Source organism: Aliivibrio finisterrensis, assembly GCF_008933155.1.
Taxonomy (GTDB): domain Bacteria; phylum Pseudomonadota; class Gammaproteobacteria; order Enterobacterales; family Vibrionaceae; genus Aliivibrio; species Aliivibrio finisterrensis.
Genome location: NZ_WBVP01000015.1, coordinates 1 through 57,472, shown reverse-complemented (window position 1 = coordinate 57,472; position 57,472 = coordinate 1). Strand labels below are relative to the sequence as shown.

The 57,472-nt window shown below is 39.3% G+C and carries 55 protein-coding genes, 2 pseudogenes and 1 riboswitch (1 of these 58 cut by a window edge); of the genes and pseudogenes, 40 read left to right on the top strand and 17 right to left on the bottom strand.

From position 1 onward, the window contains the following. The 4 genes from lysA to xerC all read left to right on the top strand — a co-directional run. Positions 1–268: the final stretch of a diaminopimelate decarboxylase gene (gene lysA / locus F8B77_RS13125; RefSeq protein WP_130087943.1), read on the top strand. The gene continues 986 nt to the left of window position 1, outside the view; the window shows 268 of its 1,254 coding nt (coding positions 987–1,254); its start codon lies beyond the left edge, outside the window; its stop codon occupies positions 266–268. 80 nt (positions 269–348) lie between these two features. Then, positions 349–1,179, top strand: a complete 831-nt coding sequence (dapF, locus tag F8B77_RS13120) for a diaminopimelate epimerase (RefSeq protein WP_151655686.1) — start codon at positions 349–351, stop codon at positions 1,177–1,179. Then, positions 1,176–1,877: a DUF484 family protein gene (locus tag F8B77_RS13115; protein ID WP_151655684.1), complete on the top strand. Its 702-nt coding sequence runs from the start codon at positions 1,176–1,178 to the stop codon at positions 1,875–1,877. The genes dapF and F8B77_RS13115 overlap by 4 nt, the downstream gene beginning before the upstream one ends. Beyond that, positions 1,870–2,781: a tyrosine recombinase XerC gene (gene xerC / locus F8B77_RS13110; RefSeq protein ID WP_151655681.1), complete on the top strand. Its 912-nt coding sequence runs from the start codon at positions 1,870–1,872 to the stop codon at positions 2,779–2,781. Before F8B77_RS13115 ends, xerC begins: the two co-directional genes overlap by 8 nt. Before the next feature lie 112 nt (positions 2,782–2,893). On the opposite strand, the gene F8B77_RS13105 is transcribed toward xerC, so the two are convergent. After that, positions 2,894–3,691 (bottom strand): Cof-type HAD-IIB family hydrolase, encoded by a 798-nt coding sequence (locus F8B77_RS13105; RefSeq protein ID WP_151655679.1) that lies wholly within the window; start codon positions 3,689–3,691, stop codon positions 2,894–2,896. Positions 3,692–3,813: 122 nt separating this feature from the next. Continuing rightward, entirely contained in the window at positions 3,814–4,791 is a 978-nt protein-coding gene (locus F8B77_RS13100) for an alpha/beta fold hydrolase (protein ID WP_151655743.1), read from the bottom strand. 430 nt (positions 4,792–5,221) lie between these two features. Here F8B77_RS13100 and F8B77_RS13095 point away from each other — a divergent pair, with 430 nt between their 5' ends. Continuing rightward, positions 5,222–6,451 carry an EAL and HDOD domain-containing protein gene (locus F8B77_RS13095; protein ID WP_151655677.1) on the top strand — a complete coding sequence of 410 codons (1,230 nt, stop codon included), beginning with the start codon at positions 5,222–5,224 and terminating at the stop codon, positions 6,449–6,451. A gap of 97 nt (positions 6,452–6,548) precedes the next feature. Here F8B77_RS13095 and F8B77_RS13090 read toward each other — a convergent pair whose 3' ends face one another. The 4 genes from F8B77_RS13090 to hslR all read right to left on the bottom strand — a co-directional run bounded on the left by F8B77_RS13090 (position 6,549) and on the right by hslR (position 11,998). Continuing rightward, positions 6,549–8,522, bottom strand: coding sequence for an AsmA family protein (locus tag F8B77_RS13090; RefSeq protein WP_151655675.1), 1,974 nt, complete (start codon positions 8,520–8,522; stop codon positions 6,549–6,551). A gap of 179 nt (positions 8,523–8,701) precedes the next feature. Then, positions 8,702–10,327, bottom strand: a complete 1,626-nt coding sequence (pckA, locus tag F8B77_RS13085) for a phosphoenolpyruvate carboxykinase (ATP) (protein WP_151655673.1) — start codon at positions 10,325–10,327, stop codon at positions 8,702–8,704. A 342-nt stretch (positions 10,328–10,669) separates the two neighbouring features. After that, on the bottom strand, positions 10,670–11,545 hold the full coding sequence (gene hslO / locus F8B77_RS13080) for an Hsp33 family molecular chaperone HslO (RefSeq protein ID WP_151655671.1): 876 nt from the start codon (positions 11,543–11,545) through the stop codon (positions 10,670–10,672). A gap of 51 nt (positions 11,546–11,596) precedes the next feature. Next, positions 11,597–11,998 (bottom strand): ribosome-associated heat shock protein Hsp15, encoded by a 402-nt coding sequence (gene hslR / locus F8B77_RS13075; protein ID WP_151655669.1) that lies wholly within the window; start codon positions 11,996–11,998, stop codon positions 11,597–11,599. Positions 11,999–12,277: 279 nt separating this feature from the next. Between hslR and gspC the strand changes: the two genes are divergently transcribed. From gspC to nfuA, 15 genes are all read left to right on the top strand, one after another. Continuing rightward, positions 12,278–13,186: a type II secretion system protein GspC gene (gene gspC / locus F8B77_RS13070; protein ID WP_151655667.1), complete on the top strand. Its 909-nt coding sequence runs from the start codon at positions 12,278–12,280 to the stop codon at positions 13,184–13,186. A gap of 76 nt (positions 13,187–13,262) precedes the next feature. Beyond that, complete coding sequence (gene gspD, locus F8B77_RS13065; RefSeq protein ID WP_167512822.1) at positions 13,263–15,251, top strand: type II secretion system secretin GspD; 1,989 nt, start codon at positions 13,263–13,265, stop codon at positions 15,249–15,251. Further along, positions 15,251–16,750: a type II secretion system ATPase GspE gene (gene gspE / locus F8B77_RS13060; RefSeq protein ID WP_151655665.1), complete on the top strand. Its 1,500-nt coding sequence runs from the start codon at positions 15,251–15,253 to the stop codon at positions 16,748–16,750. The genes gspD and gspE overlap by 1 nt, the downstream gene beginning before the upstream one ends. Next, complete coding sequence (gspF, locus tag F8B77_RS13055; protein ID WP_151655663.1) at positions 16,751–17,968, top strand: type II secretion system inner membrane protein GspF; 1,218 nt, start codon at positions 16,751–16,753, stop codon at positions 17,966–17,968. A gap of 64 nt (positions 17,969–18,032) precedes the next feature. Further along, positions 18,033–18,485, top strand: a complete 453-nt coding sequence (gene gspG, locus F8B77_RS13050) for a type II secretion system major pseudopilin GspG (RefSeq protein ID WP_151655661.1) — start codon at positions 18,033–18,035, stop codon at positions 18,483–18,485. Between the two features lie 26 nt (positions 18,486–18,511). Next, the gene (gspH, locus tag F8B77_RS13045) at positions 18,512–19,111 is read left to right on the top strand and encodes a type II secretion system minor pseudopilin GspH (RefSeq protein ID WP_151655739.1); all 600 of its coding nucleotides are present in this window, start codon (positions 18,512–18,514) and stop codon (positions 19,109–19,111) included. Then, the gene (gspI, locus tag F8B77_RS13040) at positions 19,101–19,478 is read left to right on the top strand and encodes a type II secretion system minor pseudopilin GspI (RefSeq protein WP_151655737.1); all 378 of its coding nucleotides are present in this window, start codon (positions 19,101–19,103) and stop codon (positions 19,476–19,478) included. The genes gspH and gspI overlap by 11 nt, the downstream gene beginning before the upstream one ends. Next, the gene (gspJ, locus tag F8B77_RS13035) at positions 19,465–20,139 is read left to right on the top strand and encodes a type II secretion system minor pseudopilin GspJ (protein ID WP_151655659.1); all 675 of its coding nucleotides are present in this window, start codon (positions 19,465–19,467) and stop codon (positions 20,137–20,139) included. Before gspI ends, gspJ begins: the two co-directional genes overlap by 14 nt. Beyond that, a complete protein-coding gene (gene gspK, locus F8B77_RS13030) occupies positions 20,139–21,179 on the top strand; it encodes a type II secretion system minor pseudopilin GspK (RefSeq protein ID WP_151655735.1) in 1,041 nt (346 codons plus the stop codon). The genes gspJ and gspK overlap by 1 nt, the downstream gene beginning before the upstream one ends. Then, positions 21,148–22,413: a type II secretion system protein GspL gene (gene gspL / locus F8B77_RS13025; protein WP_151655658.1), complete on the top strand. Its 1,266-nt coding sequence runs from the start codon at positions 21,148–21,150 to the stop codon at positions 22,411–22,413. Before gspK ends, gspL begins: the two co-directional genes overlap by 32 nt. Next, complete coding sequence (locus F8B77_RS13020; RefSeq protein ID WP_151655657.1) at positions 22,413–22,898, top strand: type II secretion system protein M; 486 nt, start codon at positions 22,413–22,415, stop codon at positions 22,896–22,898. Before gspL ends, F8B77_RS13020 begins: the two co-directional genes overlap by 1 nt. 2 nt (positions 22,899–22,900) lie before the next feature. After that, on the top strand, positions 22,901–23,662 hold the full coding sequence (locus tag F8B77_RS13015) for a type II secretion system protein N (protein WP_151655656.1): 762 nt from the start codon (positions 22,901–22,903) through the stop codon (positions 23,660–23,662). A gap of 9 nt (positions 23,663–23,671) precedes the next feature. Continuing rightward, positions 23,672–24,223: an ADP compounds hydrolase NudE gene (nudE, locus tag F8B77_RS13010; RefSeq protein WP_151655655.1), complete on the top strand. Its 552-nt coding sequence runs from the start codon at positions 23,672–23,674 to the stop codon at positions 24,221–24,223. 5 nt (positions 24,224–24,228) lie between these two features. Continuing rightward, positions 24,229–25,047 (top strand): 3'(2'),5'-bisphosphate nucleotidase CysQ, encoded by an 819-nt coding sequence (gene cysQ / locus F8B77_RS13005; protein WP_151655654.1) that lies wholly within the window; start codon positions 24,229–24,231, stop codon positions 25,045–25,047. A gap of 150 nt (positions 25,048–25,197) precedes the next feature. Next, the gene (gene nfuA, locus F8B77_RS13000; RefSeq protein ID WP_151655653.1) at positions 25,198–25,782 is read left to right on the top strand and encodes a Fe-S biogenesis protein NfuA; all 585 of its coding nucleotides are present in this window, start codon (positions 25,198–25,200) and stop codon (positions 25,780–25,782) included. Positions 25,783–25,863: 81 nt separating this feature from the next. Here the strand turns inward: nfuA and recG are convergent, their stop codons facing one another. Further along, positions 25,864–27,945, bottom strand: coding sequence for an ATP-dependent DNA helicase RecG (recG, locus tag F8B77_RS12995; protein WP_151655652.1), 2,082 nt, complete (start codon positions 27,943–27,945; stop codon positions 25,864–25,866). A gap of 15 nt (positions 27,946–27,960) precedes the next feature. Then, positions 27,961–28,293, bottom strand: coding sequence for a DUF2500 domain-containing protein (locus tag F8B77_RS12990; RefSeq protein WP_151655651.1), 333 nt, complete (start codon positions 28,291–28,293; stop codon positions 27,961–27,963). A gap of 322 nt (positions 28,294–28,615) precedes the next feature. Here F8B77_RS12990 and F8B77_RS12985 point away from each other — a divergent pair, with 322 nt between their 5' ends. Continuing rightward, positions 28,616–28,981 carry a DUF4145 domain-containing protein gene (locus F8B77_RS12985; protein WP_151655650.1) on the top strand — a complete coding sequence of 122 codons (366 nt, stop codon included), beginning with the start codon at positions 28,616–28,618 and terminating at the stop codon, positions 28,979–28,981. Positions 28,982–29,828: 847 nt separating this feature from the next. After that, positions 29,829–30,071, top strand: a complete 243-nt coding sequence (locus F8B77_RS12975) for a YecH family metal-binding protein (RefSeq protein WP_151655649.1) — start codon at positions 29,829–29,831, stop codon at positions 30,069–30,071. 75 nt (positions 30,072–30,146) lie between these two features. Here the strand turns inward: F8B77_RS12975 and F8B77_RS12970 are convergent, their stop codons facing one another. The 3 genes from F8B77_RS12970 to rsmD all read right to left on the bottom strand — a co-directional run bounded on the left by F8B77_RS12970 (position 30,147) and on the right by rsmD (position 31,748). After that, positions 30,147–30,740, bottom strand: coding sequence for a YhgN family NAAT transporter (locus tag F8B77_RS12970; protein ID WP_130045692.1), 594 nt, complete (start codon positions 30,738–30,740; stop codon positions 30,147–30,149). Positions 30,741–30,872: 132 nt separating this feature from the next. Continuing rightward, positions 30,873–31,145, bottom strand: coding sequence for a DUF1145 domain-containing protein (locus tag F8B77_RS12965; RefSeq protein ID WP_130045693.1), 273 nt, complete (start codon positions 31,143–31,145; stop codon positions 30,873–30,875). Then, the gene (gene rsmD, locus F8B77_RS12960; RefSeq protein ID WP_130045694.1) at positions 31,146–31,748 is read right to left on the bottom strand and encodes a 16S rRNA (guanine(966)-N(2))-methyltransferase RsmD; all 603 of its coding nucleotides are present in this window, start codon (positions 31,746–31,748) and stop codon (positions 31,146–31,148) included. A 70-nt stretch (positions 31,749–31,818) separates the two neighbouring features. Between rsmD and ftsY the strand changes: the two genes are divergently transcribed. From ftsY to glpG, 6 genes are all read left to right on the top strand, one after another. Then, complete coding sequence (gene ftsY, locus F8B77_RS12955; RefSeq protein ID WP_130045695.1) at positions 31,819–33,087, top strand: signal recognition particle-docking protein FtsY; 1,269 nt, start codon at positions 31,819–31,821, stop codon at positions 33,085–33,087. Positions 33,088–33,090: 3 nt separating this feature from the next. Beyond that, positions 33,091–33,759, top strand: coding sequence for a cell division ATP-binding protein FtsE (gene ftsE / locus F8B77_RS12950; RefSeq protein ID WP_151655648.1), 669 nt, complete (start codon positions 33,091–33,093; stop codon positions 33,757–33,759). Continuing rightward, positions 33,752–34,708 carry a permease-like cell division protein FtsX gene (ftsX, locus tag F8B77_RS12945; RefSeq protein ID WP_151655647.1) on the top strand — a complete coding sequence of 319 codons (957 nt, stop codon included), beginning with the start codon at positions 33,752–33,754 and terminating at the stop codon, positions 34,706–34,708. The genes ftsE and ftsX overlap by 8 nt, the downstream gene beginning before the upstream one ends. Before the next feature lie 227 nt (positions 34,709–34,935). Then, positions 34,936–35,796 carry an RNA polymerase sigma factor RpoH gene (rpoH, locus tag F8B77_RS12940; RefSeq protein WP_130049227.1) on the top strand — a complete coding sequence of 287 codons (861 nt, stop codon included), beginning with the start codon at positions 34,936–34,938 and terminating at the stop codon, positions 35,794–35,796. A gap of 442 nt (positions 35,797–36,238) precedes the next feature. Beyond that, positions 36,239–36,562 (top strand): thiosulfate sulfurtransferase GlpE, encoded by a 324-nt coding sequence (glpE, locus tag F8B77_RS12935; protein ID WP_130045699.1) that lies wholly within the window; start codon positions 36,239–36,241, stop codon positions 36,560–36,562. Between the two features lie 6 nt (positions 36,563–36,568). After that, the gene (gene glpG, locus F8B77_RS12930; RefSeq protein WP_151655646.1) at positions 36,569–37,402 is read left to right on the top strand and encodes a rhomboid family intramembrane serine protease GlpG; all 834 of its coding nucleotides are present in this window, start codon (positions 36,569–36,571) and stop codon (positions 37,400–37,402) included. An 88-nt stretch (positions 37,403–37,490) separates the two neighbouring features. Here the strand turns inward: glpG and F8B77_RS12925 are convergent, their stop codons facing one another. Next, positions 37,491–37,901 (bottom strand): flagellar basal body-associated protein FliL, encoded by a 411-nt coding sequence (locus F8B77_RS12925; RefSeq protein WP_151655645.1) that lies wholly within the window; start codon positions 37,899–37,901, stop codon positions 37,491–37,493. Between the two features lie 121 nt (positions 37,902–38,022). Here F8B77_RS12925 and F8B77_RS12920 point away from each other — a divergent pair, with 121 nt between their 5' ends. Together F8B77_RS12920 and ubiA are read left to right on the top strand one after the other, a co-directional pair. Beyond that, a complete protein-coding gene (locus F8B77_RS12920; protein ID WP_151655644.1) occupies positions 38,023–38,565 on the top strand; it encodes a chorismate lyase in 543 nt (180 codons plus the stop codon). Continuing rightward, complete coding sequence (ubiA, locus tag F8B77_RS12915; protein ID WP_151655643.1) at positions 38,562–39,419, top strand: 4-hydroxybenzoate octaprenyltransferase; 858 nt, start codon at positions 38,562–38,564, stop codon at positions 39,417–39,419. Before F8B77_RS12920 ends, ubiA begins: the two co-directional genes overlap by 4 nt. An 85-nt stretch (positions 39,420–39,504) precedes the next feature. Here the strand turns inward: ubiA and plsB are convergent, their stop codons facing one another. Then, positions 39,505–41,928 (bottom strand): glycerol-3-phosphate 1-O-acyltransferase PlsB, encoded by a 2,424-nt coding sequence (plsB, locus tag F8B77_RS12910; protein WP_151655642.1) that lies wholly within the window; start codon positions 41,926–41,928, stop codon positions 39,505–39,507. 240 nt (positions 41,929–42,168) lie between these two features. Between plsB and lexA the strand changes: the two genes are divergently transcribed. From lexA to dinF, 3 genes are all read left to right on the top strand, one after another. Next, positions 42,169–42,789 (top strand): transcriptional repressor LexA, encoded by a 621-nt coding sequence (lexA, locus tag F8B77_RS12905; RefSeq protein ID WP_130045705.1) that lies wholly within the window; start codon positions 42,169–42,171, stop codon positions 42,787–42,789. 143 nt (positions 42,790–42,932) lie between these two features. Beyond that, entirely contained in the window at positions 42,933–43,727 is a 795-nt protein-coding gene (locus F8B77_RS12900) for a class I SAM-dependent methyltransferase (protein WP_130049221.1), read from the top strand. An 87-nt stretch (positions 43,728–43,814) separates the two neighbouring features. Further along, positions 43,815–45,143, top strand: a complete 1,329-nt coding sequence (dinF, locus tag F8B77_RS12895) for an MATE family efflux transporter DinF (protein ID WP_130049220.1) — start codon at positions 43,815–43,817, stop codon at positions 45,141–45,143. A gap of 90 nt (positions 45,144–45,233) precedes the next feature. On the opposite strand, the gene sthA is transcribed toward dinF, so the two are convergent. Further along, entirely contained in the window at positions 45,234–46,649 is a 1,416-nt protein-coding gene (sthA, locus tag F8B77_RS12890; RefSeq protein WP_130049219.1) for a Si-specific NAD(P)(+) transhydrogenase, read from the bottom strand. 234 nt (positions 46,650–46,883) lie between these two features. Between sthA and fabR the strand changes: the two genes are divergently transcribed. From fabR to F8B77_RS17990, 3 genes and pseudogenes are all read left to right on the top strand, one after another. Then, positions 46,884–47,561, top strand: coding sequence for an HTH-type transcriptional repressor FabR (gene fabR / locus F8B77_RS12885; protein ID WP_130045708.1), 678 nt, complete (start codon positions 46,884–46,886; stop codon positions 47,559–47,561). Positions 47,562–47,613: 52 nt separating this feature from the next. Then, positions 47,614–47,988 carry a YijD family membrane protein gene (locus F8B77_RS12880; RefSeq protein WP_151655641.1) on the top strand — a complete coding sequence of 125 codons (375 nt, stop codon included), beginning with the start codon at positions 47,614–47,616 and terminating at the stop codon, positions 47,986–47,988. Positions 47,989–48,059: 71 nt separating this feature from the next. Next, a pseudogene (locus F8B77_RS17990) lies at positions 48,060–48,237 on the top strand (Arm DNA-binding domain-containing protein); the annotation flags it as partial. A gap of 259 nt (positions 48,238–48,496) precedes the next feature. Here the strand turns inward: F8B77_RS17990 and F8B77_RS12870 are convergent. Then, the gene (locus F8B77_RS12870) at positions 48,497–50,350 is read right to left on the bottom strand and encodes a methyl-accepting chemotaxis protein (protein WP_151655640.1); all 1,854 of its coding nucleotides are present in this window, start codon (positions 50,348–50,350) and stop codon (positions 48,497–48,499) included. A gap of 119 nt (positions 50,351–50,469) precedes the next feature. Between F8B77_RS12870 and F8B77_RS17985 the strand changes: the two are divergent. Continuing rightward, a pseudogene (locus F8B77_RS17985) lies at positions 50,470–51,264 on the top strand (Kiwa anti-phage protein KwaB-like domain-containing protein). A 439-nt stretch (positions 51,265–51,703) separates the two neighbouring features. Here F8B77_RS17985 and trmA read toward each other — a convergent pair. Next, positions 51,704–52,813, bottom strand: a complete 1,110-nt coding sequence (gene trmA, locus F8B77_RS12850) for a tRNA (uridine(54)-C5)-methyltransferase TrmA (RefSeq protein WP_151655637.1) — start codon at positions 52,811–52,813, stop codon at positions 51,704–51,706. A gap of 148 nt (positions 52,814–52,961) precedes the next feature. Then, positions 52,962–53,186, top strand: a riboswitch (cobalamin riboswitch). 45 nt (positions 53,187–53,231) lie between these two features. Here trmA and F8B77_RS12845 point away from each other — a divergent pair. The 3 genes from F8B77_RS12845 to murI are packed head-to-tail and all read left to right on the top strand — an operon-like array spanning position 53,232 to position 56,649. Beyond that, a complete protein-coding gene (locus tag F8B77_RS12845) occupies positions 53,232–55,079 on the top strand; it encodes a TonB-dependent receptor domain-containing protein (RefSeq protein WP_151655636.1) in 1,848 nt (615 codons plus the stop codon). 49 nt (positions 55,080–55,128) lie between these two features. Further along, positions 55,129–55,800: a Dph6-related ATP pyrophosphatase gene (locus F8B77_RS12840; RefSeq protein ID WP_151655635.1), complete on the top strand. Its 672-nt coding sequence runs from the start codon at positions 55,129–55,131 to the stop codon at positions 55,798–55,800. A 60-nt stretch (positions 55,801–55,860) separates the two neighbouring features. Next, the gene (gene murI / locus F8B77_RS12835; RefSeq protein WP_151655634.1) at positions 55,861–56,649 is read left to right on the top strand and encodes a glutamate racemase; all 789 of its coding nucleotides are present in this window, start codon (positions 55,861–55,863) and stop codon (positions 56,647–56,649) included. On the opposite strand, the gene F8B77_RS12830 is transcribed toward murI, so the two are convergent. Further along, positions 56,612–57,097, bottom strand: a complete 486-nt coding sequence (locus F8B77_RS12830) for an RNA recognition motif domain-containing protein (RefSeq protein WP_151655633.1) — start codon at positions 57,095–57,097, stop codon at positions 56,612–56,614. The two genes, murI and F8B77_RS12830, sit on opposite strands and share 38 nt — an antisense overlap. Positions 57,098–57,472: the final 375 nt, after the last annotated feature.

The window sequence follows — 57,472 nt, the reverse complement described above, 5'->3', positions numbered from 1 at the left end:
TCGTGAAGGTGAAGCGCAAAGCTATGATTTAGTTGGCCCTATTTGCGAAACCGGTGATTTCTTAGGTAAAGATCGTGACTTAGTTCTCGAAGCAGATGACTTACTTGCGGTTCGTTCGTCTGGAGCCTATGGTTTTGTGATGTCATCAAACTATAATACGCGTACGCGAGCAGCAGAAATTATGGTGGATGGCGAGCAAGTGCATCTTGTTCGTAAAAGAGAAGAGTTAAACTCACTCTGGGAGCTAGAATCCATCTTACCGAATTAACTTAGATTTAAAGAGCAGGGAACCTAAGGCGACTTGCTCTTTTGCTATTCAACCTAAAAGAAAAAATAAGAAGAACAACTATGCACTTTCATTTTTCTAAAATGCACGGGCTAGGCAATGACTTTATGGTTGTTGATTGCTTAACTCAAAATATTTTCTTTTCGCCAGATCTGATCCGTCGCTTAGCCGACCGTAACCGTGGTATCGGTTTTGACCAGCTCTTGGTGGTTGAAGCCCCTTATGATCCAGAAACTGATTTCCATTATCGAATTTTTAACGCGGATGGCACTGAAGTAGAACAGTGTGGCAATGGTGCGCGTTGTTTTGCTCGTTTTGTACGCATGAAAGGGTTAACCAATAAAATCAGTATTTCGGTCAGTACCAAAAAAGGCAAGATGACCTTAAAAGTGGAAGATGATGATCAAATAACGGTAAACATGGGTGAACCAGTATTTGAACCAAATAAAATTCCATTTAAAGCGACTCAAGCTGAGAAAACCTATTTATTACGAGCAGACGATAAAACACTTTTCTGTGGTGCAGTAAGCATGGGTAATCCACACTGTGTCACGGTCGTGGATGATGTTGATAATTATGACGTTGATAAATATGGACCATTAGTTGAAAGTCATGATCGCTTCCCTGAGCGTGTGAATGCTGGTTTTATGGAGATTGTCTCACCAAATGAGGTTAAGTTACGTGTTTATGAACGTGGTGCTGGCGAAACTCAAGCGTGTGGAAGTGGTGCGTGTGGCGCGGTTGCTATTGGTATCATGCAAGAATTATTAGCTGAAGAGGTTAACGTCTCTCTGCCCGGTGGTGATTTGCAGATCTCATGGAAAGGCCCAGGTTACCCATTGTTTATGACCGGCCCTGCAGCCCATGTTTATGATGGCCAATTATCAGTATGAATAACGTAACATCAATAGAGCCGCAACCAACACAAATAACGGAAGATGTTGTGGCTCAGTTTTTAATGGATCACCCTGATTTTTTTCAGCAGTATCCAGAGTTACTTGGACGAATTAAAGTCGATACGCCTGAGCGTGGTGTGGTGTCTTTAGTTGAAGTGCAAGTCAATAAATTGCGTGATCGCATTGGTGATTTAGAAGAAGAAATCACTCAACTGATGTCATTGGCCGCAAAAAACGATCGTCTATTTCATGATTTTGCGAATGTACAAAAACAATTACTGATGTGCGAAGATTTTTCTCAAGCAGCGAAAGTGATTGAGCAAAAGGCACTATCTCTTAATTTAACTGCGCACATAAAGATCATTGGTCATTCTCATCCTAAATACCATATCGAGAAAATGGCACTCGATAATTTCAGTAAAAAGTTTTTGAATGGGCACTCTGCTTACTTAGGGCGTTTACGCCAAGCGGAACGTGATAAGCTACTGGCTTATGGTGGGCTTAATCATTCAAGTACCGAACTTGGTTCATTTGCTGTTCTTCCATTAGGACAATCGACGCCAATAGGGATTATTGCGTTTGCTAGCCATGATGGCGGTCACTTTGAACCAAATATGGACACGTTGTTTTTAGAGCAGCTGGTTAGTGTGTTTCATTATTTATTAACGCAATGGTCGAAATCTTCTCATGAGTGATGTATTACCTGCTCAATACGCCAAACATCTTGATGCCTTCTATGAGTTCTTACGTAATGAAAAAGGCTTAAGTATTTATACCCAACGCAGTTATAAACGCCAACTCACCACGATTGCTGAGCAATTGATTGAGCTAGGCGTTGAATCTTGGCAAGAGGTTGATGCGGGGTGGGTGCGTCAAATTACCAGTAAAGGCATGCGTGAGGGGCTAAAAGCGAGTAGCTTATCAACGCGTTTATCTTCACTACGTAGTTTTTTTGATTTTTTGGTATTACGTAATGTATTAACCGCTAACCCTGCGAAAGGGGTGTCAGCACCTCGTAAGTCACGCCCATTACCAAAAAATATCGATGTTGATGAAATGGGGCAATTGCTTGAAGTAAAAGAAGATGATCCATTATCGATTCGTGATCGAGCCATGATGGAATTGATGTATGGCGCTGGTTTGCGTTTGGCTGAATTAGTAGGTATTGATGTTCGTGACATTCAATTACGCCAAGGTGAATTGCGAGTGATTGGTAAAGGGAATAAAGAACGTAAAGTTCCTTTTTCGGGTCAAGCGAAAGAGTGGTTAGGGCATTGGTTGCAAGTTCGAAATCAACTCGCTAAACCAGAAGAAACCGGATTATTTGTTTCTAAATTGGGTGTTCGTATTTCGCATCGAAATGTGCAAAAGCGAATGGCTGAGTGGGGAATGAAACAAGGGGTCAATAGCCATATTAGCCCGCATAAATTACGCCACTCATTTGCGACACACATGTTGGAATCGAGTGGGAATTTACGTGCCGTTCAAGAGTTACTTGGGCATGAAAATATTTCTACTACGCAAATTTATACCCATTTAGATTTTCAACATCTTGCTCAAGCGTATGACCAAGCGCATCCAAGAGCGAAGAAAAAATAATTTGTTCAACTGGCTTTTTTATACTAGATTTTTTACTTTAAACTTAGATAACCATTTGTTTTTAAATAATAGATAACTATTTGGCCTATGATAGGCCAAGTAGTATATGCGCTTATTTTAATAGTAGGTTTTCTAAGTAATGAGCAACGGCTTCGTCGGCAGATGAGCCGATAACTTCATTATTTGGTAGGGCTTTTTTTACTTTCTCATGCGATGTTCCCATCACAATCCCTTTACCTGCCATGCTTAACATTTCGTAATCGTTCATGCCATCACCAAAAGCGATGCAGTTCTCTAACGTTTTACCAAGTAACTTAGCAACCGCTTCTAATGCGGCACCTTTAGATACTTCAGCGGCCATTACTTCTAAACACCAAGGCGTAGAAAAAGCCACCATTAACTCATCACCAAATTGTGCTTTTAGCTTGGTCTCATATTCTACCAAGTAGTCATGCTCTGGCATGGTTACAAAGATTTTTGCGATATTCTCAACAGGGGGGTTATTTGCATCAAATAAGGTGTAAGTGAATCCATTATCATGAAAATCTTTTAGGCTTTCGTCTTCTTTATGCATAAACCATTTATCGTCTGAGTACATATGAATAGATAAAGAGTCATCATTTTTTAGTAGGTCTAATACTTGTGGAACTAAATGTTCAGGTAAGTTTTTACTGTAAATAAGATTGTCATCGGCATCATGAACACGAGCGCCGTTAGACGTGATCATGTAAGCCGGGATGCCGACATCTTTACGAATATTACCGACATCAATGTGATGACGGCCCGTTGCAAAAATAAAGGTCAGGTCTTGTTGGTGCAGTTTATTTAGTGTTTTTTTAGTGAAGTCTGCAATTTTGTGTTCAGGAGTCAGTAATGTGCCGTCAAGATCAGATGCAACGATAGTAATCATAGAGCCTCAGAAATAAAGAATAGATTCAAAAAATAACAGAGTGCAGTTTACGCCACTTTATAAATAAAAAAGAGGGTAAAGATAACAATATTGCTTTTCCTCTTTTTACTTTAGTTAAGGCCTCATATTTCAGATGATGAGCTATGTTGTTGGAAAAAATTAAGGATTTCAGAGAGCGCTTGATTGCGGCAACTATCGGATTCAAAAAGCAGTTCATGTTTTGCATTTTTAATGGTGATTAATTGGCAATCTGGGGCTTTTTTTTGAAAAGCGACATGAGCACTATTATCTACAATGCGATCGTTTTCTCCCTGAAGTAATAAAGTAGGCACCAAGCAAGATGCGGCTTGCTCGACACAAAGTTTTGACCCTTTTAAACTTTGATTTACCCAGTGATTACTTGGTCCACCGATCTGAAGCTCAGGTTTTAGGTTGTATAATTCACGGAACCATTGATAGCGAATTTCACAGGTGGTTAATGTGTTATCTAAAAAAGGTTTTTCTTGGTAGGGTGCTTGACCTAAAGCATAAGAGGGTTGTGAAGCCCAACGACTTAAATAGCGACTTATTGGGCCTGCAATCGGTTTTAACCAAGGCTGAATATGAATGCCGTGCATTGGTGCGCTTAATGCCATTGCGGAATATGGATGTGAGTGAGTTTCTACATACTGAGTAGCAATTGCACCGCCCATCGAGTGGCCAAGTAAATAGCAATCTTGGTAATCTTCAGGCGCAATTAAGTGCTGAGTCATGCTGTTTAGATCAAGAATGTAATCATTAAACTCTTCAATATGACCGATATCGCGATTGGTAGTCAGTCGATCAGAAAGTCCCTGCCCACGGTGATCAAAAGAATAAATATCATAACCTTGACAAAATAGGTCATAAAACAGTTCTTGGTATTTATAAACACTTTCAATACGACCATTAACCACCATGATGGCTTTACGGTTCGCAGGGCTAGTAAAACTCACCCAATGCAGTTGCGTCTCTTTTTCGCCTTGATAAAAGCCGTGCTGACGCCTTTCCCAAAATGGTGTGACGTGCTTTTGCATTGTTTCAAGATAATGTGATTCTTGAGTAAAGGCGATTTTGTTCATTGGGCTCACAACATGACAGTAAATAAGTGGGTTGATATTATTATATACTAAGTTCTCTTGAGGAGGAGAAATGAGCACCTTACCCTTCTATTATTATTTAAGAAAAAGAGTGAATTTTCTTATTCGCTACCTTATACCAATCTACATAAGTATTTGATCATTCTTGCTTGTTAAAATCGATTTTTCCTACGCAATTATCTGAACAACTACTTATCCAGAATGGTATTACTCATTTATCTTGTCATAATCACATATTCTGTCTATTTCTTGGGTGTTAATTAACCAAATGTATGTTTTTTCTTATGCTATTGGATTATCATGCGTATAAATAAACTTACCATTTGTCGTTCTTTTTCTTAAGAATATGATGATTGTGCCGATAATAATCTTTATGACATTTGTACTTGTAATAGGATATTGCTTTTAAGTTATGTATGCATACGTTGCCCGACAACCGATCCTGAGTCGGAAGAAACAAACGATAGGCTACGAACTACTTTTCCGTGACGGTGAAAGTAATGCGTTTCCTAATATAGAAGCAAATCAAGCAACGAGTCGGCTACTAGTTGAAAACTTTATGTCGACAGGTTGTAACCCTGCGCTAGAATCTCCTCGTAGTTTTATAAATTTCCCCCAAGAGTCATTAATATCTTTGGTTCCGACGGCATTTCCTAAGCGAAAAATTGTTGTCGAAGTATTAGAAACCTGTATTCCTAATGATGAGCTATTTAGTGCGATTAAGCATTTACATCGAATGGGTTATATTATTGCGTTAGATGACTTTAGTTTGGATGCCGTTTGGGATCGATTTTTACCCTATTCACACATCGTTAAGTTAGACATTATGCAATTAGGCATTGATGTGGCGTGTGAATACGTTAAACAACGTAAGCAGCAGGGATGCAAGCGACATTATTTAGCAGAAAAAGTTGAGACTAATGATGAGTTTCAACAGGCGTTCGACGCGGGTTTCCATTTTTATCAAGGCTACTTTTTTAGTAAACCGGAGATCATAAAAAATCGCGTTGTAAAACCAGAAGAACTTCTTACGATGCAGCTATATCAAGAAGTGTGTCGTGAAGAAGTGGATTTTTCTCGAATAGAGCAATTGATCGCACAAGACGTCTCTTTATCTTATCAGTTATTGAAGTTTGTAAATACAGCATCGGTGCGACTTGAAAACCCCATTTCGTCGTTTAAACAAGCGTTGGTTTATCTTGGTGAAGAGCAAATAAAAATGTTTGTAACTTTGATTGCCACGGCGCATGCAGCGATCAATAAGCCCAAGGCATTGTATAAACAATCTTTAGTGAAAGGACGTTTTTGTGAGTTGATGATTTGCCGTATTCAAAATGGCACTCCAGGACAACAAGCATTTATTGTTGGATTATTCTCGCTACTTGATGCCTTACTTGATCGTAAGATTGATGATGTTTTAGAACAGTTATCATTAGATCGAGAAATAGAACAAGCTATCTTGCTCAGAGAAGGCTTATTGGGTTCCATGCTAGAGCTGTATGAAGGTATTGATAAAGGAGACTGGAAAAGTATTGACCAAACCAGTCGATTGCTTGGGTTCTCTCCAAGAACCGTAGAGAAAACGTATCAAGATGCAGAGAAGTGGTATCAAATGATCTCATGTCAATCTAACCAACCATAGAATCTAAGCTAGAATAAAAGCCCCATTAAGTGCATCGCTTACTATCGTAAGGTCAGCATTTGATGGGGCTTTTTATTGTCATAAGTACTGATTGTAATTACTGACAATAGTTGATGAGATGGACTTCTTTAGAGAACAGCTTTTGTTTTATTTGGTGACATTCTTGAGTGATGGAAGTGATGGCTTCGCCTTGTTCTGGGTTAACCAAGTCGTAATCACCTTCAATATTGTAGTTAAAGCCTTCTCCAATAATCGTGATGGGTTCAATAGAAATACGCCCACGGTTGGCGGTTACTGTTATTGGGTCTACTTGTATTGGGTATTGCGCAATAGGCTCTTTTTTCTTAGTTCTATCAGGTGTTATTGTTGATGTGTTAGGGCGTTCGTTATCCGGGATCAATCCTAATTTATATTGCCACAGTTCTTGAGCGGTTTTGGTGGTGGTCATGTCTCTTGGGGTCATGTTCAGTTCACCATTAAAGCTATAGTTAAAGCTGTCTTGATTTGCTGCTAACCCATTACCGTTAAAAGTAAACTCAGTAATACCATCAATAGGAATTGGGTTTGGAAAGAAACGATTTAGGTAGCTGATAGGCAATCCATCACCATAAGCCTCAAACTGCCAAGGTTGGCTATCCTGAGTTAAGTGAATGCTACCATTAAACCCAACTAGCCCTTCGGATAAGGGAAGCAGTGCTCGCTCTACTGTCCACAAACCATCGTCGGTTTTCATTTCGACTAATAATTGTTGGCTTAATAGATAATTAAAACTCGCATTAGAAGCGCTCATCGAAAGTGTGCCATCCCATAACCTCCATTGTTCTAAGCGCAGTAAATCGAGATCATGGCCTTCCATATTTACCCCTGATAATTGATATGGGTACAGGCCATTTAATTGAATTAATTGAGTATTATTAACATCTAGTTTGGCTATTTTTACTTGCGCTAATTGATTTACGTATTGAGTTAACACACTCGCTTCTTCATTAGTTATGGCCCATTTGACTTGGTCAATACTCAACGAATTTAAATTTATGCTCGTTGGTGATAGTTTGCCAGTAAGTTGAATGTGACCATCAAAAATTTCGAATGAAAGCGTCGAGATATCTGCTTTTTGGCCATTAAGCGTTAAGCTAAAAATAGGGTTATTAATAATATGTTCATTCCAGACCAAATTGTCGGCATTAAACGATATATTTGCGTTGTTTTGCTGCCATAAATGGTAAGGAAGCAGTACGTTTTCAGCAGATAAACTTAAGTTATTAACCACAAATTGTGGTAGTTCAATATTGATATCTAACAGATCAATACGTTCAAATTGATAAGTGAAATTGTGTTGAGATAGCCATTCGATTGGCTTATTAATAATGTCCGCATTACTCGATTCTAAATTAAATTTACGTAGTGTGAATTGTGGAATAACCCATAATTTATTTTCTTTAAGCTCTGCTTGTGCGGTAATCGTACTGCCACGCCAAGTAAGAGAAATACCATGAAGAGCGGTGTAGTGTTGAGTGTAATAGCCATCAACTAATACTTCATCTAGGGCTTCTCCCTGCCAATACAGTTGTTTGGCTGAAAATTGAAAATCGCCCTCAAAAGGTAACGAACTTTCTTTTTGTATAGCCCAATTTTCTAATTGAATTTGAGCATCACGCAGCATTATGTCGTCATTGGCAAAATCTAAATTTGAAACACTAAATTGAGCAATAGAAATCCAATCGATACTTTGTGTATCAGGGAGTCCTTTTTGTAGACTAAGACCATCGACTTTGATGCTATCAAACGCTAATTTATTATTTTGAATTGGGTGCTGAGAGAGCCAAAAATCGACGGTTTGAATGTGTAATTCACTGTCTGTTTGAATAGCAACATCTGACAGAGTTAGGTGTAAAGGTGATTGGATTGAGTAATGAACATCTTCAAATGAGATCTTTTGATGCGTCAGTTTTTGCACTAATGGGTTTAGCATTGGTTGTGCGTAAGGCGTATGTAAAAGGGATAAAAATGCGACCACAAGTAGCAGGCAAAAAGAGATAAGCCAACCAAGGCTTTTCAGTGTGGTATACATTGTTAACTCCAAAAGAAAAATAGGAACAGAAAGAGTGGAGTAAAAATCAGATGCAATCAAGTTATTGTGATGGTTTACTCAGAAGTAATCACTGTTTTGGACTCTTGTTTGAACTGATTGCATAAAAAAGCCCTTCACAAGGGAAGGGCTTAACGTTATCGGTGGATAACCTTGCTCACTTAGTCAAGTTGAGGACCCGCTTTAACAAGTGCTTTTCCTTCGTCATTATCAGTGTATTGAGCGAAGTTTTTAATGAAGCGTTGGGCCAGATCTTCTGCTTTACTGTCCCATTGTAATGGGTCAGTGTAAGTATCTCGAGGATCTAGGATTGAAGTATCAACACCAGGTAGTGATGTTGGAACTTCTAAGTTAAATACAGGGATATTTTTGGTTTCAGCGTGGTCAATAGAGCCATCTAAAATAGCATCAATAATTGCACGAGTATCTTGGATAGAGATACGCTTACCTGTGCCATTCCAACCCGTATTAACAATGTAGGCTTCTGCGCCAACGGCTTCCATTCGTTTAACCAGTACTTCTGCATATTGTGTTGGATGTAATGTTAAGAACGCGGCACCAAATGCAGCAGAGAACGTTGGCGTTGGCTCTGTGATCCCACGCTCTGTACCCGCAAGTTTTGCCGTAAAGCCAGATAGGAAGTGGTATTTGGTTTGCTCTGGCGTTAGTTTAGCTACAGGAGGTAGCACACCAAATGCATCAGCCGTTAAGAAGATCACTTTATTTGCATGACCCGCTTTTGATACCGGCTTAACGATATTATCAATGTGATAAATAGGATAAGAAACACGCGTGTTTTCGGTTTTCGAACCGTCATCAAAATCAATCGTACCATTACTACGAACAGTAACGTTTTCTAGAAGTGCATCACGGCGAATTGCGTTGTAGATATCAGGTTCAGCTTCTTTCGATAGGCGGATTGTTTTTGCGTAGCAACCCCCTTCAAAATTGAAAATACCATCATCATCCCAACCGTGCTCATCATCACCAATAAGCTGGCGTTTTGGATCGGTTGAGAGTGTGGTTTTTCCGGTTCCTGATAAACCGAAGAATACCGCTACATCGCCTTCTTCACCCACATTGGCAGAGCAGTGCATCGACGCAATCCCTTTTAGCGGAAGAAGGTAGTTCATCATTGCGAACATGCCTTTTTTCATCTCACCGCCGTACCAAGTACCACCAATGATTTGCACTCGCTCTGTTAAGTTGAAGGCAATAAAGTTTTCTGAATTTAATCCGTGCTCTACGTAGTTAGGGTTAGTGGTTTTCGCACCGTTCATTACCACAAAATCGGGTTCAAATGTTGCCAGTTCTTCTTCTGTTGGTCGAATAAACATGTTTTTTACGAAGTGTGCTTGCCATGCTACCTCAGTAATAATACGAACACTTAATCGTGTATCTGGGTTCGCGCCACAATAACCGTCGATAACAAACAGACGTTTACCAGAGAGTTGTTTTGTTACTAAGGATTTTAGGTCATCCCAAACTGCAGGAGTGATGGCTTTATTATCGTTTTTACCTTGATCTGACCACCATAATGTATCTTTAGTTGTCTCATCTTTTACGATGTATTTATCTTTTGGTGAACGACCAGTAAAAATACCAGTATCTACCGCAACTGAGCCGAGCTCTGTCATTACTCCACGCTCATAACCTTCTAAATCTGGGCGTGTTTCTTCTTCAAACAATTGTTCATAACTAGGGTTACGGAGTACTTCAGTAACATCAGTTAAGCCATGTTGAGTAAGATCGAGCTGTGCAGCCTTTTTGTGTTCCATAACAGTCATAGGTGCTCCTTAGAGGAATTTTTTGTAGGGACTTTTAATTTATTTGTAATTATTTGTGTTCTGCTAAGCATGCTAACAATGCGGTAAATTGAAAACAGGGAGATGAATCATAAAATAACCACAAAATAGCAGTGGTTATTTTATCGCCATCACAAAACAGCAATAGTCCTATTCTACTCTTAATGGAATCGTTTGCGCTAGATGTGATTGATTATTATTTAAGCAAAATTAAGTGTGGATAAGTGGAATAAAAAGTGTGGTTTATATCAAATTTAGTTATAAAAAAAGCCAACCTAGCGGCTGGCTTTGAGACAAAATAAGAGACTTATTCTATGCGGTAAATTAATGAACAGTGTCATTACCTTTTGTTGCTTGTTCAAAAAGATTTGCAACATCAATACTGTCAAAATCGTAGCTTGTTCCACAGTAATCACAATGAAGAGAGATTTTCCCTTCCGTTTTGATGATGTCATCAACTTCTGCTTTTTCAATCGTGATGATTGCACCGCCACTGCGTTCGCGCGAACAACCACAGAAAAATTCAACGTGCTGAGGTTCAAACAGTTGTACTTTATCTTGGTTGTATAAACGATACAGAACATCTTCGCCTTCTAAGCCAAACAGTTCTTCATTTTTAATGGTGTCAGTTAATTGCTCCAGGTGCTCGAAGTCATCAGCAGAGCCAGTACCATCTGGCATTACTTGTAGAAGCATTCCAGCAGCATGAGGTTTACCTTCAAACTCACCAAGGCGAAGCCATAGACGTGTTTTTAGTTGCTCTGAACGCTCAAAGTAGCCTTCAAAACACTGTGCTAAGTTTTCACCTTCTAGTGCAACAACACCTTGATAACGCTCACCATCTTTTGGTGTGATAGTGATAACTAAGTAACCTTTACCCATTAGTTGATGCAAGGTTGCGTCTTCTGCAATATCGCCATTAAAACGAGCAACGCCACGTACTTTCTGGTTGTTATCGCCATTGATAACCGCCAGGGATACTGGACCGTCACCTTGTAATTGAAGGGTAATTGAGCCTTCAAATTTTAGCGTTGCAGTTAATAAAGTCGTTGCAACCAATAGCTCACCCAATAAGTTTTGAACTGGCTTAGGGTATTCCTTGCTAGAAATGATTTGTTGGTAAGCATCATCTAGTTGAACTAATTCACCACGAACAGATAAATCTTCAAATAAGTAACGATGCAGTGTGTTATTTGCCATGAAATACTCCAGCAATTGTATTAAGGGTTGTCATTACGCACAGTATAGCGGTTATTGTTGCTTGAATCTCATGATATCACGTCGCTGTTTTTTATCTGGACGCTTATCAGGATGTGGGCTACCAAGTGAATTAAGTTTGCGTAATTTTGCATTCTCTTCACGATGCTTGATGCTGATTGGCGTTTCTTTATAAAGAGTTTGTGCAATAGGTGCCCCACGACGTTGATCAGATAGGATCTCTATGATCACGGTGATCTCTTCGTTATTGCCTTGGCGAAGTTTAACTTCTGCACCCATTTCGACTAATTTACTTGGTTTAGCTCGTTGGCCATTATAATGAACTTTACCGCCATCAACCATGTTGCGAGCAATGGAACGGGTTTTATAAAAACGAGCTGCCCAGAGCCACTTATCAAGTCTGATGCCATCGCTAGTATTGGATTTGGAACTCATTATGTATACCTAATGTCTTACTTCTTTGTTTATTTAATGGTGTCTGGAATTTTTTTTTCAATCTTTTGAGGGGGATTAATCAAAATTCATTATCAATTAGAGCCATTAATGAGGAATAATGCTCTAATAACAAATTATCCTCTTTAATTGCGTGATGTATCTTCGAGTTATTCCAAAAAACGAAATTATTTTCGGCAAATTTGCGGTGTTCTTTTATAATTCATACTGACATCAAATATTTAATTGGCTTTGTAACATAGAAAGGAAGATCTGAACCTAATGATAGCTAATATGAAAATAGAAAAAATTTCTCAATATTGGTCAGTATATCAATCTACGATATCTAAAAGTTTAACTGTTGTATTGGTTGCTTGCTTTGCGTGGATTTGTGGTTCTCTCCTTTGGTTGATGGTTTCTCCTCAAACGTCTGTTGCTCAATGGCAGTCTAAAGCGGTGGTTGTCGCGGGAACCAAAAAGAAAAGCGAGGATGATTCTTTATCGAGTTTATTGAATAGCAAAGTGTTTGGGGACTTTAATCCAAAGAAAAAAATTGAGCAGCCAAAAATAGTTGAAGTGAAAGATGCACCTAAGACACGATTAAATTTAATCTTATCAGGTATTGTAGCTAGCTCTAATCCCTCACTTAGTCTTGCGGTTATTGCTAACCGAGGAAAACAGAATACTTATGGTATTGATGAGATCATTGATGGAACGCGGGCGAGCGTAAAAGCAATTAGTGCTGATCGCATTATTATTTCCAATAATGGTAATGATGAAACGTTAATGTTGGAAGGGGTTGAATACACCAAGATATCAGCAGAAAAAAATGCGACGGGTAGTTCTGGTACTGTGTTAGGAAATAATCGCCAAAATTCAAATCAAGATGAATTGGATAATATACGTAAAGAAATGGCTAAAAATCCGCAATCGGTATTGAAATACATTCGTCTTTCTCAAGTTTCTAATAATGGAAAAATTACGGGTTATCGAGTGAACCCAGGTAAAGATCGCAAATTATTTGATTCTGTTGGCTTAAAGCCTGGGGATATCGCCACCAGTTTAAATGGGATTGATTTAACCGATCCTAGCGCAATGAGTGCATTGTGGAAAAATATGTCAGAAATGACAGAACTTAATTTAACCGTCCAACGAGATGGACAATTACATGACATTTTTATCGGTTTATAACGGCAGATAGAAAAATGACTAAGGGTATGTTGTGAAAAAGTGGATAGGTAAGGGAGTCTTATTACTTGCGGGTAGCATGATGTGGACATCGGCACTGGCAAATGACTTTAGCGCGAGCTTTAAAGGTACGGACATTCAAGAGTTCATCAGTATTGTCGGTCGAAACTTAGAAAAGACCATTATTGTAGACCCATCTGTTCGTGGCAAAGTGGATGTGCGTAGTTATGACTTATTAAATGAAGAACAATATTATCAGTTTTTCTTAAGTGTCCTTGAAGTTTATGGATATGCAGTTGTTGAAATGGACAACAATATTTTAAAAGTCATTAAAGATAAAGACGCAAAAACGTCTGCAGTACCGGTATTGGGCGCAAAAGATAACATCACTGGCGATGCGGTAATTACTCGAGTTATTGCGGTTCGTAATGTATCGGTTCGTGAATTATCTCCTCTACTACGTCAGCTTAATGATAATGCTGGTGCGGGTAACGTTGTGCATTATGATCCTGCAAATATCATTATGATCACCGGCCGTGCTGCGGTGGTAAATCGTTTGGCTGAAATCATCGAGCGTGTTGATCAGGCGGGCGATAAAGAAGTGGAAGTGGTGGAATTAAAAAACGCTTCGGCAGCGGAAATGGTGCGAATTGTTGATGCATTAAATAAAACTACAGATGCAAAAAACACCCCTGCTTTTTTACAGCCTAAATTGGTTGCAGACGAACGCACTAACTCAATTTTAATCTCGGGTGATCCTAAAGTACGCCAACGCCTTAAAAAGCTGATTAAACAGCTTGATGTTGAAATGGCAACCAAAGGTAATAACCAAGTTGTTTACCTACGTTATGCCAAAGCCGAAGACTTAGTCGATGTACTTAAAGGGGTGTCGGATAACTTAACGGCTGGCAATAGCTCAGGTTCGAAAGGTCGTTCTCCGAACAATCGCAGCGACGTGATGATTTCAGCACATGTGGATACCAATGCTTTGGTCATTACAGCGCCGCCTGATGTGATGCGAGCGATGCAAGATGTGATTGCTCAGTTGGATATTCGTCGTGCGCAAGTATTGATTGAGGCATTGATCGTTGAATTAGCTGAAGGCGATGGCGTTAATTTAGGCGTGCAATGGGGTAACCTAGAAACGGGTGCTATGATCCAATATAGCAACACTGGGGCATCAATTGGTGCCGCTATGGTCGGAGCGGAAGAGGCGAAAGATAAAATAACAGAAGAAAGTTATTGGGATTCAACAAATGATAAATGGGAATCTCGTAAAGTAACTGAAGAAGGCGATTATACCGCGTTAGCTTCGGCATTAGGTGGCGTTCAAGGTGCGGCGGTTAGCATCATGATGGGAGATTGGGCAGCATTGGTAACGGCTGTATCGTCCGATTCTAACTCAAACATTCTTTCTTCTCCGAGCATTACGGTAATGGATAATGGTGAAGCGTCATTCATTGTTGGTGAAGAAGTACCGGTATTAACGGGATCAGCATCAGGTGCCAATAATGACAATCCATTCCAAACCGTAGATCGTAAAGAAGTCGGTATCAAGCTTAAAGTGGTTCCACAGATTAATGAGGGTGATTCGGTTCGTTTAGATATTGAACAAGAAGTGTCTAATGTATTAGGTGCTAATGGTGCGGTGGATGTACGTTTTGCTAAACGTCAGCTAAATACCTCGGTAATGGTGCAGGATGGCCAAATGTTGGTGTTAGGTGGTTTGATTGATGAGCGTGCACTTGAGAGTGAATCAAAAGTTCCATTTTTAGGGGATATCCCTATCTTAGGTTACTTATTTAAATCAACCAGTACGCAAGTTGAGAAGAAAAACCTGATGGTATTCATTAAGCCAACCATTATTCGTGATGGTATGACAGCAGATGGTATTACTCAACGTAAATACAATTATATTCGAGCAGAGCAGCTGTATAGTGCAGAGCAAGGTTTGAAATTGATGGATGATGCACATATTCCAGTACTGCCTAAATTTGGTAAAGACATTAATCACCCAGCAGAGATCCAAGCGTTCTTCGAACAATTTAGTGAAGATAAGGAAAAATAATGGCGGATACCTTATTTCCTGATTATCCAGCAATACTGCGTTTGCCTTTTTCTTTTGCAAAAAGGCATTCTGTCGTTATTGAAGCAAGCCCTGAAGGCTGGGTTCTGTATTATGTTGTTACCCCTTCGCCAATGGTGCTGTGTGAAATTCGTCGAGTGTGTAAATCAGGCTTTTCGCTAATTCAATTAACCAAAGAAGCCTTTGATACCAAGGTAACTCAAGTGTACCAGCGTAACTCCTCAGAAGCGCAACAACTGATGGAAGATATTGGTGCGGATAACGACGATTTCTTCTCATTAGCCGAAGAGTTGCCCGATAATGATGATTTATTGGAATCAGAAGACGATGCCCCCATCATTAAATTGATCAACGCCATGTTGGGTGAAGCGATTAAAGAAGGTGCATCAGATATTCATATTGAGACTTTTGAAAAAGTGCTGTCGATCCGTTTTCGTGTCGATGGTGTTTTGCGTGATGTATTGAGTCCAAGTCGTAAATTAGCACCGCTATTAGTTTCACGTGTAAAAGTCATGTCGAAGCTTGATATTGCAGAAAAACGCGTACCACAAGATGGGCGTATTTCACTACGTATTGGTGGTCGAGCTGTGGATGTGCGTGTTTCAACTATGCCATCTTCTCATGGTGAGCGTGTGGTAATGCGTTTATTGGATAAAAATGCAACTCGTTTGGACTTAAACAGCTTAGGTATGTCGACTGAAAACCATAAAAATTTTCAGCACATTATCAAGCGCCCTCACGGCATTATTTTGGTTACCGGTCCTACGGGTTCAGGTAAATCAACCACGTTATATGCCGGTTTAGGGGAACTAGACAGCTCTCAATCGAATATTCTCACGGTGGAAGACCCAATCGAATTTGATATCGATGGTATTGGCCAAACTCAAGTAAATCCTAAAGTAGACATGACGTTTGCGCGTGGGCTACGGGCCATTTTACGTCAAGATCCTGATGTGGTGATGATAGGTGAGATCCGTGATTTAGAAACTGCAGAAATCGCCGTTCAAGCCTCACTTACCGGTCACTTAGTGATGTCGACACTTCATACCAATACGGCTGTGGGGGCGATAACGCGTTTACGTGATATGGGTATAGAGCCTTTTCTCATTTCATCTTCTTTACTTGGTGTACTGGCTCAGCGTTTGGTTCGTACTTTATGTAAAGAGTGTAAAACACCATATCAGGCCGATGATGAGCAGAAAAAGCTCTTTAATTTATCGGCTTCGGATAGCTTAGTTCTTTATAAGCCAAATGGCTGTGAACATTGTAATGGTAAGGGTTATCGTGGGCGTACCGGCATTCATGAATTACTGGTTGTGAGTGAAAAGGTTCAAGGTTTGATCCACAAAGAGGCGGGTGAGCAAGAGATTGAAAAAGAAGTTCGCAAGAGCACTCGTGGGATTCAGCAAGATGGGTTATTAAAAGTACAACAAGGGATCACAACACTGGGAGAGGTGATGCGAGTCACTCGGGAAGGGTAAATGGCAGCCTTTGAATATAAAGCATTAGAAAAAACAGGTAAGCAGAAAAAAGGTGTCATTGAGGGCGATAATGCGCGTCAAGTTCGTCAACGGTTAAAAGAGCAAGGTCTTATTCCGGTTGAGGTAATTGAAACCAAATCAAAGCAGCAAAAAAGTGCATCTCAAGTATTCAGTTTTAAGCGCGGAATTAGTGTTAATGATTTATCGCTAATTACCCGTCAATTAGCCACTTTAGTGCAAGCGGGTATGCCATTAGAAGAGTGTTTAAAAGCTGTCGCTGAGCAAGGTGAGAAAGCGTACATTCGCAGTATGATGATGGGGATTCGCTCTAAAGTGATTGAAGGGTATCCATTGGCTGAAAGCTTTGCTGATTACTCTCATGTCTTTGATGAATTGTTTTGTTCAATGGTTGCCGCTGGTGAAAAATCAGGCCACTTAGATACGGTGTTAAACCGCTTAGCTGATTACGCTGAAAATCGTCAAAAGATGCGCAGTAAATTACAACAAGCAATGATTTACCCTATCATGCTGACGTTAATTGCAATTGCGGTGATCTCTTTTTTACTTGCGACGGTAGTACCGAAGATTGTCGATCAGTTTGTGCAAATGGGACAAGGCTTGCCTGCTGTTACCGAGGTGTTATTAGCGGCCAGTAACTTTGTTGTACATTGGGGTTTATTGGTTGTTATTGCGATCGTACTTATTATTGTCGGAGTGAAGTGGTTACTTACTAAGCCTCATTTACGCTTAGCGTGGGATAAAAAAATCTTACGATTGCCTGTTGTTGGCAAGGTGGCTCGTGGGTTAAATACGTCGCGTTTTGCTCGTACGTTATCAATCTGTACCTCAAGTGCGATTCCATTATTGGATGGTATGAAAGTTGCGGCAGATGTAATGAGTAATCAATACTTTAAGCAACAGGTATTAGCGGCGGGAGATCATGTACGTGAAGGCGCGAGCTTACGTATTTCGTTGGAACAAACAACATTGTTCCCACCAATGATGCTGCATATGATATCTAGCGGCGAGCAAAGTGGTGAGCTAGAGCAAATGCTTACGCGATCGGCTGATAATCAAGATCGAGATTTTGAATCTTTGGTTAATATGGCTTTGGGCATTTTTGAACCTTTGCTGATTGTTTTTATGGCAGGCATTGTACTTTTCATTGTTGTTGCGACCTTAATGCCAATCATCGAACTCAATAATTTAGTCGGGTAGTGAGTAGTTACTACCCTTTTTTATTTTTATTAATATAGTAATTTTTAATTTCAGGAGTCATTCCATGCAAGTCAATTCAGCTCAACGTAAACAAGGTGGCTTCACCCTATTAGAAGTGATGGTTGTTATCGTTATTCTTGGTGTTTTAGCCAGTTTAGTTGTACCAAATTTACTTGGTAACAAAGAGAAAGCGGATCAGCAAAAAACGATTACTGATATTGTGGCATTAGAAAATTCCTTGGATATGTACAAATTAGACAACAGTGTTTATCCAACCACAGATCAAGGATTAGAAGCATTAGTGTCTAAGCCGACATCAAGCCCTGAACCTCGTAATTATCGCTCGGATGGCTATATTCGTCGATTGCCAAATGACCCATGGGGTAACGAGTACCAATATCTAAGTCCTGGCGATAACGGTGCTATTGATATCTTCTCATTAGGTGCTGATGGTCAAGAGGGCGGCGAAGGAGCTAATGCTGATATTGGTAACTGGAATATGCAAGACTTTCAATAAATCATAAGCGATAGATAAGTACAATGATGAAGATAAAACGTGAGGTTGGGTTTACCCTAATCGAAATCATGTTGGTATTGGTACTGCTATCGGTCAGCTCGATGGCAGTAATCATGAGCCTCCCTGATAGTCAAGATGACCAAATAGAAGAACAAGCCTCACGTTTTTATCAGTTAGTTCAGCTTCTTAATGAAGATGCTTTGCTCAATGGGATGGATTACGGCATTTACTTTAATCAAGCGCGACAAGAATATCGCTTTATGACGTTAACGGTAGATGGCTGGCAACCAATGGAGCAAAGTCGCTTTTTTACTGAAGTGAAAATGGAACAAACATCTGTTGAATTTTCGATGGAATTAGGTGGTTCTGTATGGACTGATGATGATCGCTTATTTGAACCAGGTTCGTTGTTTAATGAAGAGATGTTTGCTGATCTTGAAGAAGATAAAAAATCAAATCCGCCGCAAGTGATGGTGCTATCGAGCGGAGAGGTAACCCCTTTTATCGTTGCTTTTTCTCCTAAGAATGAGCGTGGTAACCTTTATGATAAAACGTGGGAAGTTAATACTGATGAATCTGGTGTCATCCATTTGTTTGCACCGGGAGACGAGCGTGATGAAGAGTAACTTTTCTTTACGAAAAACCAAGCAGGGAATGACTCTATTGGAAGTACTCGTGGCGCTTGCTATTTTTGCGACCGCTGCTTTGAGTGTTTTACGCTCAGTGACTCAGCATATTAATACCTTAGGCTACTTAGAAGAAAAAATATTTTCAGGAATGGTGGTTGATAATCAAATGGCGTTGATGATGTTAGATAAGCCACCAACATCGACCAAAAAAGGGGAAACTGAATTAGCGGGTCAAAAATGGTATTGGACCATCGCGCCGGTAAAAACAACCTCTGACATTTTAAAGTCAGTGGATGTTTCGGTATCGACCAGTAAAGATCAACAATCCCCATTAATTACGGTACGAACCTATGTTGCGCCATAACGCTTCACGCCCTTTAACCAAAGGTTTTACGTTGATTGAAGTAATGGTCGCTATTGCGGTTTTTGCCACCTTGAGTTTTTCAGCGTATCAAGTAGTGAATCAAGTTCAGCGCAGTAATGAACTATCTTTAGATAAAAGCGAACGCATTAAACAACTTCAACGCAGTTTGGTCTTTTTAGATAACGATTTTCGGCAAATTGTTGCTCGTCCATTTCGAACCAATGGTGAAAAAGCGTCAGAGAAATTAGTGTCTGCGGGTGAGTATTTATTGGACTCTGAATCTCAAGGTATTTTATTCGTTCGTTTAGGATGGAAGAATCCACAACAGGCTTTTCCTCGTGGCGAGATCACCAAAGTTGGTTATCGCCTAGTTGAAAATACCATTGAACGTTTGTGGTGGCGTTATCCTGACACACCTGTAGGACAAGAGCCGGTGGTTACGCCATTAATTGATGGGGTCGAAGCGCTTAAATTTGAATTTTATGATGGTAAAAAATGGCTAAAAATATGGGATACTAAGAAACAATTGCCTAAAGCAACGAAGGTTATTATTACCTTTAAAGATTATGGTGATGTCGAACGAATCTATTTAACCTCAGGATTTACAGAAGAAAACGCAAGCCAGAATGACAGTACATCACAAGATAAAGGTGAGTCATGATGAGAAAGAAAAGAAACTATTTAACTCATCATTCAAGAAAACAGCAAGGCGTTGCGTTAATTGTGGTTTTGTTGTTGCTTGCGATTATGGTGACTATTGCGGCTCAAATGTCAGAACGTTTGTTTATTCAATTTCATCGAGCACAAAATCAAGTCAATCATCAACAGGCCTATTGGTATTCTGTTGGGGTTGAAGCATTAGCAAAAACAGGTATTGAAGAGGCCTATAAAGATAGTGATACCATTAATTTAAGCCAAGTATGGGCAACAGAAGAGACGACTTATCCACTTGATTATGGCGAAGCGTTTGGTGGTGTAAAAGACAAGCAAGCCTGTTTTAATCTGAATGCATTGAGCAGTGTTAAAGCGAATAATGATCCATCTCAGCGTCCATTTTTAGTTAAAGTATGGATGAATTTATTGGAATCGGTAGAGATTGAAAATTACCTTGCTGAAGTCATTGCGGATTCGACTTGGGAATACATAGATGAGAATGATGCGGTACAGTCAATTTTAGGCGTCGAAGACAGTACTTATCAATCCTTCAATCCTGCTTATTTAGCGCCAAACGGTTGGATTGGTGATGTTAGTGAGTTGCGAGCAATTAATGGGGTAACGGCTCAAGTCGTTGAGGCCGTTTCACCTTTGGTGTGTGCAATACCCAGCGGTAATTTCTATTTGAATGTAAATACCGTGACTCCTGAAAACGCCAATATTTTAGTTGCTCTTTTTTCTCCTGGATTAAGCGAAGATAATGCGCGGGAAGTATTAGAGAGCAGGCCTTTTGATGGTTGGAGTAGTGTTGATGATTTTTTAGCTGAAGGGCCAATAAGTCAAGTTGATGAAAATACTCGTAAACAGGCAAAAGCGTATTTATCGATAGACAGTCAGTTTTTTGAGTTAGATGCTCAAGTATTAGTAGAAGATTCGCGCGTACGTGTGCGTTCTTTATTGCATAGTAGTGATAAAAAAGTGGTGAACGTTATCCGTCGCCAGTATGGAGGAATGAGTGAGCGAACATCTGATAATAAGGCTGAATAGTCAGCCATCAGATCCCATTCAATGGATAGTCTGGTCACCAGAAAATGAAGAAGTAATAGCATCTGGAGAGTTAAACTCTGCGGAAGAGCTCTCTTCGTTATCGCAATACAGCGATCAACGTACCGTTTCGGCACTATTACCCAGCAGCGATGTATTATTGTGTGAGGTCGCAATACCTGAAGGTGCAGCTCGACAATTTTCCTCTATGCTCCCTTTTATTATTGAGGATGATTTAGCGCAAGATGTGGATGATTTACACATTGTTATCTTGCAGAAAACCAACAAAATCGCTCAGGTTGCGATTGTTGCACATCAAAAAATGGAGCGGTGGTTAGAACAGTTAACTGAGGCGGGTATCTACACAAAACGTTTCTTGCCTGACGTATTAGCTCTGCCTTTTCATCACGATGGCGCAAGTATGGTTGAGTTTAATCAACAATGGTTACTGCGTTTTAGTGAGTATCAAGGTGCGGTTGCTGAGCAGGAATGGCTACAGATGTTATTAGATGGTCTTGTTGTTGATGCCGCTAAATTCTCTACTGGTGATAAAGAGCAAGAAACGAGTGAAGAAGGGTCGGATGAAGATTCATGGACTTATGCGCTTCATAGTTATTCGCCTTGTGAGATCGATGTAGCGAATACCAAACACATTAAAGAATCTCCTGAGTTGGTGATGCAATTGTTGGCTGAGGGAGTGCTTGCTTCTAAAGTGAATGTGTTAAGTGGTAAATATCGTCCTCAATCGTCATGGCTAAAGCATTGGCGTGTATGGCAAAAAGTCATTTTGGCTTTTGGCTTGGTTATGGTGGTTTTTGTGGCTCAACACATTGCTGAAGTTCAAAAATTAGAACAACACAGTATTGAGTTAAGAGCTGAGAGTGAGCGAATCTTTAGAGATATATTCCCAGGAAAACGTAAGATCCCAACAATGAGCTACTTAAAATCTCAAATGAAAAGTGAAGAAGCACGTTTGCAAGGTGGCTCTGGTGGTGACGATTTACTGACTTGGATGTCAGAGCTTGCGCCATATTTAGCAAAAGTGCCTCAAGTGAAAGTGCAGAGTTTAAAATTTGATGGCAAACGAGATGAGTTGCGACTGCAAGCCAGTGCGTCGGATTTTCCTTATTTTGAAAAACTAACGTCAGAGTTAAGTGGACAATTTGAGGTTGAACAGGGTCAACTTAATAAAAACCAAGACCAAGTCTTTGGTGCGATTGTTATTAGGAGAAAATAATGAAAGCCTTTATGACATGGTGGCAAAGTATTTCACCAAGAGAGCGAATGCTAGTTAGTGGTGGTAGTGTCGCGTTAATTATTGCTGCGATTTATTGGGGGGGCATTAAGCCCTTAAACGATAGAGCAGAGCTAGCACAGAATCGCATTAACAGTGAACGCAGTTTGTTAACTTGGGTACAGAAGAAAGCAGACACGATTGTGATCTTGAGAGGTGGGTCATCAAAAGGATTGCAAGTGGCGAATCAGCCGATGAATCAAGTGATCCCAAGCAGTATTCGTCAATTTAAAATTGAATTGGTCCGTATGCAACCTCGCGGTGAGCAAATGCAAGTGTGGGTAAAGCCTTTGCCTTTTAATTCATTCATTAATTGGCTTGCTTATCTGAGAGATACTCAAGGTATTCACGTTCAATTTTTAGATTTAAATAAAACCGATGTTGAAGGCATGGTTGCAGTAAATCGCCTTCAATTAAGTAGAGAGTGATCATGAAGTTTAAATTATTAATCGCAACGGTCTTCTCTGCCTTTTTTACTTTTAGTGCCTTACTGCATATGCCTATTCAGTGGGTTGTTGATCAAGCCCCAAAGGTAAGAGGTTTAGTGTTGGTTGGTTTATCTGGTACGCCATGGAAAGGACAGGTAGATTCACTGTCATGGCAACGAGTGAACTATGGCCAACTGCAATGGCAGATTGATCCTGTGGCGATATTAAAGGGCCATGCGGTATTTTCAATACGTTTTGGTCGTGGTAGTGAGTTAGAGTTACGTGGTAAGGGGGCGGTTGGTTATAGTGTCTCAAAAGGGGCTTATGCTGAAAACATGGTTATCTCCCTCCCTGTGGCTAGTATCATGAATAAAGTTCCTATGGCTTTACCTGTATCATTACAAGGGCAAGCAGAAATTAGCATTAATTATTTTCAACAAGGACAACCTTGGTGTAAACAAGCGACGGGTGAAGTGGTTTGGTCAGCAGGTAAAATAATCTCGCCATTAGGAAATATTAACCCAAATACAGTGATTGCTGATGTCACTTGTGTTGATAACAAGGTGATGTTGACCAGTAAACAATCATCAGAAGATGTGGGCAGCGAATTTGATGTTGTGTTGAACCCAAATCGTTCTTATCAGGTTAAGGGTTGGTTCAGACCTGAAGCCAACTTCCCATCTAGTTTAAGAAGCCAACTTAAATGGCTAGGCAAGCCAGATTCAAAAGGGCAATATAGAGTGACTTATTCAGGACGTCTGTAAGGAAATACAATGGCTAAAAAACAATTGCCGACAATTTTAGATAAACGCGTTGAAGCACAATCAAAGTTGTTTTGTATTGAATCGGTGGATTTACGCTTCTCTAACGGAGTGGAGCGTACCTATGAACGAATGAAACCAAGTGGACGTCATGCTGTGATGATGGTGCCTGTTACCGAGCAGGGTGATCTACTGTTAGTTCGAGAATATGCAGTGGGTACAGAAAGCTATGAGTTAGGCTTTCCGAAAGGACTTATTGATCCAGGTGAAACACCATCAGAAGCGGCAAACCGAGAGTTAAAAGAAGAAATTGGGTTTGGTGCTAAAACATTAACACCATTAAAAGAACTGGTTCTTGCGCCTTCTTATTTCTCAAGCAAAATGACTCTTTTTGTTGCCCAAGGCCTTTATCCTGAACAGTTAGAAGGCGATGAGCCAGAGCCGTTAGACATCGTTCGTTGGCCTTTAGCTCAAGCTTCTGAGTTGCTACATCATTTGGATTTTTCAGAAGCAAGAAGCATTAGTGCACTCTTGCTTGCTCAACAATTTTTATCTAAGGAGTAATATTGATGGATTTAACACTTTCACATCTACTTCCTGAAGTGATCAATATTGCACGTGCATCAGGGCAACTTATTCTCGATATTTATGAGAAAGGTGATTTTGAAGAGTTTACTAAATCGGATCAAACACCTGTAACCAGTGCTGATTTAGCTGCGCATAAATTAATTATAGAAAAGCTCTCTCAACTGACCCCAGAGATCCCAATTCTGTCAGAGGAAGATGCAGACATTGCGCTAGAACAACGAGCGCAATGGGAACGCTATTGGTTGGTAGACCCACTGGATGGCACGCAAGAATTTATTGCTCGCAGTGGCGACTTTGCCACTATTATTGCTTTAGTTGAAAATAATCGACCAGTAATGGGAGTCGTATATGGCCCTGTTTCTGGCGTGACTTACTATGCTTATGAAGGCAAAGGGGCATGGAAAATTCCAGATATGGATGAAAGCATTCGTATCAGCACCCTAAAGCATGAAGAAGAGAAGCAACCGATAGCCATCGCGATAAGTCGCCGTCAGAATATTAATAATATTACTTGTTGTATGAGTGCTGAGTGGAATTATGATTTAGTGCCTTTGGGCTCTGCAGCATTAAAAGCTTGCTTGGTTGCTGAAGGGGCAGTGGATTGTTATTTGCGTTTAGGCCCAACGGGAGAGTGGGATACTGCGGCAACGCAGTGTATTGTTCAAGAAGCGGGTGGTCGCATATTATCAACCGAACTAGTCCCTCTTTCTTATAATGAAAGGGAGTCGTTAGAGAATCCTAACTTTATCGTATTAGGCGATGAAAATTTGCCGTGGGATCAAATTTTAACGTGCAAATAATAAGAGCTACTCTTGATAAATAAATTATTAAGCTTGTTATAATGTCAGAATCTAATTCGAAAACAATGTGACTTGAACAGAATTCTGCTCGAAAAAAATTGTGTTTCAGAGTACAATCCTTAATCATACTAATTTAGTCAGGTATTACTTGTGTCTTCAATCAATATTACTGAAAGTGCCCAAGAGCATTTTGCAAAACTTCTAGCACAACAGCCAGAAGGGACAAACATCCGTGTATTCGTGGTTAATCCGGGTACTCAAAACGCAGAGTGTGGCGTATCTTACTGTCCACCTGAAGCAATCGAAGCGAATGATACTGAGCTGAAGTTTGAAAAATTATCAGCGTATGTTGATGAGTTAAGCTTACCTTTTCTTGACGAGGCTGACATCGATTATGTTACTGACAAGATGGGCTCTCAATTAACGCTGAAAGCACCAAATGCAAAAATGCGTAAAGTAAATGATGATGCGCCTTTATTTGAACGTGTAGAGTACGCGATTCAAACTCAAGTGAACCCACAACTTGCTGGCCATGGCGGTCACGTAAGCTTGATGGAAATCACTGATGCAGGTGTTGCAATCGTTCAATTTGGTGGTGGCTGTAATGGTTGCTCGATGGTTGATGTGACACTAAAAGAAGGCATCGAAAAAGAATTGTTGGTTCAATTTGAAGGTGAATTAACCGCAGTTAAAGATTTAACTGAGCATGATCGTGGTGAGCACTCTTATTACTAAGAGTTTAGTTTAACCCATGAGTTAAAAAGGTGAGTAGATACTCACCTTTTTTGTGTCTGTTATTTATGAGAATAAGACTATTTATGCATTTGAGTAGATATCTCGCTCACCTAACCAACGCAAAATAATGGCTTTAGCATTTTTTGGGTAGCTATCATGTAGGTGGCGTGCAATACGCTGTACTTCAGGAATTAAATGCTGATCTCGAACTAAATCTGCAATTTTAAAATCAGCCAATCCCGTTTGTTTGGTTCCGAGTAATTCACCTGGGCCTCGGATCTCTAAATCTCGCTGAGCAATGACAAAGCCATCATTACTTTCACGTAAAACACTCAGACGTTTCTGAGCGGTTTTAGACAGCGGAGAGTGGTAGAGTAAAACACAATGGCTAGCCACTGATCCTCGACCAACTCGGCCACGCAATTGGTGCAATTGTGCCAAACCAAGACGTTCAGGGTTTTCGATAATCATTAAGCTTGAGTTAGGTACATCAACCCCGACTTCAATAACCGTAGTGGCCACTAACAAGTGCAGTTTACCTTCTTTAAATTCCTTCATGATTTGTTGTTTTTCTTTTGATTTCATTCGACCATGAACCAAACCAATATTCAGTTCAGGTAGTTGGAGTCGTAATGCGTCAGCCGTATCAGAGGCAGCTTGGGCTTCTAGGACTTCAGAATCATCAATAAGGGTACATACCCAGTAGGCTTGTCGGCCATCATTTATGCAGGCATTTCTTACTTTATTCACGATTTCATCGCGTCTTGTATCTGGTAAAGCGATGGTTTGAATTGGTGTACGCCCTGGCGGAAGTTCATCAATTACTGATGTCTCTAGATCTGCATATGCCGTCATAGCTAAGGTTCTAGGAATAGGCGTTGCAGTCATAATCAATTGATGTGGATAAGCACCGTCTTTCTCGCCTTTTTCACGTAACTCTAGGCGCTGATCAACCCCGAAGCGGTGTTGCTCATCAATAATGACTAAAGCAAGGTGATGAAACTCAACGTGCTGTTGAAAAAGTGCGTGAGTGCCCACTATCATTTTCGCTTCACCACTGGCAATGCGAGCTAATTCTTTCTCTTTTGCTTTACCTGTCAATTTGCCAGCTAACCAGCCAACGGGGATGCCCATACTTTCAAACCAATTGCCAAAGTTTACTGCGTGCTGCTCTGCTAATAATTCGGTAGGGGCCATTAGCACCACTTGATAACCATGCTCAATCGCTTGTACGGCTGCGAGTGCGGCAACTAAGGTTTTACCTGAACCCACATCTCCTTGAACCAATCGCATCATAGGGTGAGGCTTAGCCAGATCCTGCTCTATTTCTGCTACAACACGTTGTTGGGCTCCTGTTGGTGTAAATGGTAATTGATCTAATAGTTTCTGTTTTAAATTAGTCACCGTTGCTAATGGTAGTGCGTCTTCTTGCTGGCCTTTGCTACGAACAGATAGCATGGATAGGTTTTGAGCTAATAGCTCTTCTATGATCAATCGTTGTTGTGCAGGGTGTTTTCCTTCATCAAACGCATCTAGATTAATTGAAGGATCTGGGCGATGAATAATATGCAAAGCTTGGTTGAGTGTAATTTGGTTGTTATACAAACCTTGGGGCAATAATTCAGTAACAGCAGCTTTATCTAGCAATTCTAATGCTTGGTCGGTCAAGCTACGTAGCGTGTTTTGGCGTAAACCATCAGTAGTTGGATAGACTGGTGTTAACGTGGCTTCTATATCCATAGATTTAGAAGGGGTATGGAATTGATATTCAGGATGAACAATCTCTAAGCCACTTCCGCCACGTTTAATTTCACCATAGGCATGAATCACTTTTCCTTCACTAAAACTGTTTTTCATTCCCGCATTGAAATTAAAAAATCGCAATGTAATGGTGCCATTACCATCGCTAATTTTAACCAGCAACATTTTACGTTTGCCAAATTGCATATCGCAAGACATAACCTTGCCTTGAACGGCGGCAAATAAACCAGAATGAACACGAGCCATTGGATAAACACGGGTTCTGTCTTCATAACGAAGAGGAAGGTGGAAAAGTAAATCTTGAATGTTAACCAACCCAATTTTTTCGAGCTTTTCTGCTACCTTGGCTCCAACACCAGAAAGAGAGGTTAATGGAATAGCAGAAAGCATTGCGTTGGTCATAATGAGGTCCCTAGATTAATCTCGCTTTAAAGCAAAGTGATGAAATTTACGCCCTTGATAGGTCATTATACCTTTATCTCCTGGGTTTAGAGCATGAAAATAGTGAACACCAACTTCAAATTCTCTTTTGGGACCAAATTTTCCTTTTTGAACGTAAATCCAGAATTCTTGATCTTCTTCTCCTAGTTGTGCATCGGGTATTTCTACGATTTGTTTATCTAGAATAGTGACTTCTGTTTTCATTTCAGGGGCGTTATCACCCAAGATAAACTTAGTTTGAAATCGTTGGAATAAGAGTGCGGAAATTAAAATAAAGATCAACAATAGAACAATATAAATGGCAGGCATGATTTTCCTTAAACGTGCGAGTAAATAGAGCCATGGTTATTTTAACTTTTTTATTAAGATAGATAAGGAGTATTTTCCTAGTTTGTGCGGATTTTCCGGTTATTTTATATATATTGTTTACTCCAGAATGAAATGTGATAGGAACTGAGATCTGGCTCGAATACTATTGATTAAAGATCTCCTATTATTTGATAAGAAAAGTATTAAAAGATGAGTGTGTGCCAAATAGAAAGAATTAATCTCAACGATCAGAAAGAGAAACGGATTTTAGAGTGGTATAAAGGAAATAAAGAAATTCAAAGTAAAGGATTAGGAGAGTGGTATGTCTGAGATTGATCTTGTTGTAAAACAAAGTCGAAAAATTGAGTCTTTATTAAGGACACACTATCACGCCAAAGGAAAAGGACTTCATCAGCTTATTACCAGTTGTGAGGAGCGTTTACCTCATGGGACGATTGGTCGATTACGCTTTATTGCAACAATGAGAAATAAAGTAGTGCATGAAGAAGGGTATAAGTTAGGGGATAAGTCGGGATTCAAAGAGACCTGTAAAGAAATTACAGATATTTTAACGCCTAGAGCGAGTCGTTTTTTATGGAAACTCGTTGTCGGTATTGTACTGCTTTCGACGCTGACTTCATTAGCTATCTATTTGATTTATTGGGATAATATAAAGAATTTGTTTTGAGGTATTTATTTCAGATATAAAAAAACGGACGCAAATGCGTCCGTTTTTTTATATAAACTTATTTGAATGTATATTAGTACATCATTGGCAGGGTCATTAGTCCAACAACTACTGCTATCATCATAAGTCCTTGTTTTTGCGATGAAGTAATCATTACTATGCTCCTTTAATGTCTTCTATCATTGCTTGACAAATAGAATAACACTGTTTTTGGTTGTTGATCAAGTGCATATTGCTCAAAAGCCTAAAAAAATAACTTTTCTATGACAAAAGTAGTTGTTTGGTCGCTTGTTTAGGTGTGTTTTTATCTGTTGATATTATGCTTTTTTGTGTGTTTTAAATGTAAAATTAATATAAGCACTTGATTTATATCTTTAATATTCTATTTTTTATGGTTTGTTTATTGAGCATCTATTTTTGTTCTTATTTCTTGGCTTATCTTCTTGATGTTGCCCTACCTCTTGTTTTCTGTTTTTTGTGGAGCCTATATGCTGGGGTTATTATTGATATTGATGTTACTAACCTGTTTGAGTTTGATAATTTTGATTAAACCTACTTTTACGATGAGGTGCTTTTTCCATCATTAATTTTGGTATTATAATCTCAATATATATAACTCATTGTTATTAGTGGGTAAGTTGTGTTTTTTTTGTGTTTTTTAACTGTTGCCTAATTAAGCGTTATTTAGCTTAGTTGACGTTTTGGTGATTTGAGTCTGCGTATGAGGGAGATAAGCCCTTATAGTAAAGTAATGCTGTAGTTCAGCAGGGAGGGGGAAAGAGGTAAATGGTAGTCTTTTTCTGTTTTTGCAATTCTATTATTTGTATCTAACGTATTAAGGTTAATCATGAAACAAGATATTCACGGTCATACAGTACTAAACCTCTTATTGAGTGCGGAAAAACCGCTTTCTCGTTTGCAGTTAGAGGGGATGATTGAAAGTGAGTTTGGTGGTGAGGTATGTTTTCATACGTGCAGTCAGCAAGGACTAACATTAACTGAGTTGCTTGATTTTCTTTTATCTAAAAAGAAAGTTGTAGAGTTGGAGTCTGGGTTAACGGTGAATCGTGAACGTATTTGTCATCACTAAAGGCAACAAGCTTTAGTACATGAAAACAAAAAGGTCGCATATAAATGCGACCTTTTTTATAAGTAAATAGCATCTCTAGATGTGAGTAAAATAGCTTGTAATGCCATCTAAGAACATTTGTACTGAAATCATCAGTAATAGCATTCCCATTAGTCTTTCAATGGCAGCTAGGCCTTTTTCGCCAACGATACGTTGGAATAGCTCTGAGAACATTAAAATAACGGTAGTTAAGGACCAAGCGCCTAATAATGCCAGGCTCCAATCAAGCATACGATCAGGTTCTTGATGAGCTAGTAATAATAATGTGGCTAGAATTGATGGTCCTGCAATCATAGGAATGGCTAATGGCACAATTAGTGGTTCATCCCCCGCCCCTAAGCTAGCGCCTAACCCTCCCTCTGGTGGAAAGATCATTTTTAAACCGATTAGGAATAAAATAATCGCTCCAGAGATAGATACTGCTTCTTTTTTTAAGCTTAGAAAATTTAAGATCTGCTCTCCCATGTAGAGAAAAGACATCATGATGGCGAGAGCAATAAGAAGCTCTCGAATTAAAATAATACGTCTTCTTTTCTTTTCTACGTGTTTAAGAATAGAGGTAAAGACAGGTAAGTTACCCATTGGATCCATGATCAGAAAAAGCATGACGGCTGCGGAAAGAGTTTCCATAAATGAGTACCAAAATTTAAATCATAAAAAGTAGGATAAGATCATAACATATATATTTATTTGAGATGGGGGAGAAGCGTGACATTAATGCGTAAAAAAGGAGCAACATGTGCTCCTTTAATGAATGATAAATTATTTATCCATCATGTGTTTTTTTCTGATATCCAGTAAGGCAAAAACACCAAAGATAAGAATGGACCACTTCTCCCATCGACTCATTGATATTTTATCCCCAAATGCGCCAATGAAAATTAGCATTTGTAATCCGTGCATCATAAATAAAAATGCAGTCAGAATATAAAGCGCAATCGCCCCAGTTCCTGGAAAGGGCATAAATAAGTTAAGTAATAGCATTAGCCAAACAAACCCAATAGCGATTTTGGCTAGAATGATCAATCCTTTCATCTATTCTTCTCTCTCATACAATTTAAAGGTAACTTGCCCTGCGGTTTTATCACGATGCAAATGCCAATGAGCAGGAACCGGCAAGGCACTGAGTTCTTTTTCTGCTTCAATATATATCATGGCATTTTTCGCTAACCATCCATTATTTTCTAATTTTGTTAACGTTGTTTCTAATAAATCTTTTCTAAAAGGAGGATCGATAAAAACCACATCAAAGGGGGTTGCCGTTTTATCTAAAAAAGTGAGAGCATCGGTATGATGAATCTCGATATTATCGGCTTTTAAACTTTCTGCGTTTTGTTTTAATTGGGAGTAAGCTTGTTTATTTAGTTCAAGCATGACGACAGCTTCTGCACCACGAGAAGCCGCTTCAAAGCCTAAACCGCCACTGCCAGAAAATAGGTCTAAACAACGAGCGCGAGGAATATCTGGCGCTAACCAATTAAAAACCGTCTCTTTTATTCGGTCTGTTGTTGGTCTTAATCCTTCAGCATCATGCACAGGAAGTTTGCGTCCACGCCAGCGTCCGCTGATAATACGAATGCTTCCAGAGCGACCATTTGTGCCAGAAGTGCGAGATGAGTGTTGTTTACGTTTAAGCATAGATATTGTGACCGCTCAGAAAGTGATAGTATACGAGAAAATTGTACCAATTTAATTCTAGGATTTCCCAATGACAGGCAAAAAGAAACGCGGATTATTGTCTTGGTTAGGTTTTGGTGATGAAGAAAAAGCCGAACAACCAACAGTAGAACAACAATCAGCAGAAGAAGGCACTGATACTTTATCTCAAACACCGTCTCAAGAAGACAGTATTGTTGAGAGTGTAGTGGAAGACGCACAACTTGAACAGTCTAAAGAGACTGAAGCGCTTTCAGTTGAAGAAAATAAAGAAGAAAATAAAGCTTCAGTTGAAGAAAGCGAAAAGAGTGCAACAGAGTCATTAATTACAGAAATGGAGCTGGTAAATCCAGAGCCTGCAGTTGAAGTGACCGTGGAAGAAGTTCAAGAAAAACCAACAGAAAGTTTCTTTGCTCGTTTAAAGCGTAGCTTACAACGTACAAAAGAGAATATTGGTGCGGGTTTCTTTGGGTTATTCAGCGGTAAAAAAATAGATGAAGAGCTGTTTGAAGAGTTAGAAGAACAGCTACTGATTGCTGATGTAGGAATGGATACAACAGTTAAGATCATTGACAGTTTAACTGAGAAAGCCAGTAAGCGAGACCTGAAAGATGGTGAAGCGCTATATGGCTTATTAAAAGAAGAAATGTCAGAAATTCTAGCGAAAGTGGAACAACCGTTAGAAATTAATGAGAAAAATATGCCACACGTTATTTTAATGGTGGGTGTCAATGGTGTTGGTAAAACAACGACCATTGGTAAGTTAGCAAAACAGTTCCAAAGTGAAGGTAAGTCAGTGATTTTAGCCGCTGGTGATACGTTCCGTGCTGCGGCGGTTGAACAACTTCAAGTATGGGGCCAACGTAACGATGTGCCTGTAATCGCACAACACACTGGAGCGGATAGTGCGTCAGTGATTTATGATGCGATTGAAGCTGCAAAAGCACGTAAGGTGGATGTGGTGATTGCTGATACTGCAGGTCGTCTCCAAAATAAGAGCAATTTAATGGAAGAATTGCGTAAAATTGTGAGAGTAATGCAGAAGATAGACCCAACGGCACCACATGAAGTGATGTTAACGCTTGATGCCGGTACTGGGCAAAATGCCATTAGCCAAGCAAAACTATTCAGCGATGTTGCTCCAGTAACGGGGATTACATTGACGAAATTAGATGGCACAGCAAAAGGTGGGGTTATCTTCTCTATTGCCGACCAATTTCAAATCCCAATTCGTTATATCGGTGTTGGGGAAGGAATTGATGATTTACGTCCATTTGTGGCGCAAGATTTTATTGATGCATTATTTAGTCGTGAGGAATAACGCGTGATTCGATTTCAGCAAGTGTCGAAAGCCTACCGTGGCGGTCGTCCAGCATTACAAAAAGTAAACTTTCATCTTAATCGAGGTGAAATGGCTTTTTTAAGTGGTCATTCTGGTGCGGGTAAAAGTACCTTGCTGAAATTGATCTGTGCTATTGAGCGTCCAAGTGATGGCAAAATTTTATTTAATGGTCATGACATTACTAAAATTTCAAATCAAGACATTCCCTTTTTACGTCGTAATATTGGTATTGTATTCCAAGACCATAAATTATTGATGAATAGAACGATCTTTGACAACGTAGCATTACCAATGCGCGTGGAGTCAGTGCGTGAAAATGACATTAAACGCCGAGTTTCTGCGGCGTTGGATAAAACAGGCCTGTTAGATAAAGCCAAAAGTTACCCGATGCAATTATCGGGTGGTGAGCAGCAACGCGTAGGTATCGCTAGAGCCGTGGTAAATAAACCAATGCTACTTTTGGCCGATGAGCCAACAGGTAATTTAGATCCTCAGTTGTCTCGTCAAGTATTTAACTTGTTTGCTGAGTTTAATCGTGTTGGTGTCAGCGTATTAATGGCATCTCATGATTTATCTCTTATTGGTGGTAATAAATATCGTCGTTTCGATTTACACCAAGGGTGTTTGCGTGAGGTTGCAGATCATGACTAAGCGTAGCAAAGTAAAAAATACTCAAGGGGCATCAAGCGATGGTTTTTGGGCAACACATAAAAAACAGGCTAAACTCTCTTTTCAAGAGTTATTACGTCGTCCTTTAGGTAATTTATTAACGCTTGCTGTGATAGCAATGTCATTGACGTTACCATCCAGCATGTATTTAGTCGGTAAAAACTTAACAATAGTCGCTTCTAAATGGCAAGCGCCTTCACAAGTCAGTTTGTATCTACAACAAGAAGTTGCTGAGTCAAAAGTTCAAGATTTAAAAAGTGAGCTTGAAGGCTGGAAAGAAGTTGAGGCGGTTAGCTACATCTCTCCACAAGAGGGATTAAAAGAGCTCAGTGAGCAATCTGGTTTTGAGCAAGCACTTACTTTACTTGATAGTAATCCACTTCCTGCAGTGTTAATTGTCTCTCCTCAGAGTGATTGGCAAGATAAGAATAAAGTACATCAATTGGTGAATCGTCTTAAGCAACAGTCGTACGTGAATGAAGTACGCTTAGATGATGATTGGCTAGTTCGATTAGAGGCGATTAAGCATGTCGCTGTAGTTGTTGCAACAACACTCGCTATCCTTATGTTTGTTGCTGTTTTCTTGATTGTGGGTAATACGCTTCGTTTTAATGTGCTAGAGCAGAAAGATGAAATCCAAGTAATGAAATTGGTTGGTGCTACCAATACCTTTATTTTACGTCCATATTTATATACGGGGATGTGGTTTGGATTATTGGGTGGAGTTATTGCTTGGCTATTTACTGCCATCATTACCGTTACGCTGAATGGGGCTGTAGATAATGTCGCGGTATTATATGAAAGTGTATTTAGACTAGTAGGGCTAACATGGGATGAAAGTTTGTTATTACTGATGTTATCGTCTTTTTTAGGTTTATTTGCTGCGCGTATTTCAGTCTTGCGTCATTTAAAAGAAATTGAGCCGGTATAGCGTTTATATGTACAAATAGACTAGAACGGCCATTTATCTGACCACGATCTTATGAAACCGTTAATTCTTTGAATTAGCGGTTTTTTTTGTTAAAAAGTGAACTTAGTTAACAGACGTGAGTCCATAAAGTGTGGATAATTCTCCGCCTTTCACTTGCAGTCTGTTTATTTTAAGTACATTATTGCAAGGCTAAGTTAAGTAATACCAAGAAATAAATGGGGATTTGAATGTCGAAAGAGATGTATTCAATGGCAGCCGTTTCACAAGATAGCATTGATAGCTATCTGCGTTCTGTTAATAGTTATCCGATGCTAACAGTGACAGAAGAGCGTGAACTGGCCGAGCGTTTACACTACAAAGAAGAAATAGAAGCCGCGAAAGAGCTAATTTTATCTCATCTTCGTTTCGTCGTGCATGTTGCTCGTGGTTATTCTGGTTATGGCTTGCCTTTAGCGGATCTTATCCAAGAAGGTAATGTCGGTCTTATGAAAGCCGTAAAACGTTTCAACCCTGAAGTGGGTGTTCGTTTGGTTTCCTTTGCTGTGCATTGGATTAAAGCTGAAATTCATGAATACGTACTAAGAAACTGGCGTATTGTGAAAGTAGCAACGACTAAAGCGCAGCGTAAACTGTTTTTTAACTTAAGAAAGAATAAAAAACGCCTTGGCTGGTTTAATAACGGTGAAGTTGAAGCGGTTGCAAAAGATCTTGGAGTATCTCCTTCTGAAGTGAGAGAAATGGAGTCTCGACTTGCAGCGCAAGATTCAACGTTTGAGGCACCAGCAGAAGATGATGACCGTGATATGGCTTTCACGGCACCTGTTTATTACTTAGAAGATAAACAATCTGACGTGGCTTATTCTTTAGAAGAAGATAATTGGGAAGATTACACTAATAATCGTTTAGCAAATGCCATTGCAACATTAGACGATCGCAGTCAACATATCGTGCAATCTCGTTGGTTAGCTGATGAGAAAGTGACATTACAAGAGTTGGCTGATACTTACCAAGTTTCTGCTGAACGTATCCGTCAACTTGAAAAAAATGCGATGAAAAAATTAAAAGACGCGGTTGGTGATGTTCTTTAGTTAATAAGCACAGAATAAGAATCAAATAGAAGGCTGATCTCTTTGGGGATCAGCCTTTTTTGTTTTTAATCTCTGTGAGTTTGAGCTGTTTTTATAGTTTAAGTTGATTATTTATCTTGTGTATAAGTAGGGAGTTAGCTGTTTAGATCTTGCTATATGGTTTAGAAAGCGAGATAAAATAAAGGATTAAGATAAGAACTACTATCCACACATTAAAAAGGATCCTTACTACATGTAGTGGATCTATTTTATTTAAACCACTTTATCAACGCAATCCACAAGGTTTTCCACAGGTGGTTAAAAAGTGAGCGGCTTTTGTTTGGTCATAAAAATATGTGGATAATAAATTTGTGTATAAGTTGTTTTTATCCTTACGTACTCTGTGTTTTTCTTGTGGTTAATCAGAGGTACAATAAAGAAAAAATAGAGAGTGGAAGTCAAAATGGAACAGTTTCAACATATCTCAGTAGTCGATGCTCAACATAAACTACAAAATAAAGATCTTAATGCGGTGATCGTCGATATTCGAGATCCTCAATCTTTTTCCCGATCGCACGTCGATGGCGCATTTCATTTAACTAATGACACCATTGTTGAGTTAATGAATACAGTGGATTTTGAACAACCAGTATTAGTGATGTGTTATCACGGACACAGCAGTCAAGGTGCTGCTCAATACTTACTAAACCAAGGTTATGATGAGGTTTATAGTGTTGATGGTGGTTTTGAAGGCTGGCATAAAGCAGGGTTACCTGTGGAGAAATAAAATTATATGCAGAGATTAATCGCATTATCCAATCCAAGAGCAGGGCAGGCGTTTATTGATTATATGGCATCGAGGCAGATTGATATTCGTATGATGCCAGAAGGAGATGGTCAGTTTGCGTTATGGCTGGTATCTGATGATGCTTATCTACTGGAAGTTGAGTCGGAACTTCAGGCTTTTTTAAGTGATCCTAACAATACGAAATATCAGTCTGCCTCTTGGGATATGGCTGATACACGAACAGCAAAGTTTGCTTATGGTTCGCCAGATCTCATGAAGATGATTAAAGCAAAAGCGGGATTCTTTACTTTATTCATCATGGCGGTTTGTATTGTTATTTTTGCACTGCAGCAGCTAGGTTGGAATAATTCGATTTTTCAAGCGCTGCATTTTCCTGCAAGTCAGGAGCAAAGCATGGAAGTATGGCGCTGGTTTTCTCATGCATTACTGCATTTCTCTGCAATGCATATCATCTTTAATTTACTGTGGTGGTGGCAGTTGGGTGGAGACATTGAATTACGTTTGGGGCGAGCCAAGTTAGTTCAACTGTTTTTATTCTCCGCCTTATTTTCAGGATTAGGGCAGTATTGGATAGAAGGGGCAAACTTTGGTGGGTTATCAGGTGTAGTATACGCATTGCTAGGCTATTCTTGGTTTATTGGTTGGTTAGCTCCAGAGAGGGGGATTTCTGTCTCTAAACCGATTGTTGGCTTTATGTTGGCATGGATAATTCTAGGTTATGCTCAACCTTTTATGGCCATTGCGAATACGGCGCACCTTGCTGGCTTGGTTACTGGCTGTGTGATAGCGGCAATAGACAGTAAGCTGAAAAACGCATAGAAAGAAATCAAGAGAATAAAAAAATGAGCAAGACACTTGGTGCCTTGCTCATTTTTATTTTGATATAAATATTACGATAGTATCGCTGTTACTGATAAATATATTTAGTAAACAGTAAATCTACCGCGAGCGTTTTTCCTGTCTCGGCCAGTAAAAGTTCATTGATTGCCGTTAAGCATTCTTTTCTAATTTCTTCCCTACCAGCCAATGATTTAATTCGTTGCTCTGGTTGTTGACCTAGAACCTCAACTAAGGCATTTCTAATTTGTGGATTGTGATGCTCTAAGTTAGGCAGATCTCGATTGTCAGCCACTAGGATATCAACTCGGATCTGGATATAACCGAGCCTTTTCCCTTGGGTAACAAAGTTGGTTGTTAGGTCTGGTGCTAGTGTAAAGTAGCCCATTTGTGGGGCAACACCGTCTTCTGCAAAAACTGCAGGGGCAAAAAGTTGGCTAATTATTAGCAGTAACCCTGAAAATAATGATTTCTTTGTCATTTTCTAATCCATTCGTCAGTCAATTTATTTTATTACTTGTTACAATAGTCGGCAGTTGTGAGAAAAAATTAACCGTTATCTCTCAATATAATCGATATATGTGAGAGATGTTATAGAGAATATGTTAGATATCAATTCTTGGTGTGCTTCTGTACTGAAAAAAGTGCAGTGGCAAGAAGCCGATAGCTTTAAGTGTCGTAACGAATGGCAGCAATATTGGTTGCTTGGGCTGGACTCATTATCTCGCCGTTTAGAGCAGCATTGCCAAGTGCTGTCTGTATCGGTTTTAGATAATACTCATATTAATCCGAGTTCATTAACCGAAGAAGAAACTAACCTTCTTAGCAAAGAGGTTTGTCTGCGAAGAAAGGTGATCTTAAAGGGCGATCAGACTTCCTGGGTTTATGGTCGCACGTTAATCCCATTATCATCGCTTCAAGACCAACCACACGACTTAACACGTCAAGGTCATGTACCATTAGGTATTACGGTCTTTAGCGCTAAGAGTGTCCATAGGGACAAGCTACAAGTCGCAAAAGTCATGACGGATAAAGGGGAGTTATTTGCTCGTCGTTCTCGTTTATGGATGAATGAAAAACCAATGTTGGTTGCAGAGTTGTTTTTACCAAATGCACCTATTTACTCAAAGGAAATGGAATCATGACCATGTCAAAAGCACAGGCGTTTTGGCAATTAACTCGAATGAATCGACCTATCGGTTCGTTATTGCTTTTATGGCCAACATTGTGGGCACTGTTTTTAGCCGCGGATGGACTCCCTGATTGGCATGTTCTGGTTGTATTTGTACTCGGTGTTTTATTTATGCGTTCTGCGGGTTGTGTGATTAATGACTTTGCTGATCGTAAAGTCGATGGTCATGTAAAGCGTACCGCTAATCGTCCGTTACCTTCTGGACTTGTTTCTTCTAAAGAAGCACTTATGTTATTTGCTGGTTTGGTGGTGTGTTCATTTTTATTAGTGTTAACCATGAATACGTTAACGATCCTGCTATCAGGAATAGGGATAGTGCTTGCCATCGCTTACCCATTCATGAAACGTGTTACCTATTTACCTCAATTTGTACTCGGTTTAGCATTTAGCTGGGCTATCCCAATGGCGTATGCGGCAGAATCAAATCAAGTGCCACCTGAAGCGTGGTTGTTATTTGTGATTAACGCGCTATGGACGATTGCCTACGATACGCAATATGCAATGGTAGATAGAGATGATGATTTAAAGATTGGCATTAAATCAACGGCGATTTTGTTTGGTCGTTTCGATAAGCTCATCATAGGCCTACTGCAGTTAAGTGTTCTGACGTTATTGATTATTCTTGGTTCTCAGTTAGCTCTTTCGAGTGTGTACTATTGGGGAGTGTTAGCTGCAGCAGGATTTTTTGTTTATCAGCAATGGTTGATTAAAGGTCGCGAAAGAGAAGCATGTTTTAAAGCCTTTCTAAATAATAATTATGTCGGTGGTTTAGTCTTTATTGCGATTAGCATGAGCGTGTTAATTTAAGTTTTCGACTTACTGATAAAAGAAAAGCCAGTATGATACTTTCAATAAGAAATCTCATACTGGCTTTTTTGTATCTTAAAGAAAATTAATCTTCTTTGTTCATTACCGCTTGGATAGTGAGTTTTATCTCTGGTGTTAATAGTTTTGAGATGTCATGAGCAAAAGGCGTGACTTTTTCAAGTACGGCATTTCCATCGCTGTCTAAATAACCTTCGGTTTTTAAACTATTAAACAAGATACCAAAAACCCCTTTATCGAAGAACTCTGGGGCATTAATTCCATGCAGACGGCTTAAACGCTGAGCCATTATTTGGCTTTGCTCTTCTAATTCATTCTTATCTAATTCAGGCGATGCTTGTAAATGCGTAAGAGCAATTGCATAGCGTTGTAGTGTTTCTGAAATAGTATGAGCCAATAAGTGAAGTTTACGAATATTGGTTGGGTTAAGTTGTAGAAGCCCATTTTCGAGTACGATTAACTTTTGACGAATTAATTCATCAATATGTTGGTTAACCACATCGCTCAAACCTTCGTCGCTATAATGCAAAAATAACTCAGCTTTAAGGAATGGGTAGATTTTTTGAATCTGTTGTTGGATACCATCAACAGAAATTGAACGAGACTGCACAACTAATTTTGCAATTAATGATGGTAATGCAAATAGATGAATAATGTTATTACGGTAGTACGTCATTAGAATTGACTGATTTCTGTCTAATGAAACGATTTCACCGAGTGTGTCTTTTTCAATAACGAACTTATCAAGAGCAATAGCATGCTCTAATAGCTCTTCAGCACTTTCCATTGGCACGGTGGCAGTGCTTGAGTAAGGAATGTTTCGTAGCAGCTGTAAGTAACAATCTAACTGCTCAGTCAGATCTTCTTTACTTAATGCACGCTGACGAGCCGCAAGTAATGCCGTTGCACATAACGTTAATGCATTGGCAGCCGCCGCATCATTAATGTGCGTCATCATTTTATTGGCAATGCCATTCACCACGGGAACCATCCACTCTGGTCTTTGTGGCTCAATCGGGTTAATTGATTCAGACCAATTTGGTGCGTGTTCATTTAAATAATGGTTTAGTGAAATAGGCTCACCAAAGTTGACGTATCCTTTACCGAAATTACGCAGTTTACGTAGCGTGCGTAATACCTGTCCTGCATTTTCTTTTTCTTTACGCTTACCTTGCAGCTCTTTAGCGTAAGTGGTGACTTCCATTACGTGTTCATAGCCAATATAGACTGGCACAAGCGTTACTGGGCGGTTTAACCCTCGCAGCATAGCTTGAACGGTCATTGCTAGCATTCCGGTTTTTGCTTCCAATAAACGGCCAGTACGTGAGCGTCCACCTTCACTGAAATACTCAACTGAATAACCTTTTGCAAAAAGTTCTGCTAAGTATTCACGGAAGATAGTTGAGTAAAGACGATTACCTTTAAAACTACGACGAATAAAGAAAGCTCCGCCACGACGGAAGATAGGACCCGCAGGGAAGAAATTTAAGTTAATGCCAGCTGCAATGTGTGGTGGTACTAATCCTTCATGATAAAGCACATAGGAAAGTAACAAGTAATCCATGTGGCTACGGTGACAAGGAACATACACAATTTCATGGCCTTCTTGTGCTAGCTTACGCACAGTAGACGCGTTATTAATGTTTAAACCTTGATATAAACGATTCCATAGCCATTTAAGAATACGGTTACCGTTTTTAATCAGTGAGTAAGAGAAGTTTGTTGCGATCTCTTCCATGATCCCCATGGCTTCTTTACGTACTTTTTCTACTTCTACATTGCGTATTTTTGCTTCATCTAAAATTACTTTTTCTATTGCTTGTGATTTTAACAAACGATTAAATAGCGCTTGGCGGTTAGGTAAATTAGGACCTGATGCTGCTAATTTTTGACGAGAAAAATGAATTTTAGCAACACGAGCTAATTTATGGGCAATTGCTTCATCCGCACCGTGATTGTCTGCCATGTAGCGTAAAGAGACTACTGGGCTAATACGCACTGTTGAGTCACGGCCTGCTTTAATCAGCGTGATGAATTTTTGAGGGGTGTTAAGTGGCATTAAGTGAGGTTTGCTAGTGCCTTCTTTGCCAGGTTTTCTTCCCCATAGAATAGAGGTCGGAATTAATTGAAAATCGACGTTAGGATTATCAGCGTGATGTTTTAAGACAGCTTTAAATAGCTCTAATGACTCTTGTGGTAGGTCATCATCGGTGTCGAATATTTTTGGTCCGATAGAAGTGAATACGTAGCGTGGGTATTCCACATCATCAATCGTGATCGGAGAAAGAGGGTCTGGTAGCCCTAGTTCTAATGCACTTTTTTGTAATGTCAGTAAATCAACATGCGAGCGAAATGGCAGGGCATAGATGATTGGACGCTCAAGATCGATCTTAAGGTCTTCAATTGGGTTCGATGGAATCGAAGTACTCTTCACCATTACTGATAATGGCAATTTTAGCAAAGAGTGATAAATAGTGTGTCCTGTAGACATAATGACAATAACGCCTTAGTTATGTACCGATCGGTCGGTTTATATAGTTGCTTACAATTTCACGGCAAGAATAGCAGAACTGGTCAAACCTTTTAATAGAAATGAACAGATTATCCACAATAGTACGAGTAATATGACATAAAAGTCGTTAATTTTGCCGCCTTTTTAATCAAGAGGTCTTTCAAAGCATAGCACAGCTGTATATACTCACAGTTAACTGTATAAACAGACAGGTGATTTATGAAGCCGCTAACGGCAAGACAGCAAGAAGTCTTTGAGTTAATCAAAGCAAAAATTGATGATACTGGCATGCCACCGACACGAGCAGAGATCGCTCGTGAGTTGGGATTTCGTTCAGCGAATGCGGCAGAAGAGCACTTAAAAGCCCTTGCTCGTAAACAGGTTATCGAGATTATTCCTGGCGCTTCTCGAGGTATTCGAATTCTTTTACAAGATGCAGAGAATGAAGAGCTTGGTGTTCCTTTGATTGGTCAAGTGGCAGCAGGAGAGCCAATTCTTGCTCAAGAGCATGTAGAGAGTCACTATCAGGTTGATCCTGGCATGTTTAAACCACAAGCTGATTTTCTATTGCGAGTGAATGGGGAGAGCATGAAAGACATCGGAATTATGGATGGCGATTTGCTAGCGGTTCATAAGACGCAAGATGTTCGTGATGGACAAGTGGTTGTCGCACGAGTGGATGATGACGTAACCGTTAAACGTTTAGAGCGTAAAGGGTCCATGGTTTTCCTTCATGCAGAAAATGAAGAATTTGCTCCAATTGAAGTAGATTTAACATCACAGAGTTTAAGTATTGAAGGTCTTGCTGTTGGTGTTATCCGCAGTACAACTTGGATGTAATACTTACGTATAATTACTATTCATTTAGATAATCTTAGGAATGAATATTATTAAATTGTCATTATCGCTTGTTTTTCTGAAATAGAACTTTACAAGTGGTAATGATAGTTATTATCATCTAATTTCTTTCATAGGAGATGATAATGACACAGCTCGGCCATAAAATTCCTTCTCGCCTACTGCAACCTCTGTGGTTAAGAAGCCGTGAAAGTATGATTGATAACGGATTAATTTACGATCCTATTGCAGCTGCTGCATGTCGACATTGTCACCTCTCTTCTGACTGTCTCTCTGGAGATATCGATCAAAAGCAATTACTCCATGCCACTCTTACCGTTCAATGTGATCAATACGTTTCTCGATTTCTAAAATCTAATCCATCGGGGTGGGTGGTGAATGTCGGTGCTGGTCTAGATACGCGTTTTTATCGATTAGATAACGGTCGGTGTCATTGGCTGGAACTTGATATCAATGAAAATCTTCTCTGGCGACAAAAGCTGTTTCATACCAATGAGCGTTATTATTTGCGCTGTGGCTCTGCAACAGAAGAAAGCTGGGTAGATAACCTTCCCGTGCCACATGATGTACCAGTAATGATTGTCTGTGAGCATGCATTATTAGAATGTAATGAAAAACAGCTAGCGAAATTTGTCCAGTTATTGGGTCGTCGTTTTCATCATGCAGAGGCGTTGTTTGTGGTGGCGGGGGATCGCTGTAATACCATGATAGGCAAAAAGCTCGGCAGTATTGAATATCAACATGGTTTATATCAACCAAAGCAACATTTTACGGGGTGGCTACCGTGGATAGAAAAATTATCTGTGACATCGCCTCTTGAGCATGATTGTACACGATGGAAAGTATGGCAGCGCTGGTTGTCTAAATTTCCACTTTTTAAGCACAGAGTAACGCCATTGCTAATTCATATGAATTGGTGAATGTGTGAAACAAATTAAAGTAGCAAAGGTTTAGGTTCAAAAAGAAGTAAGTAATAATACGATTACTTTTCAATCTTGGTAGAGCTTATGCTACAGGCACTAAAAAACCTTTCTCTACACCGACAGGTATTAGCGTTAGCTATTCCTATGGTGCTTTCAAATATCACTATTCCGTTATTAGGGTTAATTGATGCTGCTGTCATTGGCCATCTCGAACACGCATGGTATTTAGGAGGGGTTGCAGTAGGCGGCACCATGATCAGCGTGACGTTTTGGTTGTTGGGTTTTTTACGCATGGCAACCACTGGTTTATCTGCACAGGCGTATGGCGCTGAAAATAAAATGTTACTGAGCCAAACATTTTCTCAGGGTATTTTTTTAGCGCTCTGTTTTTCTTTTATTCTTCTTCTTTTTCATCAACCTCTTTCTTACGCTATTTTTTCTTTTAGTGACGCAGCACCTGAAGTTAAGTTGTATGCCGAGCAGTATTTCTCTATCCGCATATGGAGTGCCCCGGCAGCGTTGAGTAATTTGGTTATCATGGGCTGGTTACTAGGAACGCAAAACGCTCGTTACCCTATGTGGCTTGTGATCATTACTAACGTTATAAATATCGTACTTGATTTATTATTTGTGGTTGGCTTTGATTGGAAAGTAGAGGGGGCTGCATTTGCCTCGGTCATTGCGGACTATTCGGCTTTGGTAATAGGCTTGTTCTTTGTCTTTAAGCAAAGTAAAAAATTAGCGTTACCTCGTTTCATTATGCCAATTGCAGATCTTCTTTCTGGTTTTAAGCGTTTATTTAAATTGAATCGAGATATTTTCTTACGCTCATTATGCCTACAAGCGTGCTTTACTTTTATGACGTTTCAAGGGGCATCGCTTGGTGTTGATATTGTGGCAGCTAATGCGGTATTGATGAGCTTTTTGATGATGATTTCATATGGTATGGACGGTTTTGCTTATGCAATGGAAGCAATGGTAGGAAAAGCCATCGGAGCGAAGAGTAAATCTCAGTTATCTGATTCTTTAATCGGCACGACTTTTTGGAGTTTCATTATTAGTTTGATACTTAGCTTAGCCTTTGGGCTTGGAGGTTATCAATTAATTTCAATGATTTCTTCTATTGGAACGGTACAACAAACGGCGCTTATTTACCTTCCTTGGCTTGTTGCTATGCCATTAGTGTCGATGTGGTGTTTCTTATTGGATGGGATTTTTGTTGGAGCAACTAAAGGTTCTGAGATGAGAAATTCCATGTTTATTGCGATGTTAACCTTTTTTACTATGTGGTGGTTAATGCAAGATTACGGTAACCATGCATTGTGGGCTGCGATGTTATCTTTTATGGCTATGCGTGGTATCAGCTTAGCAATTACCTTTTTTATACAATGGAGAAAAGCAATTTTCCTATGATAGGCCAAATAGTTTATTGTATTGATAGTTAAATAGAAAATGGGGTAAGTTAAGGCTTATCCCATTTTCGTTCTGTGCTGCTGATGATGGTTAGAAAAGTCTATTTAATCCATTAAGAGCAGCAACACGATAAGCTTCGGCCATTGTTGGATAGTTAAATGTTGTATTTACAAAGTACTCAATAGTATTGGCGTCGCCTTTTTGTTCCATAATGGCTTGGCCGATATGAATGATCTCAGCGGCACGCTCACCAAAGCAATGTATTCCTAATATTTCTTTAGTTTCACGATGGAAGAGAATTTTCAGACTGCCAATATCCATTCCTGCAATTTGAGCGCGAGCTAAATGTTTAAAAGACGCTCTCCCTACTTCGTATGGGACTTTTGCCGCCGTTAACTCTTGTTCCGTTTTACCAACTGAGCTAATTTCGGGAATGGTGTAAATACCTGTAGGGATATGATCAATCAGTTGTGCTTCTGCTTTGCCTTTTGTAATTGCTTGGGCAGTAAATCGGCCTTGGTCATAAGCGGCGCTTGCTAGGCTTGGATAGCCAATGACGTCACCAACCGCATAGATATGATCAACAATAGTTTGATAACTTCCATTTACTTTGAGTTGCCCACGAGAATCCGCTTCTAGCCCTACCGCTGATAAATTAAGTTTGTCCGTGTTCCCGGTTCTGCCATTAGCAAATAGAATGCAATCGGCTTTCATTTTTTTACCAGACTCAAGATGCATCACGATACCATCATCGTTAGCTTCAATGCTTTCAAAGCTTTCATCATTGCGAGTAACAATGCCACTGTTCCAGAAGTGATACGAAAGAGCATCAGACATTTCGTTATCTAAAAAGGAAAGTAAGCGGTCTCGAGTATTAACCAGGTCGACTTTGACTCCTAAACCTCGAAAGATAGAGGCATACTCACTGCCAATAACGCCTGCACCGTAAATAATAATATGTCTAGGATCATGCTGCAGAGATAAAATGGAATCACTGTCATAGACTCGGCTGTGGTTGAAGTTAACTCCAGCCGGGCGGTATGGGCGTGAACCCGTTGCGATAATGAATTTATCTGCGGTATAAGTTTCGATAGAGCCGTCTTTTGCGGTTACGGCGATGGTATTTTTTTCTACAAAACTGGCTTCACCGAAGATAAGTGAGCACTGATTGCGGTCGTAAAATCCTTGTCGCATTCTCGTCTGTTTATCAATAACACTTTTCGCATGGCCTAAAATATCCGAAAAAGTAGAGTGAAGACTGGTATTATTCTTACAATAAAGAGGGTTTGAATTAAATTCAAGAATACGGCTAACGGCATGACGCAGTGCTTTGGATGGTATGGTTCCCCAGTGAGTACAACCGCCACCAACACTTGGTTCTCTTTCAATAATAGCAACGTTTAGGTTTGCCTTTGTCAGCCCCATAGCGGCGCCTTCTCCCCCTGGGCCACTTCCAATTACAATGGCATCAAAATGGGTTGAATGTGTAGGGGTCGAGTTAGTCATTATTTGTGCCTTATTATTATCAATCTCGCAACATTGCTAGTGAACTATTTTAACCTTTTCATTCGTTTGGTAAATCAAGTGAGTAAGATAGAGTGGAGAGGATCACGTTGTTTATGGAAATAGACAGGTTTATGGATTTCATTATTTACATAGATAAATAGAAATCGATAATGTGAACTAGCGAAAAGTTTGTGATACCCATTAAATTTAATTGTGCAACATACGGTAAAATATATGTATCCTGAATTCGAAGCTGATGATCTCAATGTAGCATCAGAAGTGAAGCGACCAGTAACGGCAAAAGGTGTGAGAGCACAACAGAAAGAAAGAACTCGTCGAACCATTATCGATGCAGCTTTTTGTCTACTATGTGCTGAAAGAGGCTTTACGAGCTTAAGTTTACGTGAAGTAACAAGAGAAGCAGGAATAGCCCCAACGTCTTTCTATCGTCATTTTAAAGATATGGACGAATTAGGGCTCACCCTGGTTGATGAAGGTGGCTTGATTTTACGCCAACTAATGCGCCAAGCTCGTCAGCGAATTGTGGTTGAAGGAAGCGTGATCCGAACATCGGTTGATACGTTTATGGAGTTTATTGAAAGTAGCCCCAACGTATTTCGTTTGTTATTACGAGAACGCTCTGGAACTTCACCGGCCTTTCGTGCCGCAGTAGCAAGAGAGATCCAACATTTTGTCGCGGAACTAAGCGAATATTTAGTTGCCACAACAGGAGTGCCTCGTGAAGATGCATTAGTGCAGTCTGAGGCTTCAGTAACGTTAGTATTTAGCTCTGGTGCTGAGGCATTAGATCTGGATGCTGTGCATAGAAAAGAATTATCAGAAAGGTTGATTTTTCAGTTACGAATGCTTTCTAAAGGCGCCTATTGGTATCGTAAAGAAAATGATCAATAGAATACAGTTACATTGTTCGCAGTGAATCAATGTTTATAAGAGGTAATAAAGCATGACAAATGAAAATAGTAGAAATGAACGAAAAACCTTAGTGCTATCAGTGATAACTGGTCTTTCTCTGAATGCTGTTTGGGTTGGATTTACAGTAACAGAAGTGGCTTTTTCAATTTTTCCAATCATAGCATTGGTTTTAGCTGCTCAAGGCTTGTACCAAGAATACTTACGTCAACCTGAAAGTGAAGATACTTCGTTGATTGCTGTCGCTTGTTTCTTTGTCGGTTTATTTGGTCATTCTGCTTTTGTGAAGGCGCAATACCCAGAAATGGGAGGTAACTTCTTCTCTATTCTTGTTACATTAAGCTTATTACTTTGGATTGCAGTAAAAATGGGCTTTTTAAAAAAGAAAGATGAACCCGTAGATGCTTAATTAGTTAATAAAAGAAAAGGCTTAGAATGTAGTGTTCTGAGCCTTTTTTCTATCTATTATTTTCTTTCATCATGAAAAAGCGAATTAATAGCAATGCCACCTTGCTCGCGCTGAAGCCACAAAAAAAAAGAATACTTAGTTGCGGATAAAAAGATTGAGGGGTTGAATATTAGGGTTCGACCAACAGGTACAATGACGTGGGTATTTCGCTTTCAATTGGGAAAGAAACACGAAATAATGTCAATGGGTTCTTCAATGGAGTCATCAGTATACGAACGAACCTGCAAACCATCGCTAGCATGGATTTTAACTTTAGATATCCCATTGTTAATTTCAGCCTCGACCGATTGACTAATCATAACCTGTTGATTTGTAATCGTGATGCGACATGACTGTAAACCATAGTTGTCCCTTCCTAGCGGTGGCAACAGAATCTTAACGTTCCGATTGCCTATTGATTGATGACGTTGTTAGAAGAATCCTTTCTATATTTAACGGTGGGTCACATTTATGAGACTTTAAAACTATCAATTGTTGCTTTAAGTTTCTTTGACTGAAGTAAGACGATATCTGTCGAGTGTTGCGATTGTACAATTTGCTCTTCATTGGCGCTTGAAATGGCTACTAGCTCTTGTAAATGGTTTTCAACTTCATTATTCGTGTATTGTTGCTCTTCGGAGGCTGTAGCTAGTTGTGATGTTTGGGAAGATAAGCTCAGACACAACCCTTCAACCGTAACAAGTTCATTATTCGCATGTTTACTCTTACTCAAGGTATCTTGAGCTGTTTTAGTCGACTCCTCCAGAATATCGACCACGACAGCAATCTTTTTCTGCAGCTCTACAATTGTTTCATCAATAGCTAAAGTCGCTTCATCCGTTTTACCTGATAAGCTTCGCACCTCATCGGCAACCACAGCAAACCCTCTCCCTTGCTCTCCAGCCCTAGCAGCTTCTATGGCAGCATTGAGAGACAGTAAGTTAATCTGAGAAGCCAGTTCTTGAATGGCCTTTGTAACACTTTGAATTTTTGCTGATTGCTCATTGAGTTCAGTAATTCTTTCTTGACCATTGAGTAGCTTTTCATTTAAGCCATTTATCTCCGCATTGGACTCCCTAGATATATTTAAAGCTTGCTCATTAGCGTTACTGAGTTTGCTTGATGCATCGTCTGTGGCATTTATTGAAAGATTTATTTCGGAATTGACCGTTACTAACTCATGAATGGAACTACTTATGCTGTTTACACGAGTAACAGCATCACTAAAGCCCTGAGTCGTTAAATTTAGCTTCCCAGACATTTCGTGACTAGCCAGATTGATGGCTTCATAACTCACTTTAATTTCTTGAAAAGCCTCTTGAAGAGACTCAATAAATTGATTGAACGAACGAGCAATCTCACTAAATTCATCGTTGCCCTTAAAGTTGATTCGACTTGTTAAATCTCTATTTCCGGTAGAGAGCGCTTTGACCATATGGTTTAGGGTATTCAGCCTAGCATTAATATTGCTCGCTATTACAAAAACGAAACTTAAGGTAAACAAAAGCAAGACTAGACCAAAAATATGCAGTTTGAATTTGTGCTCCTCAATATAGTCGGCGATTAGTAGAGAGATACTCTTAGCATTCTCCACGATAACAGATTCAGCCTCTTGAGCCGTCTTTCTCATCATCCCTTTAAGGCCCTCATTATGTTCAAACCCCATCTTCAAATGTAAGTCAATCAATTCATTGTAGGCACTAAAATAAGCATCATAGACAGGCTTAACCGTCGGATATTCTGTAATTGCAATCTCGAGTGCTTTCTTACTAGAAAGTAACTCATCAAGAGTATCTTGAGAGTGCTGGATACGGAACTCATAATCAGCTTCTATAAGCTCAACCATTACATGCTCAACGCTGATAGATTGAGTGTGAACTATAGCCTCTTCTAATTTCGTTCTAGCGTCATCAATTTCCTTTTCAAGCCCGTTTTTATCATAAATTTGGTGTGAAATTTTTGCCAGCGCTATGAATGAGTCTTGGTACACCTCTAATTTACTGAGGGTGGTTGAATTATTCGTCCCTCGGTTAAATAACAAAAGATAATCCTCGTTGAGCTTAATCAGGTCCATTTTTAAATGAGCCATAACCTCAGCATGTTTCTCTAGGTGCTTATCATCCATACGAGAAAAAAAATCTTTTTCATGACGCCTAAGAGCAAGAAGTTCTGTTTCGATAAACCAATTCTGAGAAGCTACCTCTTCTGCATATATGATTTTATTTATAATCATGTTCTCGAAAACGCCATACAACATCATTGATACCGTTACGAGCGAGGCAAGAGTGATGAGCTTTGCCTTAATGGTCATTCCTTTTACCATATTATCTTATCCCTTGATTTACGAATTAAAATAGTAGTACAAAAATAGAAGTTCGTAATTATTTTTCTCCGTTGGATATTTGTGAAAGTGAAATCGTTTGAACCTTACGCAAGTTCTTTTTGGGTTTAGATAATCATATAAAGCCCATTAGAGAGCTATCAGCTTATTCTGCGCTGACGATAGATACAGATGAAGACAGAGATCTCGTTCACTCAGTCGAAGACACGGACTTTTCGGGTGTTATTGGAAAAATACGTTTGGGAGTAGACAATGATCCTGTAACTGACATTCACCAGTTTCATAACGCTTGGGCGCTGGTAGTAGAATTTAATCTCAATGATCATCAATTCTATGCATTCTCGAAGATTAAAGGCGGTTGGAATCTAAAAAGAGCTTCAACGTTGTCTAGCTGGGCATTTTCAGATGGTGACTTTAAAAAGGTAGAAGTTCGCAATACTTTTTCTTTGCGTGATTATTTTGATTTTGTTGCATACGGCTAAGATGTCTTCATTCGTGACAAAGCCAATTATGAGTTAGGCTTGTACATCCGTGCCGGCCTTGAGGCAAAGAGAGATGTCTTAGTTGATGCTCTTGCTGAAAATGGAATCATCACTTCAGTAGATGATTTAAAAGTTGCGATTGGTACAAACAAACCTTGCTACGTCCGTTTAGTCTCTGCTGAAGAAACGCGTTATTTTGAAGATCAGCACGTTATTGAAGATATGAAAAACATCATTGCTGAACATGAGTGGCAGATAGATTTTGATGGTGGCGGAAAGTTTATTGTTGATGAAAACAACATTGATCTGTTCTTAAAGCTAATTAATGACAAACGTTTTATATCTTTAATCAAAAAGCAAATGGTTGACGCTGATAGAGTTGAAATTGTAAAAACGGTGGATAATGCCGGATAGGGCTTTAATAAATAGCTATTGACGCTATCTCCAGCATCGAGTTGAAGGTAACAATCACTGCTTTCGCCCAATCAGAAAAACTAGATTGTCTTGAAACTCCTGCTCTTTTTGACGATAAAGCTCTAAGGCCTCTTGCTACTCTACTCGTTTAAGCTCCTCTTGCTTATGCTCTCCAAACTCAGCAAAAGGGTTGTGGTGCTTTTCTTGAAACGAACGTGATTCAGAAGCCGTTACTTCTACAAATACGGAGATGGATACTATTTAATTAATCTGAGAGCTGTCTTAGTGGGTAAGAATATGAACTATTACCATTAATTAGGTGGGGTCACCTAGTTTTTACTCAGGGAGAGAGGAATTGAAATTATTGAATAATTTAATGCCCCGTACCCTGAGCCGTACCTTTTGTGTTTTTGTCTATGTATCTATAGCCTTTAAACTCTTATTTCTTAAGCTCTAAGAACACACCAGCTTCCATGTGGTGTGTATATGGGAATTGGTCAAATAGAGCAAAGCGAGTAATGTTATGTGTTTTACCCAAAATGTCTAAGTTTGCTTTTAGTGTCTCAGGGTTGCAAGAGATATACATAATACGTTCATAACCCTGAACCATTTTACAAGTGCCTTCATCCATACCTGAGCGTGGTGGATCGACAAAAATGGTATTGCAGTTATAGCTTTTTAAATCTACGTTTTGATCTTTTAAGCGTCTAAATTCACGTTTACCTTCCATTGCATCGGTAAAGTCTTCTGCTGACATACGAATGATTTGAACATTATCAATATTGTTTGCTGCAATATTGTATTGTGCTGACTCTACTGAAGGTTTTGCTAATTCAGTCGCTAGAACGCGATCAAAGTTTTTAGCTAAAGCTAATGAGAAGTTACCATTACCGCAGTAAAGTTCTAATAAATCACCTTGGCTGTTTTGAGTACAGTCTACCGCCCACTCTAGCATTTTTTGTGCAACAACACCGTTTGGTTGGGTGAAGCTATTTTCAACTTGCTTGTAAGTTAAAATATCGTCGTTAACTTTTAATTTTTCAATAACAAACTCTTGGTCCAGTACAATCTTCATTTTACGAGCACGACCAATAAGATTCAGATTAAAACCTTCATCATTTAAACGTTGTTTTAGTGCTTTTGCTTCTTTTTTCCAAGCATCATCTAATTGGCGGTGATAAAGCATTGAAACTAAGATTTCACCGCTTAGAGTGGATAAAAAGTCTACTTGAAACATCTTATGACGCAAAATTTTGCTTTCTTTTACCGCTTCAGTCAGTAATGGCATTAAATCATTAATGATACGGCTGGCTGGCAAAAAGTAATCGACACGGTATTTTTCTTTGGTTTCTTGGTTGAACATAACGTAATACATTTCGTCATTTTCATGCCAAACTCGAAACTCTGCTCGCATACGGTAGTTTTCAGCAGGAGAAGAAAAGACTTCCAATTCAGGAACGTCAAATTCAGAAAACATTGCAGACAATGCTTCTGCTTTTTCATCTAATTGTACTTGATAATTTTCTGGGTTCATGACGGGTTGGGTCATTGTCTTGCCTCACGCTGCTCAAAATAAGAGCGCCGATTTTATGCGATAGAGATCTGTTGTCCAGTATTTGTGTGTGATTGATCGAAACTAATTGAGTAAAAGAGGGAATACTCATTAGCTAAGCCTAGACAAAGATAGCGTACGCCATTACTATTTCTGCCATGTTGGTGCGCTATTTTTATATTCGATAATAGCCTGAAAAGGGAATCTGGTGAGAATCCAGAACTGACGCGCAGCGGTAAGAGAGAACGAAAGTACATTAAACACACTATTATTTTTCTTTATCAAAGGATGTAGAGATAAGTGATGGGAAGTGAGTACCGTAGGTTAACTGCTCTCAAGTCCGAAGACCTGCCAACAATATGTGATACCTAGGTATTACTATATGGACTTAACGCGATTTTAGGAAACAACGGAAATGAAAAAAACTGCCCTTGCGACTGCAATAGTGTCGCTGCTTTCTCACGCCTATACTTCCCCTGTATTTGCTCAAAACGCCAAAACTGAAACTGATGAAACGATGGTTGTTACTGCTAATCGATTTGAGCAGCCGGCTAAAGATGTTATTGCGCCAATGAGTGTAGTCACAAAAGAAGAAATTGTTCAGATTCAAGCAAAAACGATGACGGACATTTTAAGATTGCAACCAGGGGTTGAAGTCGCAAGCAATGGTGGTATTGGTCAAAACGCCTCTATTTTTATGCGAGGTACTAACTCTGATCATGTCTTGATTTTAATTGATGGCTTTAGAATGAACAGTTCTATTAAAAGCGGAATGAACATTAATAAAATCCCTGTAAATCAAGTCGAAAGAATTGAAATCATTCGTGGTTCTGGAGCGGTAATGTATGGCTCTGATGCAGTTGGGGGAGTGATTAATATCATCACCCGAACTTCTCCTGATAATCAGTCGAAATCAGCAACCATTGGTGCAGGTAGCGATAAGTATAAAGAAGGAAACTTTGCTGCTAACACTCAAGTAGGCGAAAATGGACATTTAAAAATGGCTGCCGGATTCACTCAAACAGAAGGCTACAACGTCAATCCTCAGTCGGGATTAAATGATGGAGATAAACATGGCTTTGAAAACAACCAGTTTATGTTGAACTATGAGCATCAGCTTTCTTCTTATGTTAGTCTTTTCACTGGTGTTAGATGGTTTAATAGCACATCAGAATATAACCATTATACAAATACAAAATCTCGCTCAGAATCAGAATCTACTGTTTACTCTTCAAAATTATCTTTTCATAAAGATGCGGTTTCATCAAATTTAAGTATCAGTTATCAAGATGATCAAACATTAGAATATCATGAGAATGGTGAACTCGATTCAGAGCAAAAAATTGATCAGTTAAATATGCAATGGGCCAGCCAAATCAAACTAACGGATGACTGGTTAATTAATGCAGGTGTTGATTGGACTGATGCGAAAGTGAACGCTGACATTACTGATTGGTCAAATAAGGTGATAATTAATGAAGGTGAAAGTCGAACGTCAACTGGCGTATATTTTGGAACTCAATACCAACTAGAGCAATTAAAGTTAGAAGCAAATACTCGATTTGATAAGCACGATAAGTATGATGAATATACAACGTGGGGGGTTGGTGCGAGTTATCAAATTAATGATATTTACAAAGTAAGCACTGCTTATAATACCGCCTTTAAAGCGCCATCATTTTATGATTTATCGACAGCTCCTGATTTAGAGCCGGAAACATCAAAAAATATCGATGCTAGTTTTGCTGCCGTATATAGCTTAGTTAATGTTAATTTATCTTTGTATAAGAACCGTGTAGATAATTTAATTGTATATTATGACGCACCAAATTTTGCAGGTTACAGTGCTAATGTTGATGCTGATATTAAAGGTGTTGAGTTAGAGTTATTATTTGATACTGGAATTATTTCTCATACATTGATCGCTGAGTATAAAGATCATGAAGATACAGAAGGTCAACAGTTAGCAAGAAGAGCGAAACAGAACTATAAATGGATGGGTAATATAAGCTTGGGTGATTTAGATCTGAATCTTTCTTATATCTACACTGGAAAGCGCTCTGATTTACCTTCAGCTCCAGGAGTTGAAACAGCTTATCTTGATCCATATTCATTATGGAGTGTCGCTGCTGCTTATTGGGTTACGTCAGATCTTGCAGTTCGCGGAAGAGTTGAGAATTTATTTGGTGAAGAATATGAAACAGCAGGTGGGTATAAACCCGTTGAACGTTCATATTATGTTAATTTAGACTATCAATTTTAAACATATCTAAACCGCCTTCATCGGCGGTTTTTTCTTTTCTGAGGTTTATATGAAAAAGAAAGTAATCATCAGTTGGTCATCAGGCAAAGATTCAGCACTCACTTTTATCCGATTGCTTGAGAACCCTGATTATGAGGTTGTTGGGTTATACACAACCCATGTAGCAAATGAAGTGCCTTTTCAGGTAACTCCTATTTCTGTTGTCCAAATGCAGGCTGATCTAACAGGTTTACCATTAATAGCTATTGAATTGCCTACCGTGTTCCCTGCCAACAATGAATATCAAAGTTTAGTCGTAACTGGTTTAAAGGAATGTGGAATTGAGTTTGATGCAGTTGCCTTTGGCGATATGTTTTGTAATGGCATTGTTGAATACCGTAAAAGCTATATAGAAGCAGCGGGTTGGGAGTGTGTTTTTCCATTGGTAGGACAATCAAGTCGTGAGCTAGCAGAAGAAATTATTAGCTGTGGAATTAAAACCATCCTTGTTACAACGGATGGAACACAATTAAATAATCAATTCTGTGGCCAAGAATACACAATGCAGCTACTTTCTGAGTTTCCTGTGCAAATTGATCCATGTGGCGAAAATGGGGAGTTTCATACATTGGTAATCGAGGCGCCTTGTTTTCATGGCTCTATAGAGCTATTTGATATAAGAATTGACGAACAAGAGCGGTTTACTCATTTGCGTTATCAGGCTTCTGTTTTACAAAAATAGCATTAACGGTATGATTAGGACCTAATCTTCATTCGATTTAAAGAGTCTGTGGTTTCAGTTATGCCAAAACATATTTTGATTTTTGATTCAGGTATCGGTGGATTATCTGTATATAAAGAGATCCAATATCAATTACCTTTAGCAAAGTATATTTATGCTTTTGATAATGCTGCGTTTCCATATGGTGAACTTACTGAATCAGTGCTAATAGAAAGAACAACACATATCATTTCTCAGCTTTGTGCGAAATTTGCTATAGATATCGTTGTGATCGCTTGTAATACCGCCAGCACTATTGTGCTACCAACACTTAGAGGTAAGTTAACCATTCCAGTGGTTGGTGTTGTTCCTGCTATAAAGCCTGCAGCTCTTGTATCAACTAAAATAGGACTTCTTGCTACTCCGGCAACGGTTAAGCGAACTTATACGTATGAGTTAATTAAGTCATTTGCTCCGATCTCTGATGTTCAACTATTAGGTTCAACTAGATTGGTAGAAATCGCGGAAGAAAAGATGATTGGGGTGGATGTTGATCTCAAAGAGTTAAAAGATATTTTATCTCCTTGGCAAAATAAGGTAGATACGATTGTTCTTGGCTGTACTCATTTTCCATTTTTGAGAAATGAAATAAAAAAAGTACTTAATGGTAATGTTTTACTTATTGATTCAGGTGAAGCGATAGCCAGAAGAGTAAAGCAGTTACTAGGAGAACACGAAGAGGATAGAAGAGAGATGATAAAAGGAGAGGTTTATTGTAGTGCCCAAACAAAGAATGAAGAGGCACTAAATAAAACATTTCGAGAATTAGGGTTTAATTCTCTTCAATATTTGGATTACCCGAGGTTTTAGGATCATTAGCAATACGAACTTTTAGCGTGCGCTGATCAAATTCGTTATTGTTCAAGTTTTCGATAACGTTATCCGCATCTTTACTTGCAACAACAACAAAACCAAAACCTCTTCTTTTACCTGTTCGTTTGTCTTTCATCAGACGAACTGCAAATACGTCACCGAACTTAGCAAACAGATCTTTCACGTCTGACTCATTAGCACGATAAGGTAAATTACCAACATAAAGGGTAGTACTTGCTTGATCTGTATTCTGATCTTCATCAGAAGAAATCGTGGTACTTGATTTAGTTGGAGACTTATTAATAGTTAATAATGTAAAACCTGTAATTACTGCGCCAAAAGCGAAAGCAAAAGCCGGAGATACAGCGATTGGTAATAAAGAGATTGCACCTGCACCTAGTGCAGCAATAGCAATGATAATAATATTTGAATTAGTAGATTTCATGATAAGTAAGGTCTAGTAAATAAATAAAAAATGATGAATTAACAATAAAATCACATCGATACTACTTATATTATTTATCAATTGCCAACTAATTAAGTCATTGTTCATTTCTTGTAGGCCTTTTGTGTGAAAAAAAGTGATCTGTGTAGAAAATAATCACTTGGAAAGGAATTATTAAAAAGTACTTGCGTAAGTGTTCTACCTCCCTATAATGCGCATCCGTTCTCAAGGGAAAGCTGAAGTTAAGCATCTAGTGAGAATTTAGTTTTGAGTTGTTTAAAATTATTTTAAATAACGCTTGACTTAACTGTCTGGCTCGATATTATACGCAGCCTGAAACAACGAAGCGATAACGCTAAGTGGTTGAAAGATAAC

What these genes read in the sequence shown, in the direction of transcription:
- hslO (WP_151655671.1), bottom strand. Translation starts at nt 11,545, where the DNA reads ATGGCAAATAACACACTGCATCGTTACTTATTTGAAGATTTATCTGTT.
- xerC (WP_151655681.1), top strand. Translation starts at nt 1,870, where the DNA reads ATGAGTGATGTATTACCTGCTCAATACGCCAAACATCTTGATGCCTTC.
- gspJ (WP_151655659.1), top strand. Translation starts at nt 19,465, where the DNA reads ATGTTGCGCCATAACGCTTCACGCCCTTTAACCAAAGGTTTTACGTTG.
- F8B77_RS12900 (WP_130049221.1), top strand. Translation starts at nt 42,933, where the DNA reads ATGACACAGCTCGGCCATAAAATTCCTTCTCGCCTACTGCAACCTCTG.
- gspF (WP_151655663.1), top strand. Translation starts at nt 16,751, where the DNA reads ATGGCAGCCTTTGAATATAAAGCATTAGAAAAAACAGGTAAGCAGAAA.
- F8B77_RS12970 (WP_130045692.1), bottom strand. Translation starts at nt 30,740, where the DNA reads ATGGAAACTCTTTCCGCAGCCGTCATGCTTTTTCTGATCATGGATCCA.
- F8B77_RS13015 (WP_151655656.1), top strand. Translation starts at nt 22,901, where the DNA reads ATGAAGTTTAAATTATTAATCGCAACGGTCTTCTCTGCCTTTTTTACT.
- recG (WP_151655652.1), bottom strand. Translation starts at nt 27,945, where the DNA reads ATGACCAACGCAATGCTTTCTGCTATTCCATTAACCTCTCTTTCTGGT.
- plsB (WP_151655642.1), bottom strand. Translation starts at nt 41,928, where the DNA reads ATGTCTACAGGACACACTATTTATCACTCTTTGCTAAAATTGCCATTA.
- F8B77_RS13020 (WP_151655657.1), top strand. Translation starts at nt 22,413, where the DNA reads ATGAAAGCCTTTATGACATGGTGGCAAAGTATTTCACCAAGAGAGCGA.
- F8B77_RS13095 (WP_151655677.1), top strand. Translation starts at nt 5,222, where the DNA reads ATGTATGCATACGTTGCCCGACAACCGATCCTGAGTCGGAAGAAACAA.
- pckA (WP_151655673.1), bottom strand. Translation starts at nt 10,327, where the DNA reads ATGACTGTTATGGAACACAAAAAGGCTGCACAGCTCGATCTTACTCAA.
- F8B77_RS12985 (WP_151655650.1), top strand. Translation starts at nt 28,616, where the DNA reads ATGTCTGAGATTGATCTTGTTGTAAAACAAAGTCGAAAAATTGAGTCT.
- hslR (WP_151655669.1), bottom strand. Translation starts at nt 11,998, where the DNA reads ATGAGTTCCAAATCCAATACTAGCGATGGCATCAGACTTGATAAGTGG.
- gspG (WP_151655661.1), top strand. Translation starts at nt 18,033, where the DNA reads ATGCAAGTCAATTCAGCTCAACGTAAACAAGGTGGCTTCACCCTATTA.
- murI (WP_151655634.1), top strand. Translation starts at nt 55,861, where the DNA reads ATGCCAAAACATATTTTGATTTTTGATTCAGGTATCGGTGGATTATCT.
- F8B77_RS13115 (WP_151655684.1), top strand. Translation starts at nt 1,176, where the DNA reads ATGAATAACGTAACATCAATAGAGCCGCAACCAACACAAATAACGGAA.
- glpG (WP_151655646.1), top strand. Translation starts at nt 36,569, where the DNA reads ATGCAGAGATTAATCGCATTATCCAATCCAAGAGCAGGGCAGGCGTTT.
- ubiA (WP_151655643.1), top strand. Translation starts at nt 38,562, where the DNA reads ATGACCATGTCAAAAGCACAGGCGTTTTGGCAATTAACTCGAATGAAT.
- glpE (WP_130045699.1), top strand. Translation starts at nt 36,239, where the DNA reads ATGGAACAGTTTCAACATATCTCAGTAGTCGATGCTCAACATAAACTA.
- gspD (WP_167512822.1), top strand. Translation starts at nt 13,263, where the DNA reads ATGATGTGGACATCGGCACTGGCAAATGACTTTAGCGCGAGCTTTAAA.
- trmA (WP_151655637.1), bottom strand. Translation starts at nt 52,813, where the DNA reads ATGACCCAACCCGTCATGAACCCAGAAAATTATCAAGTACAATTAGAT.
- fabR (WP_130045708.1), top strand. Translation starts at nt 46,884, where the DNA reads ATGTATCCTGAATTCGAAGCTGATGATCTCAATGTAGCATCAGAAGTG.
- F8B77_RS12965 (WP_130045693.1), bottom strand. Translation starts at nt 31,145, where the DNA reads ATGAAAGGATTGATCATTCTAGCCAAAATCGCTATTGGGTTTGTTTGG.
- F8B77_RS12845 (WP_151655636.1), top strand. Translation starts at nt 53,232, where the DNA reads ATGAAAAAAACTGCCCTTGCGACTGCAATAGTGTCGCTGCTTTCTCAC.
- gspE (WP_151655665.1), top strand. Translation starts at nt 15,251, where the DNA reads ATGGCGGATACCTTATTTCCTGATTATCCAGCAATACTGCGTTTGCCT.
- F8B77_RS12975 (WP_151655649.1), top strand. Translation starts at nt 29,829, where the DNA reads ATGAAACAAGATATTCACGGTCATACAGTACTAAACCTCTTATTGAGT.
- rpoH (WP_130049227.1), top strand. Translation starts at nt 34,936, where the DNA reads ATGTCGAAAGAGATGTATTCAATGGCAGCCGTTTCACAAGATAGCATT.
- F8B77_RS12990 (WP_151655651.1), bottom strand. Translation starts at nt 28,293, where the DNA reads ATGCCTGCCATTTATATTGTTCTATTGTTGATCTTTATTTTAATTTCC.
- F8B77_RS12925 (WP_151655645.1), bottom strand. Translation starts at nt 37,901, where the DNA reads ATGACAAAGAAATCATTATTTTCAGGGTTACTGCTAATAATTAGCCAA.
- ftsY (WP_130045695.1), top strand. Translation starts at nt 31,819, where the DNA reads ATGACAGGCAAAAAGAAACGCGGATTATTGTCTTGGTTAGGTTTTGGT.
- F8B77_RS12870 (WP_151655640.1), bottom strand. Translation starts at nt 50,350, where the DNA reads ATGGTAAAAGGAATGACCATTAAGGCAAAGCTCATCACTCTTGCCTCG.
- gspC (WP_151655667.1), top strand. Translation starts at nt 12,278, where the DNA reads ATGATAGCTAATATGAAAATAGAAAAAATTTCTCAATATTGGTCAGTA.
- F8B77_RS13100 (WP_151655743.1), bottom strand. Translation starts at nt 4,791, where the DNA reads ATGAACAAAATCGCCTTTACTCAAGAATCACATTATCTTGAAACAATG.
- F8B77_RS12880 (WP_151655641.1), top strand. Translation starts at nt 47,614, where the DNA reads ATGACAAATGAAAATAGTAGAAATGAACGAAAAACCTTAGTGCTATCA.
- lexA (WP_130045705.1), top strand. Translation starts at nt 42,169, where the DNA reads ATGAAGCCGCTAACGGCAAGACAGCAAGAAGTCTTTGAGTTAATCAAA.
- F8B77_RS13090 (WP_151655675.1), bottom strand. Translation starts at nt 8,522, where the DNA reads ATGTATACCACACTGAAAAGCCTTGGTTGGCTTATCTCTTTTTGCCTG.
- ftsX (WP_151655647.1), top strand. Translation starts at nt 33,752, where the DNA reads ATGACTAAGCGTAGCAAAGTAAAAAATACTCAAGGGGCATCAAGCGAT.
- gspH (WP_151655739.1), top strand. Translation starts at nt 18,512, where the DNA reads ATGAAGATAAAACGTGAGGTTGGGTTTACCCTAATCGAAATCATGTTG.
- gspI (WP_151655737.1), top strand. Translation starts at nt 19,101, where the DNA reads ATGAAGAGTAACTTTTCTTTACGAAAAACCAAGCAGGGAATGACTCTA.
- sthA (WP_130049219.1), bottom strand. Translation starts at nt 46,649, where the DNA reads ATGACTAACTCGACCCCTACACATTCAACCCATTTTGATGCCATTGTA.
- dapF (WP_151655686.1), top strand. Translation starts at nt 349, where the DNA reads ATGCACTTTCATTTTTCTAAAATGCACGGGCTAGGCAATGACTTTATG.
- rsmD (WP_130045694.1), bottom strand. Translation starts at nt 31,748, where the DNA reads ATGCTTAAACGTAAACAACACTCATCTCGCACTTCTGGCACAAATGGT.
- F8B77_RS12830 (WP_151655633.1), bottom strand. Translation starts at nt 57,097, where the DNA reads ATGAAATCTACTAATTCAAATATTATTATCATTGCTATTGCTGCACTA.
- cysQ (WP_151655654.1), top strand. Translation starts at nt 24,229, where the DNA reads ATGGATTTAACACTTTCACATCTACTTCCTGAAGTGATCAATATTGCA.
- nudE (WP_151655655.1), top strand. Translation starts at nt 23,672, where the DNA reads ATGGCTAAAAAACAATTGCCGACAATTTTAGATAAACGCGTTGAAGCA.
- F8B77_RS12920 (WP_151655644.1), top strand. Translation starts at nt 38,023, where the DNA reads ATGTTAGATATCAATTCTTGGTGTGCTTCTGTACTGAAAAAAGTGCAG.
- gspK (WP_151655735.1), top strand. Translation starts at nt 20,139, where the DNA reads ATGAGAAAGAAAAGAAACTATTTAACTCATCATTCAAGAAAACAGCAA.
- dinF (WP_130049220.1), top strand. Translation starts at nt 43,815, where the DNA reads ATGCTACAGGCACTAAAAAACCTTTCTCTACACCGACAGGTATTAGCG.
- F8B77_RS13105 (WP_151655679.1), bottom strand. Translation starts at nt 3,691, where the DNA reads ATGATTACTATCGTTGCATCTGATCTTGACGGCACATTACTGACTCCT.
- F8B77_RS12840 (WP_151655635.1), top strand. Translation starts at nt 55,129, where the DNA reads ATGAAAAAGAAAGTAATCATCAGTTGGTCATCAGGCAAAGATTCAGCA.